The organism is Halomonas rhizosphaerae (assembly GCF_030012485.1).
GTDB classification, from domain to species: Bacteria; Pseudomonadota; Gammaproteobacteria; order Pseudomonadales; family Halomonadaceae; genus Halomonas; species Halomonas rhizosphaerae.
Genome location: NZ_JASCQQ010000035.1, coordinates 56367 through 106010, shown reverse-complemented (window position 1 = coordinate 106010; position 49644 = coordinate 56367). Strand labels below are relative to the sequence as shown.

Here is a 49644-nt window from a genome sequence, read left to right as displayed (position 1 = left end):
TCAGAAGAACGTCAACCCGACCTGGAAGAGCCGCTCCACGTCGCGCAGCCGGCGCTTGTCGATCACGAACAGGATGACGTGGTCACCGGACTCCACCACCACGTCGTCATGGGCGATCAGCACCTCCTTGCCGCGTACCACGGCGCCGATGGTGGTGCCCTGGGGCAGGTCGATCTCGCCGATGGCGCGCCCCACCACCTTGGACGACTGGGTGTCGCCGTGGGCGATGGCCTCGATGGCCTCGGCCGCGCCGCGGCGCAGCGAGTGGACGTTGACGATGTCGCCGCGCCGCACGTGGGTCAGCAGGCTGCCGATGGTGGCCTGCTGGGGCGAGATGGCGATGTCGATCTCGCCGCCCTGCACCAGGTCGACATAGGCGGCGTTGTTGATCAGCGTCAGCACCTTCTTGGCGCCCATGCGCTTGGCCAGCATCGACGACATGATGTTGACCTCGTCGTCGTTGGTCAGCGCACAGAAGATGTCGCACTCCTCGATGTTCTCCTCCTCCAGCAGCCGCTTGGCGGTGGCGCTGCCGTGCAGCACCACGGTGCGGTCGAGGCGTTCGGAGAGCTGGGTGCAGCGCTCGAGGTTGTGCTCGATGATCTTGACCTGGTGGCTGTGCTCCAGGTGCTCGGCCAGGCGCTCGCCGATGTTGCCGCCGCCGGCGATCATCACCCGGCGGAAGTCGCGGTCGAGGCGGCGCAGCTCGCTCATCACCGCGCGGATGTCGCGCCGGGCGGCGATGAAGAACACCTCGTCGTCGGCCTCGATCACGGTGTCGCCGCGGGGAATGATCGGCCGGTTCTGGCGGTAGATGGCCGCCACCCGGGTGTCGACGCTGGGCATGTGGCGGCGCAGGAAGCCCAGCTCCTGGCCGACCAGCGGGCCGCCGTAGAAGGCCTTCACCGCCACCAGCTGCACCAGGCCGCCGGCGAACTCCAGCACCTGCAGGGCGCCGGGATGCTCGATCAGCCGGCGGATATGGTCGGTGACCACCTGCTCGGGGCTGATCAGCACGTCGATGGGCACCGCCTCGTGGGCGAACAGGCCCTTGCGGGTCAGGTAGGCGGTGGCACGCACCCGGGCGATCTTGGTCGGCGTGCGGAACAGGGTGTGGGCCACCTGGCAGGCGATCATGTTGACCTCGTCAGAGTTGGTCACTGCGATCAGCATGTCGGCGTCCTCGCAGCCGGCCTGGCGAAGCACCATGGGGTAGGAGCCGGCCCCGGAGACCGTGCGGATGTCCAGGCGGGTATGCAGCTCGCGCAGGCGCTCGCCGTCGGTGTCCACCACCGTGATGTCGTTCTCCTCCCGGGCCAGGTGCTCGGCCAGGGTGCCGCCAACCTGGCCGGCGCCGAGGATGATGATCTTCATGGTCGTTGCCGTCCGCTCCGGTCAGGCCGAGGGGTATCGCGTGCGGCGCACCTTGTGCGCCGCAACATCACGAGGCAAGCCTAAACCAGCCGCCGTGAGAAGAACAGGTCGCGCCGTGGTTCAGTCCAGGGTGAACCCGACCTTGATGGTGACCTGCCAGTGGGCGACCCGCCCGTGCTCGATGTGGCCACGCGTGTCCACGACCTCGAGCCAGCGCATGCCATGCAGGCTCTCGGACGCCTTGGTCAGCGCACTCTGGATGGCGTCCTCGATGTCCTTCTCCGAGGAGCCCGTCAGTTCGATGTGCTTGTAGGTGTGATGGCTCATGGAACCTCCCGTGTCGTGAACGGAACGCCCGCCCTCAGGCGGGATGCTTCTCCAGTCTGGCATAGAAGAAGCCGTCGTGACTGTCGGGTTCTGGCAGCAATTGCCGCCCGGCGCCCGAGGCGCGGCCCCAGGCCATGTCGGCTGGGGTGGTCGCCAGCGCCTCCGGGGTGCGGGCGAGGAAGCGCGCGATCTGCTCGGCATTCTCCTCGGGGAGCACCGAGCAGGTGGCATAGAGCAGGGTGCCCCCGGGGCGCAGCAGTGGCCAGAGGTTGTCGAGCAGCCGCGCCTGCAGTGCGGCCAGCGCCTTGATGTCCGAGGCGCGGCGCAGCCGCTTGATGTCGGGGTGGCGGCGGATCACGCCGCTGCCGGAGCAGGGCGCATCGAGCAGGATGGCGTCGAAGGGCGTGCCGTCCCACCAGTCACGGGTGGTGGCGTCGCCCTCGGCCAGGGTCGCGGCGAGCCCCAGGCGCGCCAGGGTATCCTCGACCCGGGCCAGGCGTGCGGCATCGCTGTCGACGGCCTGCAGGTCGATGTCGAACAGTTCCAGCAGGTGGGCGGTCTTGCCGCCGGGGGCGCAGCAGGCGTCCAGCACTCGGGCACCGGGCCGCGGAGCCAGCGACGGGCCGAGCAGCACGGCGGCGAGCTGGGCCGACTCGTCCTGGACGCTGACATGGCCCTCGGCGAAGCCGGGAAGCGTCTCGACATCGCGGGGTGACTCGAGGGTCAGGCCGTCCGGGGCGTGCGCGCAGAGGCGTGCCGGGATGCCCGCCGCGGCGAGACGGTCCAGGTACATCTCGCGGTCGCCATGGCGGCGATTGATCCGCAGCGTCATGGGCCCCGGCGTGTTGTTGGCCTCGCAGATGGCGCGCCAGTCGTCGGGCCAGGCCTGGCGCAGGGCCTTGAGCCACCAGCGGGGATGCAGCAGTGCCACGGCCGGGTCGCGGTCGACATCGGCCTGGAGCTCGGCGCTCTCGCGCTGCAGGCGGCGCAGGCAGCCGTTGAGCACCCGGGTGGCCCACTCCTTGCCCAGCAGGCGGGCGGCGCCGGCGGTCTCGCCCACCGCGGCGTGAGCCGGGATGCGCAGGTAGAGCAGCTGGTGGATGCCGAGCAGCAGCAGGGCCTGGACGTCGGCGTCGCGGGCCTTGAACGGCTTGGCCAGCAGCTTGCCGGCCAGCGCCTCGAGACGTGGCAGGGTGCGGCAGGTGCCGAAGCAGAGCGCCTTGAACAGTGACCGGTCACGGGCCACCACCTGATGGTCGTCGAGGCCGGTGAGCGAGCCCTTGCCGGTGATCACCGGGGCCAGGGCGCGGGCCGCGGCGGCACGCACGGCCAGGCCGTTGTCGCGACTGCCTTCCCGGGTGCGGGGCGCGGTGGTTTCCTGACTCATGGGGTGGCCTCCTCATCGGTGTGTCCCAGTCGGATGCCGGGCGCGAGGCGCTCGGCGCGGGCCTTGAGCAGTTCGCTTACCGCCAGGGGCTTACCGCCGGGCAGCTGGGCGCGGGTCACCTCGAGCACCTGGTCGCCGGCCTCGCCGCAGGCGATGCGCAGGGCGTCGGCACCGTGGGCGAGCAGGGTGCCGGGTGGCATCGGGGCCTCGCCCGGCGCAGGGGAGGCGGTCCGCGCCATCAGCAGGCGCAGGCGGTCGTCCCCCAGGGCGCACCAGGCCACTGGCCAGGGGTTGAAGGCGCGGATCCGGGCCGCGAGCTCGACGGCGGGACGGCGGAAGTCGAGTTCCGCCTCGGCCTTGGAGAGCTTGGCGGCATAGGTGACCCCCCCCTCGGGCTGGGGAGTGGCGTCGAGCCCCTCGCCGGCCAGGGCATCCAGGGCCTCGACGATGGCCTGGCCGCCGAGGCTCGCCAGGCGGTCGTGGAGCTCGCCACCGGTGGTGGTGGCCGAGACCGGGGTGCGCCTGACCAGCAGCATGTCGCCGGTGTCGAGGCCCGCGTCCATCTGCATGATGGTCACGCCGCTCTCCTCGTCGCCGGCCTCGATGGCCCGCTGGATGGGGGCCGCCCCGCGCCAGCGCGGCAGCAGCGAGGCATGCACGTTGAGACAGCCGAGCCGGGGAATCTCGAGCACGGCACGGGGCAGGAGCAGGCCGTAGGCCACCACCACCATGATGTCGGCCTCATGGCCCGCCAGCTCGGCCTGAACCTCGGGCGCCTTCAGGGTCGCCGGCTGGAAGACCGGCAGGCCATGCTCCTGCGCGAGGGCCTTGACGGGGCTCGGGGTCAGCCTGCGGCCGCGGCCGGCCGGGCGGTCGGGCTGGGTATAGACGGCGACGACCTCGTGGTGGCTCGCCAGCAGCGCCGCCAGGCTCTCGGCGGCGAAGTCGGGGGTGCCGGCGAAGATGACGCGCAGGGGTCGGGACATGTTCAGGGCCTTGCCAGTGGGCGATGCCCCTCATGATAACGGAGCTGGCCGCAAACGACGAAGGCCGGCGCATCAGCGTCGGCCTTCATCTCCCGGGAGGGAGGGCAAGGGTCAGGCGGGCTGCATCTGACGGTGACGCTTCTGCATCTTCTTCATCACCCGGTCGCGCTTGAGCACGGAGAGGTAGTCGACGAACAGCACCCCCTCCAGGTGATCGTATTCGTGCTGGATGCAGTGGGCGAGCAGGCCCTCGGCCTCCATCTCGTAGGGCTGGCCGTCACGACCCAGCGCCTTGAGATGTACCTTCAGGGCGCGGGGAACCTCGGCGTAGTATTCCGGGATCGACAGGCAGCCCTCCTGCATCGGCTCGCGCTCGTCGCCGATGGGGGTGAATTCCGGGTTGATCATTACCAGCGGGCGCGACTGGTCGTCGCTGACGTCCATGACGATGACCCGGCGATGAACGTCCACCTGGGTAGCGGCCAGTCCGATGCCGCGCGCGTCGTACATGGTCTCGAGCATGTCGTCGACCAGCTGGCGCACCTCGTCGTCTACCGCCTCGACCGGCGTCGCGATGGTGCGCAGCCGCTCGTCGGGAAATTCGAGGATGGGTAATTTGGCCATGGCGTTGGAATCACCGTTATGCTGTCATTTACAAGATGACACTATTCTAGAAGTACGCGTTCGGTGGCGAAACCGTCGAACGTGCATCACATCAATAGTATCTGACTATACCACGTCGCCGTCGTTCCATGGCGTCAGGCGTGAGGCCAGCAACGCGGGGGAGAGCAGGGATGAAACAGACAGGATGCGCAGTGGGGTGGCGTCAGCGGCTGAAAGGGGGGCTCGGTACCCTGCTGGTGGGCGGGGCCCTCGGTCTCGCCACCACGCTGGTCCAGGCCCAGGGGCTCTCATGGGAGGAGGGCCTGAGAGGCGATGCCCCGGATCGCTATACGGTGGTCAGGGGGGACACCCTCTGGGACATCTCCGGTCGCTTCCTGCAGCATCCCTGGCAGTGGCCCGAGGTGTGGCAGGTCAATCCGCAGATCGAGAACCCCCACCTGATCTATCCCGGCGACATCGTCTACCTCTATGACTGCAACGGGCGTCCCTGTCTCGGCCTCGAGCGTGGCCAGGGCATGGTGCGTCTGTCGCCGGAGGTGCGTACCACCCCGCACCGCGAGGCCATCGAGCCGATTCCCCTGGATGCCGTGCGCCACTTCCTGCGTGAGCACCGCGTCATCGACGACCCCGAGGCGCTGGACGAGCTGGCCTATGTGGTCGCCGGGGATGATGGCCGCCTGGTCAGCGGTGGCGGCGACCGCCTCTATGCCCGGGGCCGGGTCGAGGGCGGCGGCCGCTTCGGCATCTACCGCGTGGGCGAGCGCTACGTCGACAGTGCCAGCGGCGAGCCGCTCGGCCTCGAACTGGAGAGCGTCGGCCAGGCGCGCCGCCTGCGTCAGGAGGACGACATCGCGGTGCTGGAGGTGACTTCTTCCAGCCAGGAGGTGCGCAACGACGACATCGTGCTGCCGCTCGAGGATCGCCGGCTGGTCACCGAGTTCCTGCCTCGGGCCCCCGACCGGGAGGTAGAGGGGCGCATCCTGGCGGTGCCCGGCGGCGTGCGCTTCATCGGCCGCCTGCAGGTGGTGGCGCTGGACCGCGGGCGGCGCGACGGCCTGGAGGCGGGCCATGTGCTGATGGTCGAGCAGCGCGGCGAGCTGGTCAGTGACCCGCGCACCGGGGAGGCGCTGCGCCTGCCCGGCGAGGATGCCGGCCTGGTGATGGTCTTCCGTCCCTACGAGAAGATGAGCTACGGCCTGGTGATGCAGGCCAGTCGCACCCTCTCCGTGGGCGATCGCATCCACAGCCCGCAGCGCCTGCTGGATACGGCGCTGCGCTAGGGCGGGACCCGACGGTGCAGGCGCGGGAATGGCTGGCCCTCGCCCGGCTGCCCGGCATGGGCGCCGCGCGTCTGGCCGAGCTGGTGGCGGCGCGGCCCGACTGGCCGGACGGCTGGCTGGCGGTGCTGCCGCGCGAGGCGGCCATCGCCCTGCGGCTGTGGCTTGACCACTCCGCCCGCAGCCCCCTCTCCGCCGCGCTGTCTGCCGACGAGGCGTGGCTCGGTGCCGAGCCAGGCCGGCACTTGATCCACCCCGACCATCCGGCCTGGCCGAGGCTGCTCGGCCAGATTGCCGATCCCCCGCCGGTGCTCTGGGCGCTGGGGGACCTCAAGGCCCTTGGCCCGCCGCGGCTGACCATGGTCGGCTCGCGGCGCCCGACCCGCGAGGGGCTCACCAATGCCGCCGGCTTCGCCCGGGAACTGGCCGGGCGGGGCTGGTGCGTGGTCAGCGGCATGGCACTGGGCATCGATGCCGCCGCCCAGCAGGCGGCACTCGAGGCCGGCGGGTCGAGCGTGGGGGTGCTCGGCTGCGGGGTGGACGTCATCTACCCGCCGCGCCACCATCGCCTCCACCGCCGCCTGCAGGAGAGCGGCGGCCTGCTGCTCTCCGAGCATCCGCCGGGCACCCCGGCACGGGCCGGCTTCTTCCCGCGACGCAACCGCATCGTCACCGGCCTCTCGCTGGGCGTGCTGGTGGTGGAGGCCGCCGAGCGCAGCGGCTCGCTGGTCAGTGCCCGGCTGGCCCTCGAGCAGAACCGCGAGGTCTTCGCCCTGCCCGGCTCGATCCACAATCCCACGGCCCGGGGCTGCCTGCAGCTGATTCGCGATGGCGCCGTGCTGGTCCGCGACCTGGACGACATCCTCGCCGAGCTCAGCCAGTGGGCCGTGGCCGCCGTGCCCGCATCGACCCCGGGTCCCGAGCCGGCCGAGGCGCGGGAGGACTCGCTGCTGCGCTGGCTGAGTGACACGCCCACGCCGGTGGATGCCCTGGTGGCCCTGACCGGCCGCGGCGTCGCCGACTGTCAGCGTGGCCTGCTCGAGCTGGAGCTGGAGGGCGCCGTGACCCAGGCCGCCGGTGGCTGGGTGCGCCTGCCGACCCGGCCGGAGGCGTGATAGCATACGCCTCCCGAGGCCGGTCATCCGGCATGTCGAGCTCAGGCGAGGAGACCCATGATCGAGGCCAATGAACTGGAGCAGGCCGTGGCGGCCCTGCGGGCCGGAGGCGTGATCGCCTACCCCACCGAGGCCGTCTGGGGACTGGGGTGCGACCCCGACGACGAGCAGGCCCTGGCCCGTCTGCTGCGTCTCAAGGCGCGCGACCCGGCCAAGGGCGTGATCCTGGTGGCGGCGAACATCGACCAGTTCGCGCCCTGGCTCGAGGGGCTGCCCGTCGCGCTGCATGCCCCCCTGGCGGCGAGCTGGCCGGGACCCGCGACCTGGCTGGTGCCCGACAACGGCCGCGCCCGTGCCCTGGTGCGCGGCGACCATGACCGGGTGGCACTGCGGGTCAGTGACCATCCGCTGGTCGTGGCGCTGTGCGAGACCTTCGGTGGCCCGGTGGTCTCGACCTCGGCGAACCGGGCCGGGGAGCCGCCGGCGATGAGCGCCGAGCAGATCCGGGCCACCTTCGGTGATGAGCTCGATGCCGTCCTCGACGGCCCGCTGGGCGGCCTCGCGCGCCCCAGTACCATCCGCGACCTGGTCACCGGCCGGGTACTGCGTTCCTGAAGCGTTCCCTTTCCAGCCCAGGAGGCTCCGTTGGCCCACGCCCATCTCGATGACGTCAAGACCTACCTGCTCGACCTCCAGGAGCGCCTCTGCGCGGGCCTGGCCGGCGAGGACGGTGGCCGCTTCCGCGAGGATGCCTGGGACCGGTCGGAAGGGGGCGGCGGTCGCTCACGGGTGATCGAGCACGGCCGGCTCTTCGAGAAGGGCGGCGTGAACTTCTCCCATGTGTTCGGCGAGCGCCTGCCGCCCTCGGCCACCGCGGCGCGGCCGGAGCTCGTCGGGCGCAGCTTCCATGCGGTGGGGGTCTCCTGGGTGCTGCACCCCGAGAACCCCCATGTGCCCACCAGCCATGGCAACGTGCGCTTCATCATCGCCGAGAAGGCGGGGGAAGCGCCCGTCTGGTGGTTCGGCGGTGGCTTCGACCTGACGCCCTACTACCCGGTGCATGAGGACGTGGTGCACTGGCACCGGGTGGCGCGCGATGCCTGCGCCCCCTTCGGCGAGGCGGTCTACCCCCGCTTCAAGGCCTGGTGCGACGACTACTTCTACCTGAAGCATCGCGACGAGACTCGCGGCGTCGGCGGGCTCTTCTTCGACGACCTCAACGAGGGTGGCTTCGCGCAGTGCTTCGCCTTCCAGCGCGCCGTGGGCGACGCCTTCCTCGATGCTTACCTGCCCATCGTGCGTCGCCGTCGCGACACGCCCTTCGGCGAGCGGGAGCGCGACTTCCAGCTCTATCGTCGCGGGCGCTACGTGGAATTCAACCTGGTGTGGGACCGCGGCACCCTGTTCGGGCTGCAGAGCGGCGGGCGCACCGAATCGATCCTGATGTCGCTGCCGCCCCTGGCGCGCTGGGAATATGACTGGCATCCCGAGCCGGGCAGCCCCGAAGCGCGGCTCTACGACGACTACCTGCGCCCCCGCGACTGGCTCGGCGAGCAGCAAGAGGAGAACGGAGCATGACCGATCGCTACTGCGTCTTCGGCCACCCGGTCGGCCACTCGAAATCGCCGGTCATTCACGCCGCCTTCGCCGACCAGGGCGGTGATGACATCGAGTACGTCGCGATCGAGGCGCCGCTGGATGACTTCGCCGGCGCCTGGCGGCGCTTCGTGGCCGAGGGCGGCCGCGGGGCCAACGTCACCGTGCCCTTCAAGGAGGCGGCCTTCCGCCTCTGCGACACCCTCAGCGAGCGCGCCCGTCGGGCCGGGGCGGTCAACACCCTGGTCCTGGGGGGCAACGGTCTGACATACGGCGATACCACCGACGGGATCGGCCTGGTGCACGACCTGAAGCGTCATGGCGTGGAACTGGCCAGGGCACGGATCCTGGTGCTGGGCGCCGGGGGGGCGGTGCGCGGCGTGCTGGAGCCGCTGCTGGCCGAGGAGCCGGCGAGCCTGCGGGTGGCCAACCGCACGGCGGCCAAGGCCGAGGCCCTCGCCGCCGACTTCCGCGACCTGGGCGAGATCGCCGGGGGTGGCTTCGACGCCGTGGCAGGCCCCTTCGACCTGGTGATCAACGGCACCAGCGCGAGCCTGGCGGGTGACCTGCCGCCGCTGCCCGACGACCTCTTCGCACCGGGGGCCACCGCCTACGACATGATGTACGGTGCCGAGCCCACGGTCTTCCTGCGCTGGGCTGCCGAACACGGCGCCCGCGGCGTGGATGGCCTCGGCATGCTGGTGGAGCAGGCGGCGGAGTCGTTCTTCCAGTGGCGTGGCAGGCGCCCCGATACTGCCCCGGTGCTGGAGAGGCTCAGGCAGGCGCTCAGCGTTTCTTGACGTAGAGCCCCACCATGCAGAGCGCCACGCCGGCCACCGAGGTCAGCATGCCGCCATTGACCAGCCAGGGGTGGCGGTCGACCCAGGGCACGAAAGGCTGGGCTGTGTCGCGGCAGACGCCCGACCGGTAGTCCCAGTGCCCCTCCTGGACGAGCAGGCAGTCGCGTACGTCACCCAATTCCATGAAGTAGGCGCCCATCAGCACCAGGATGGGCACTACCAGCAGCAGCAATCCGATCTTCAGCATGCGAGTCGAGCCTTTCTTCAGGGGCGCGGGCAGTTGGGCGTGCGGCCGGCGTTGCGGGCACGTTCGTAGCGGGCCATGGCGTCGCCCATGGCCGCTTCCAGGCCGCCGATGCGCTGGCCGTGGCTCGGGTGGGTGGACAGCCAGGCCGGTGGCCGGGCACCGCCCCCGGCGGCCGACATGTTGTCCCACAGGGCAATGCTGGCTCTCGGGTCGAAGCCGGCGTCGGCCATCAGGTTGAGGCCCAGGGTGTCGGCCTCGCTCTCGTGGCGCCGCGAGAAGGGCAGCAGGATGCCGTACTGGGCGCCCATGCCCAGCGCCGCCATCATCGTCTCGCCCCCGGCGCCCTGCATGCCGGAGGCGGAGGAGATCACCGACAGGCCGAGCTGGGTGGCACTCTGGGTGGACGCGCGCTCGTTGGCATGACGGGCCAGTACGTGGGCGATCTCGTGGCCGATCACCGCGGCGAGCTGGTCCTGGTTATCGGCCACCTGGAGCAGGCCGGTGTTGATGCCCACGTAGCCGCCGGGCAGGGCGAAGGCGTTGGCCTGCTCGGACTCGAAGACCTTGACCTGCCAGTTCTGGTTGCGGTCCTGCTCGGGAAGGGCGCGGACCACGGCCTCGGTCACGCATTCCACGTAGCGCAGCGGGGCGCCGCCGACCGTCGGCAGCTCCTGCTGGTACTGGGCGAAGGCCTGTGCCCCCATCTGGTCGAGCTGCTCGTCCGACATCAGGGTGAGCTGCGAGCGCCCGGTGGGCGAAGTGGTGCAGGCGGCGAGGCTGACGCTGAGGGCGCCAACGGCAAGCAAATGGGTCCAGCGCATGGAGAGCTCCTGTCGGTTCCAGATCACTGAGACTCTGGACGGGGCGTCGAGGTTCGCCACAAGATACCCCGAACGCCGATCAGGTCAACCGCGAAACATGCATACCGGGAGGAAGCCGTCATGGACGCCGAGCTGTCGCGTCGCTTGCTCAAGCTGCTGGATCACGTCGAACACTGGCTGCCGCCACCCCCGCTGGAGGTGGACTGGGAGCGGGACGTCGCCGCCCTCTGGCAGCGCCATACCCTGGGGGGGCGGTTGCTGCCGGTCCCGCCCCGGGACGCCCTGGCGCTCGACGACCTGCTGGGCATCGAGCGCCAGAAACTGGCGCTGGTCGACAACACCCGCGCCTTCCTGCAGGGACATCCGGCCAACCACGCCCTGCTGTGGGGCTCTCGAGGCAGCGGCAAGTCGTCGCTGATCCGCGCCCTGCTCAACAGCCTGTGCGATGAGGGGCTGCGCCTGGTGCAGGTGGACCGCCATGACCTTTCGGCGCTGCCGATGCTGGTGGAGCAGCTGCGCCACCAGCGGCAGCGTTTCGTCGTCTACTGCGACGACCTCTCCTTCGAGGGCCATGACGACGCCTACAAGGCGCTCAAGAGCGTGCTGGACGGGGCCCTGACCGGACCGCCGCCCAACGTGCTGCTCTACGCCACCTCCAACCGCCGCCACCTGCTGCCGGAATCGATGAGCGACAACGAGGGCTCGCGGCTGGTGGGCGACGAACTGCATCATGGCGATGCCGTGGAGGAGAAGATCTCGCTCTCCGACCGCTTCGGCCTGTGGCTGGGCTTCCACCACTTCAATCAGGATGTCTACCTGGAGGCCTGCTGCCACTGGGTCACCCAGCTGGGCCATCGCGAGGACTGGAACGCCGAGGCGCGGGCCGAGGCGATCCGCTTCGCCACCCTGCGCGGCGGTCGCAGCGGCCGCGGCGCCTGGCAGTTCGCCACCCAGTGGGTGGGCAAGCGCCGCCTGCAGGGAAAGTAGGAAACCTGCACCCCCGATATGGTGAAGCGTGCCTGGATTATCCCTGCGGAATCAGGCTGCCGTCCTCCCCCACGCCCAGGCGGATGGTGGGGGTGAGCAGTCCGGCGGGCAGGGTCATGCCCAGGCCGCGCAGGTCCCCCGGCGTGATGGCCAGCTCGCTGCCGGCGGGCAGCTCTCCCTGGCGGGCCAGCTGGCTGGCCAGCTCCACCATGGGGGCCAGCTGCTCGCGTCCGCCCCCCAGCAGGTCGAACGCCACCGGCAGGCGCAGGTTGGTGTCGTCACCCGAGGTGAGGGTCACGTCCTGCTCGTAGTCGCCGCTGACCGGCTCCACGCCAGGCATGTCCAGGGTCCAGCGGAACCCGGCCATCTCCACGGGCGGCATGCCACCCGGCAGGCCCAGGCCCATGGCCAGGGTCGCCTGCACCGGCAGGCTGCCGGCACCCAGGCTCGACATCGCCAGGGACATGAGGTCGCTGGTGTCGAGGCGGGCGTCCACGGCGTAGGGGCCGATGCGCACCTCCTCCACCCCCAGCGAGGTCACGGCCAGGCGGAAGGCGAAGAGGCCGGTCTGGGGAATCGCCAGGCAGCCGCCGAGCAGGGCAGCCAGGCAGAGCGGGACGAGCAGGCGCCAGCGGCGCCTCAGGCGACGGGAGAGCATCGTGGAATCCTCCGGGACAGCAGCGGTGCTGCATTGCAGCGAGGGGCGTATTTCAGGCCCAGCGGCGCTCCACGTCAAGCCGTCGGGCACCCTCTCTGCCTGCGGCAGAAGCGGAACTGTCGGTGCGCGACGACAGCGCCCGGCCCGTCGTCGATGCCCGGGCCGGGCGCGGCGAGGATGAAAGGGAGGGGAGGTCGGCTCAGCGGCGGCTCCTGCGGGCCTCCCGGGTGCGGCCCAGTTCACGCTTCTTGGCTTTCTCCCGGTCGCTGGCCCCGGCCAGCTGGTCGTAGGGGTTCTCCCCGGACCGGAACTCGAAGCGCATGGGGGTGCCGCGCACCTTGAGCACCTTGCGGAAGGTGTTGGTCAGGTAGCGCTTGTAGGCCTCCGGCAGCGAGCCGGTCTGGTTGCCGTGGACCACGATGATCGGCGGGTTGCTGCCGCCCTGGTGGGCCATGCGCAGCTTGATGCGTCGCCCGCGCACCAGGGGCGGCTGGTGGGCTTCCACGGCGTCCTGGAGGATGGTGGTCAGGCGGTTGGTGGACCAGTGGGCGTTGGCCGAGGCGAAGGCGCGCTCCAGCGACGGGTAGAGGTCCCCCACTCCGGTGCCGTGCAGCGCGGAGATGAAGTGCAGGTCGGCATAGTCGGCGAAGCCCAGGCGGCGCTTGATCTCGGCACGCATCGACTCCTTGGCCTCGTGCTCCAGGCCGTCCCACTTGTTGACCGCCAGCACCAGGGCGCGCCCGCTGGTCAGCACGTAGTCCAGCAGGTGGAGGTCCTGCTCCACCAGGCCGCTGCGGGCATCCAGCACCACGATGGCCACGTGGCACGCCTTGATCGCCTCCAGGGTCTTGATGATCGAGAACTTTTCGGCTATCTCGCGGACGTTCTTGCGGCGCCTGACCCCGGCGGTGTCCACCAGCACGTAGGGCTTGCCGCGTCGCTCGAAGGGGATCTCGATGGCATCGCGGGTGGTGCCCGCCTCGTCGAAGACCACCACCCGCTCCTCGCCGAGCAGGCGGTTGACCAGGGTCGACTTGCCCACATTGGGACGGCCGATCACGCCGATGCGGATCCCCTTGGTGCCGGTGTCCGCGGGGATGCTCTCGTCGCGCGCGGGAAAGGGCTCGAGCACCTCCTCGATCAGCGCGGTGACGTTGCGGCCATGGGCCGCGGCGATGGGGTGCGGGTCGCCGAGCCCCAGCTGCCAGAAGTCGGCCATGGCGCTGTGCTCCTCCAGGCCGTCGACCTTGTTGACCACCAGCCAGGTCTTCTTCTGGTTGACCCGCAGGTGGTTGGCGATGGCCTCGTCGGCGACGTTGAGGCCGGCGCGGGCGTCGACCAGGAAGAGCACGATGTCGGCCTCGTCGATGGCCACCAGCGACTGCTCGGCCATGACCGCGTCGATGCCCGCCTCGTCACCGCTGATGCCGCCGGTGTCGATCACCGTGTAGGCCTTGTCGCCGAGCATGCCGTTGCCGTACTTGCGGTCGCGGGTCAGCCCCGGGAAGTCCGCCACCAGGGCGTCCCGCGAGCGGGTCAGGCGGTTGAAGAGCGTCGACTTGCCGACATTGGGGCGGCCGACCAGGGCGATCACCGGCGTCATGGACGAAGCTCCAGGGCTTCCAGGGTGCCGTCGTTGGCCAGCGCATAGATGCGCCGCCGGTCGGTGAGCGGGCGCACGCCGATCCCCGAGCCGTCGACGCGGGCGCGGCCGACGATCTCGCCCTCGCGGGCATCGATCAGATGCAGGTAGCCCTCGGCGTCGCCCACCACCAGGTGGTCGGTGGCATAGGCTGGCGCGGTGAGCGAGCGTCCCTCGAGGGCCTCGTTGCGCCAGATCTCGTTGCCGGACCCGGCATCCACGGCGATGACGTGGCTGGCCTCGTCGACCACGAACAGGAAGTCCCCTACCAGGATCGGGGTGTGGTAGCTGGAGAGCTCCTGGGCCCACTGCACCTCGCCGGAGGGGGCGTCGAGGGCGGCCAGTCGGCCGTTGTAGCTGGTCACGAAGAGCCGGCCGTCCTGGGTGAGGACCGGCTGGCCCGCCAGGTCGACCAGGCGGTCGATCTCGCTGCGCCCCTCGGGGATGGCGATGCGGCGCTCCCAGAGCGGCTGGCCGCTGCGGTTGTCCAGCGTTACCAGGCGACCGTTGGCGAAGCCGGCGAAGGTGACCGGGTCGATCACCGTGGGGGTGCCGGTGCCGCGCAGGGTCAGCGAGGGACGCGGGCCACTGTAGACCCAGCGTTCGTCGCCGCTCTGGCGGTCCAGGGCAGTGACGCGGCCATCGACGGCCTGGACCACCAGCAGCTGCTGGTTGGCCTGGGGCGCGGCCAGCACCTCGCTGGTGACCCGTGCACGCCACTGAACCTCGCCGTCGTCCTGGTCCAGGGAGAGCACCTCGCCGTTGCGGGTGGCCAGGAAGAGGCTGCCGGCCACGGCGGTCAGGCCGCTGGAGACCGGCGTGTCGAGCTCGACCTCCCAGCGGGTCTCGCCGCTGTCGGCATCCAGTGCCTTTACCAGGCCACGGCCATCGGCGGCGAACAGGGTGTCACCCTCCTGAGCCGGCGCCACCGGGTACCCGGCGTCGCCCAGCCCCTTGCCGACGCGCTCGCGCCACAGGGTCTCCAGCTCGGTGGTGGCGTCAATGGACTGCAGCTCGCGCGGGGCGTACTCGGGCTCGGCCTTGCCGGCGCAGCCGGCCAGCAGGGCCAGGGCGGCGGTGGCGGCAATCAGCAGGGTCGGTCTCATAGGGTGGCCTCCTCGGCGCCGAGGTCGTCCAGCTTGAGCTGGACGCCGTAGAGCGGCTGGTCACGTTCGTCGGCGAGGGTCAGGGCCTCGCGCCAGGCCTCACGGGCCTGGTCGGCCCGCCCCAGGGCATGCTGGACATCGCCGCGTACCTCGGCGCGCTGGGCCGCCAGGGCCTCGGGCACGCCCTCCAGGGTGGTCAGTGCCGTCTCGGCGCTGCCCTCGGCGAGCTGCAGGCGGGCCAGGCGAAGGCGCGCCAGGCCCTCGAGGTAGTCGCGTTCGCTGCCCTCGACCACCGCTTCGAGGGCCGCACGGGCCCGCTCCCGGTCACCCGCTTCGACGGCCAGGCGGGCGTCGAGCAGTCGTGCCAGGTCGGCGTAGAGGGTCTTGCCGTGCTCGTCGGTGATCTCGCCGACCAGCTCGTCGGCACGCTGTCGGGCCTGCTCGTCCATCTCGTCCTGGCCGGTGAGGTCTAGCAGCTGCTGGTAGCGCATGGAGGCGGCCTCGGCCTTGCCCGCCTGATAGTCCTGCCAGGCGTTCCAGCCGAACACGCCGGCCGCGGCGATGACCACGCCGGCGGTCAACGAGGTACCGTTCTCCTTCCACCAGCGCTTGATCGCCTCAAGCTGTTCTTCCTCGGTTCTCAGCTCCGCCACGGGCGGTCTCCTCTGATGCAGGTGTCCGTCAGGCGAAGGATTCGCCTTCCAGCAGGGATGTCAGGGTGTCGGCGAGCCCTGCCTGGGGGAGGCGCTGCTGCTCGCGCTCCTCGCGCAGGAACTTCAGGGTCACGCTGCCCTCGGCCAGCTCGTCCTCGCCGAGCAGCAAGGCCAGGCGGGCGCCGCTGCGGTCGGCCTTCTTGATGCGGCTCTTGAAACTGCCGCCGCCGCAGTGCAGCTGCAGGCGCAGCTCGGGCAGCGCCTCGCGCAGGCGCTCGCCGAGCAGCAGGGCGGCAGCGGTGGCCGCCTCGCCCATGGGCAGCAGGTAGACGTCCAGCTCGTCGCGGGCGGTGTCGGGCACCAGCGCCAGGGTGTCGAGCAGCAGCACCAGCCGTTCGATGCCCATGGCGAAGCCCACCGCCGGGGTCGGCTTGCCGCCGAGCTGCTCCACCAGGCCGTCGTAGCGGCCGCCGGCACACACCGTGCCCTGGCTGCCCAGCGCCGTGGTGGTCCACTCGAAGACGGTGCGGCCGTAGTAGTCCAGGCCGCGCACCAGCCGCGGGTTGATCACGTAGTCGATGCCGGCGGCGTCGAGCAGCGCGCAGAGTTGCTCGAAGTGCGCGCGGGAGGCGTCGTCCAGGTGGTCCATCAGCCTCGGCGCGGCGTCGAGCATCTCGGCCATGTCGGGGTTCTTGGAGTCGAGGATGCGCATCGGGTTGCTGGTCAGGCGCCGGCGAGAGTCCTCGTCGAGCAGGGCATGGTGCTGCTCGAAGTAGGCCACCAGGGTGTCGCGATAGGCGGCACGGGCCTCGGAAGAGCCCAGGGAGTTGAGCTCCAGGCTGACGTGCTCGTAGAGCCCCAGGGCCTTCCACAGTCGGGCCGAGAGCAGGATCGTCTCGGCATCGATGTCCGGCCCCTCGAGGCCGAAGGCCTCCACGCCGACCTGGTGGAACTGGCGGTAGCGGCCCTTCTGGGGGCGCTCGTGGCGGAACATGGGACCCTGGTACCACAGGCGCTGGGTCTGGTTGTGCAGCAGGCCGTGCTCCATGGCGGCGCGCACGCAGCTCGCCGTGCCCTCGGGGCGCAGGGTCAGGCTGTCGCCGTTGCGGTCGTCGAAGGTATACATCTCCTTCTCGACGATGTCGGTGACCTCGCCGATGGAGCGCTTGAACAGTGCTGTCTGCTCGACGATGGGCGTGCGGATCTCGGCGTAGCCATAGCGCCGCATCAGCGCCTGGACCTGGCCCTCGACGTACTGCCAAAGCACCGATTGTTCAGGCAGCAGGTCGTTCATGCCACGGATGGCCTGGATCTTCTTCTTGCTTGCTTCTTTCTGACTCGCTTGGGACGTGCTCAATGCTTGCTCCTTGTCTGCTCGCCGGACGCCATTCGTAGGGTCAGGCGTCCCGGGCGATGACATCCTGTTCGGCCTGCTGCTTCTCGCGGACCTTGTCGCGGATCAGCCGCTCCAGGTCGTCCACCAGGTGGTCGTTACGCAGCTTGCTCGCCGGCTTGCCGTCGATGTAGACGAGGTTGGCGGGGCTGCCGCCGGTGAGGCCGATATCGCTCTCCTTCGCCTCGCCCGGGCCGTTGACCACGCAGCCGATCACCGAGACGTCCAGCGGCGTCATGACGTCCTCCAGGCGCTCCTCGAGGGCGTTCATGGTGGCGATGACGTCGAAGTTCTGGCGCGAGCAACTCGGGCAGGCGATGAAATTGATGCCCTTGCTGCGCAGGCGCAGGCTCTTGAGCATGTCGTAGCCGACCTTGATCTCCTCGACCGGGTCGGCGGCGAGCGACACCCGGATGGTGTCGCCGATGCCGTCCATCAGCAGCATGCCCAGCCCGATGGAGGACTTGACGGTGCCCGAGCGCAGCCCGCCGGCCTCGGTGATACCGAGGTGCAGCGGCTGCTCGATGCGCCCGGCCAGGTCGCGGTAGGCGGCCACGGCCATGAAGACGTCGGAGGCCTTGACGCTGACCTTGAACTCGGGGAAGTCGAGGCGGTCGAGGTGGTCGATATGGCGCATGGCTGACTCGACCAGGGCCGCGGGCGTGGGCTCGCCGTACTTCTTCTGCAGGTCCTTCTCCAGCGAGCCGGCGTTGACGCCGATGCGGATCGGGATGCCGTTGTCGCGGGCGGCCGAGACCACGGCGCGCACGCGCTCTTCCTTGCCGATGTTGCCGGGGTTGATGCGCAGGCAGTCGACGCCGAGTTCGGCGACGCGCAGGGCAATCTTGTAGTCGAAGTGGATGTCGGCGACCAGCGGGACCTCGACCTCGCGCTTGATGCGGCCGAAGGCCTCGGCGGCGTCCATGTCGGGGACCGAGACGCGCACGATGTCGGCGCCGGCGGCCTCGAGCTGGCGGATCTGGGCCACGGTGGCGGCCACGTCCAGGGTGTCGGTGTTGGTCATGCTCTGGACGGAGATGGGGGCATCGCCCCCGACCGGCACCTTGCCGACATGGATCTGGCGTGACTTGCGACGAACGATGGGGGATTGTGCGTGCATGGTGACGGAATCATTCTCCCAGGGTGAAGCGGGCGACGTTGTTGGCCCCGGCGCGCGCCGGGAGGTCCACGGGCTCGCCTTGCCAGACCAGCTCGACGCCGGTGGCGTTGCCCACGGTCAGGCGGAACGGCGGTTCGCCTTCGACGCGTGCCGTGGTGCCGGGTTCCTGGAGCCCGACGAAGACGCGCTCATTGCTGGCGTCGAAGATCTCGGTCCAGGACTGCTCGTTGAAGGTCAGCTCCAGCACCCGCGTATCGCCGGCCGGTGCCTCGGCGGGGCTCTCGGCCTCGGGGGCGGCCTCGGCCACCGCGTCGGGCTCGACCTCGACGGCCGCCTCGCCGTCGCTGGCGGCGGTATCGTCGGGGGCGGTCTCGTCCTCGACGGGCGCCGTCTCGTCGGCGGCGTCATCGTCCGCCGGCGACGGCGGCTCGGCATCGCTCGGCTCGTCCACGGCGGGGGCGTCCTCGACCAGGCCGAGGTCGCTCTCCTCCTCGGGCAGTGGCGGCAGGGACTCGTCGGTGCTCGTGTCGCCCTCGGTGCCGGTGTCGTCCTCGGTGATGGTGGTGCTGCCATCCAGGCTGTCCACCGACACCGGCCCGCTATCGCCGGGCGCGGGCGGCTGGCTGCCGCCGCGGCTCTGCCACCACATCAGCGTCAGGCCGATCAGGCCGGCGATCACCAGCACGGTGACCAGGCGGAACAGCCAGGCGCCGAGGCGCGAGGGCGGCCGGGTGACCTGTACCGGAGTGATGCGGTGCTCGGTCTCCTGGGTGCCGAAGCGTGCCTTGTAGGCCTCGAGCACGGGGCGGTCGTCGATGCCGAGCAGGTGGGCGTAGCTGCGCAGGTAGCCGCGGCGATAGGCAGCCACCGGCACTTCCTCGTAGCTGTCGCCCTCCAGCCCCTGGATCACCGCCGGGCGCAGGTTCAGGGCGGCGGCGACCTCCTCGCGGTCGAGGCCCTGGGCCTCGCGCTCGCGACGCAGCATCTCGCCCGGGGAGGCCTGGCGTGGCGCGGTCTCGGCGGCATCATCGGTGTGAATGTCGCTCATGGCTGAGCATCCTTCGTCAGTAAACGGTGGTCGTGGCCCGGCACGGGATCACTCCAGCTGGTCGGCGTAGAAGCTGGCGGTGGCCGGGTCGCCGCGATCCCGGGCAATGTCGCGGGCCAGGCGCAGGGCCTCGGCCCGCGGGCCGACCAGGCGCATGTAGGTCTCGAGCTGCTGCTCGGCGCGCTCGAGGTTGCCCTGGGCGTACTCGAGTTCGGCCGTCAGCAGGTAGCTGCGTGGACGGCGTGGGGCGATGGCCTGGGCGCGGGCCAGGCTCTCGCGGGCCGCCGTGACGTCGCCCATCTCCAGCCGGCACTGGCCGAGGTTGGCGAACAGTTGCGCCCGGTTGTCGTACTGGGTGTCGCGGGAGGCCTGGTCGAGCTGCTCGCAGGCCTCTTCGAGGCGGCCCCGATCATACAGGAACGCGGCGTAGTTGTTGCGTGCCCGGGTGAAGGAGGGGTCGGCCTCGAGGGCGCGGCGGAAGATCTCGTCGGCGAGCTCGGCCTCGCCCTGGCGCTGATGGACCATGGCCATGGCCTGCAGGGCCTCGGCATCACGGGGATCGATCTCCAGGGCGCGGTCCAGGGCATTCATGGCGCGCGACAGGTTGTCACGCTCGAGGTAGGCGACGCCGAGACGGGTGTAGGCATCGGCGGCCTCGTTGCCGCTGCCCCCGGGCAGGTTGGTCTGGGTGGCGCAACCGGCCAGCCACAGCGAGCCCAGCAGCATGGTGGCGGCGGGTATCTGCCTCAGGCCGGTCATGCGCGGGCGACGAGTCATGGCATCCTCTCCAGGTGGGCACGGAACCGCTGGCCTCGGGTGGCTTGCGACACGCGGGCGACGGTGAAAAAAGGCCCGTCCATCAAAGCGCCGAGCCCAGTTGAAGTCAAGGCGACCCCCCCCGCTCAGTCGGCGTCGATCTGGATGGACTGGATATAGCGCGCGTGGCGCTTGGTGCGATCCTTGACGCGGCCCACCAGCTGGCCGCAGGCGGCATCGATGTCGTCGCCGCGGGTGGTGCGGATCGGCGCGGTGTAGCCCAGCTCATAGAGCCACTGCTGGAAGCGCACCACCTGGTTGCGTGAGGGCTTCTCGTAGCCCGAGTGCGGGAAGGGGTTGAACGGGATCAGGTTGATCTTGCACGGCAGCTCCTCGAGCAGGGCGGCGAGCTGCTCGGCGTGCTCCTGCTGGTCGTTGACGTCCTTGATCACCGTGTACTCGATGGTCACCATCCGCGTGTCGTGGCACTTGGCCAGGTAACGGTGGCAGGCGTCGAGCAGGGTGCGGATGTTGTACTTGCGATTGAGCGGTACCAATTCGTTGCGCAGCTCGTCGTTGGCGGCATGCAGCGAGATGGCCAGGCTCACGTCGAGCTCGTCGCCGAGCCTGTCGAGCATCGGCACCACGCCGGAGGTGGAGAGCGTGACGCGGCGCTTGGAGAGGCCGTAGCCGTCGTCGTCGAGCATCAGCTTCATCGCCGGGACGACGTTGTCGTAGTTGAGCAGCGGCTCGCCCATCCCCATCATCACCACGTTGGTGACGGGGCGGTGGGCTGTGTCGCGGCGCGGCCCCACGCTGCGCTGGGCCACCCACACCTGGCCGATGATCTCGGCGGCGGTGAGGTTGCGCTGGAACCCCTGCTTGCCGGTGGAGCAGAAGCTGCAGTCCAGCGAGCAGCCGACCTGGGAGGAAACGCACAGGGTGCGGCGCTTGCCGTTGTCGGCGGGGATCAGCACCGTCTCCACATAGCTGCCGTCCTCCACCTCGAGCACCCACTTGCGGGTGCCGTCGCTGGAGGTGCCCTCGTAGACCACGCCCGGGCCGCGGATCTCGGCGACCTCGGCCAGGCGCGAGCGCAGCGCCTTGGAGAGGTTGGTCATGGCCGCGAAGTCATCGCAGCCCTCGATGTGGATCCACTTCATCACCTGGGCGGCACGGAACTTCTTCTCGCCGATGGAGAGGAAGAAGGCTTCCAGCTCCTCGCGGGTCATGCCGAGCAGGTTGGTGAGACGGGGAGCAGTGGTGGCGGTCATGGCAGTCAGCGAGTCGTTGGGGCAGGGCGGGGGTGTGGCCACCCCCGCGGGAGAGGCGTGATCAGCCGCGCGGGCAGATCTCGTCCACCTCGAAGAAGTAGGCAATCTCGCGCTCGGCGGATTCCGGGGAGTCGGAGCCATGCACGGCGTTGGCGTCGATGGTCTCGGCGAAGTCGGCACGGATGGTGCCCGGCGCCGCTTCCTTGGGGTTGGTGGCGCCCATCAGGTCACGGTTCCTGGCCACGGCGTCCTCGCCCTCGAGGACCTGCACGACCACCGGCCCGGAGGTCATGAAGCCGACCAGGTCCTTGAAGAAGGGGCGCTCCTTGTGCTCGGCATAGAAGCCACCGGCCTTCTCCTCGGAGAGCTGGAGCATCTTGGCGGCCACGATCTTCAGGCCGGCCTTCTCGAAGCGGCTCTCGATCTCGCCGATCACGTTCTGGGCGACGGCATCGGGCTTGATGATGGACAGGGTGCGCTGGTTGGCCATGGGGGCATGTCTCCGGTTGGCTGGATGATGTGGAGATGGATAGCGCCGCGCCGCCCCTGGCTCCGCGGGGGAGAGGGCGGCGCGGCGACTCGTGTGAATCGGACCGGCGTTTCGGCGGACCGGTAGTTCGGCAGCGTGCGCCGACTGGGCGGGGAGTATAACGCTCCGGGACGGCGTTGAACAATCGTTCAGACGCTGAAGCTCTCGCCGCAGCCGCACTGGTCCTTGACGTTGGGGTTGTTGAAGCGGAAGAAGCGGTTGAGCCCCTCGGAGACATAGTCGACCTCGCTGCCATCGAGCATCTCCAGGGCCTCGGGGGCGACGAAGACCATCACGCCGTGCTCCTCGAAGGTCACGTCGTCATTGGCCGCCTCGTCGGCGAAGTCGAGTACGTAGCTGTAGCCGGAGCAGCCGCTGGGCTTGACCGAGACCCGCAGGCCAAGGCCGTGGCCTCGCTCATCGAGCACCCGATGGATCTGCTCGGCGGCGGCAGTGGTGATCGAAAGGTGCGCCATGGTCTCTCTCCTGAACGTGGTAGGGTCAGACCGCCCGGCGACGTAGCCCGTCCAGGGCGTGTCGCAGGGCGTCCAGTGTGCGGTTGATGTCGGCCTCGGTGGTGAAGCGGCCGAAGCTGAAGCGCAGTGAGGCCAGTGCCAGGGGGCGTTGCAGGCCGATGCCCTTCAGTACATAGGAGGGCTCGACGCTCGCCGAGTTGCAGGCCGAGCCGGTAGAGAGCGCGATGTCGCGCAGCGCCATCAGCAGTGACTCGCCCTCCACCCCCGCGAAGGCCAGGTTGAGGATGTTGGGGACCGCCACCTCGACCGTGGTGTTGTGGTGGATGCCGTTGATATCGGCAAGGCCCTCGAGCAGGCGGTCACGCAGCGCGGAGATGCGGGCCTGGTCGGCCTCGCCCTCGGCGGCGGCGATGGCGAAGGCCTCGCCCATGCCGGCGATCTGGTGGGTGGCCAGGGTACCCGAGCGCATGCCGCGCTCGTGGCCGCCACCATGGATCAGCGCTTCCAGACGGAGGTCGGGGCTGCGCCGCACGTAGAGGGCGCCGATGCCCTTGGGGCCGTAGGCCTTGTGCCCGGAGAGCGACATCAGGTCGATGCCGAGCCGGCCGACGTCCAGCGGGATGCGGCCCACCGCCTGGGCGGCATCCACATGGAAGGTGGCGCCGAAGGCATGGGCCACCTCGGCCAGTGCCGCCAGGTCGTGGATGACGCCCAGTTCGTTGTTCACGGCCATCAGCGAGACCAGCACGGTGTCGTCCCGCATGGCCTCGCGCAGCTGTGCCGGGCTGATGCGCCCGTCGCGGGCCGGCGTCAGCCAGGTCACCTCGAAACCCTCTTCCTCCAACGCCAAGGCGGTATCGACCACCGCCTTGTGCTCGATGATGGAGGTCACCAGGTGGCGCCCACGGGCCCGGTTGGCGCGCATGAAGCCGGTCAGTGCCAGGTTGTCGGCCTCGGTGGCGCCGCTGGTCCAGACGATCTCGCGGGGGTCGGCCGCGATGAGGTCGGCGACCTGGCGGCGGGCGCTCTCCACGGCCTGCTCCGCCTGCCAGCCGAGCATGTGGCTGCGCGAGGCGGGGTTGGCGAAGATGCCGTCGAGGGTCAGGTAGTGGCTCATGACCTCCGCGACCCGCGGGTCGACCGGGGTGGTGGCGGCATAATCGAGGTAGACGGGTGCGCTCATGGGCTCGCTGTTCTGGTTGTCGAATCGGGGCGGTGGAGATGGGGGCTTCGGGAGCGGATGTCGGGGACGTCGAGTCAGCTGGTGGAGGCCAGGATGCCGTCGTCCCACCGGCCGCGCTGGCGGCTGGCGATGGCCTGGATCTCCCCGCGTCCGGCCAGTTGGGCCAGGGTGACCTCCTGGAGGAAGTCGTGGATATGCTCGGAGAGCTCGCACCAAAGGTGGTGGGTCAGGCAGGTGTCGCCCTGCTGGCAGTCCGAGAGGCCGCCACAGCGAGTGGTATCCACGGATTCGTTCACCGCTTGGATGACCTGGGCCACGGTGATGCCTTCCGCGGCCTGGGCCAGCAGGTAGCCGCCGCCCGGGCCACGTACGCTGTCCACCAGCCGGGCACGTCGCAACCGCGCGAACAGCTGCTCCAGGTAGGAGAGCGAGATCTCCTGGCGCTTCGAGATGTCGGCGAGGCTGATGGGGCCGGTGTCGGCATTCATGGCCAGGTCGAGCATGGCGGTGACGGCATAGCGTCCCTTGGTGGTCAGGCGCATGAGGAACTCACCTCGGCACCGACACGCGGGTCGGCAGTCAATGAACGTGATCGGCCATTATGGTAAAGACCGAGTATCGTGGTCAACCATTTCGCCGTCGAGGGGCCGCGTTGGCCTCCCGCTCGCCCGGTGGCGTGCCCTCCGCGCCCCGCTCTCCCTGCTCTTCCCGGGGCGGGCAGCAGCTGTCGACGTCGGCGAGGATGTCGGCGAAGTCCTCGTCGCGCAGCTCCGGCAGGCGGCCGTCGCGGTAGCTGGCGTCGACCTTGCGCAGGGTGGTGCACATGCGCTCGATGCGCTCGTCCACGGCGTGCATGTGGTCGAGCATCGCCTGGATGGAGCGGGCCACCGGATCGGGCATGTCCTGGCTGACGCCGTAGGCGTCGAATCCGAACTTGCGGCGCATCGCCTCGCGCCGTGCGGGATCCACTTCCAGCTCCTCGCCCTGGTCTGGGTCGACGCGGTGCACGACCTTGCCGGGGATGCCGACCACGGTGGCGCCGGCGGGCACCTCCTTGGTGACCACGGCGTTGGAGCCGATCTTGGCCCCGGTGCCCACGCTGAAGGGGCCCAGTATCTTGGCCCCGGCGCCGACGATCACGCCGTCCTCCAGGGTCGGGTGGCGCTTGCCCTTGTTCCAGCTGGTCCCGCCCAGGGTCACGCCCTGGTAGAGGGTGACGTCGTCGCCCACTTCGGCGGTCTCGCCGATCACCACGCCCATGCCGTGGTCGATGAAGAAGCGCCGGCCGATGGTCGCCCCCGGGTGGATCTCCACGCCGGTGAGCCAGCGCGAGAAGGTGGAGAGGGTGCGCGCCAGCCACTTGAGGTTCTTCCGCCACAGCCAGTGGCTGAGGCGGTGGATGAGCAGGGCATGCAGGCCCGGGTAGTTGGTCAGCACTTCCAGGAAGTTGCGTGCCGCCGGGTCGCGGGCGAATACGCTGTTGATGTCCTCGCGCAGACGTTCAAGCATGCAGCGGTCCTTGGGTGGCGGGGCGATGGGGGATGGCCTTCATAGTGGGGGCGCGGCGAGCCGGCTTCAAGCCGCGTCCGCCATCTAGTCTCGGCGCTCGGCCTGCTGCTCGGTGGCGGTGAGAATGCCGCGCAGGATGTTGAGCTCCATGCGCTCGGGGCGGGCTCGCAGGGTGAAGCGGCGCAGCCGGGCCATCAGCTGTCGCGGGGTGGCCGGGTCGTGGAAGCCGATGGTGACCAGGGTGCGCTCCAGGTGCTCGAAGTAGCGCTCGAGTTCCTCGTGGCTGGCCAGCGGCTGGGGCGGTGCCGCTTCGGCCGGGGTGCTGGCCTCCTGCTGACCCAGCCAGGCCTGTCGGCACTCGTAGGCCAGCACCTGGACCGCGGCGGCCAGGTTCAGGGAGCTGAAGTCGGGGTTGGTGGGGATATTCACATGGGCATGGCAGCGCTGCAGCTCCGCGTTGGTCAGGCCGCTGTCCTCGCGGCCGAAGACCAGGGCGACGCGCGCCTCGGGGCTGGCCAGCTCCGCCGGGAGCCGGGCGCCGAGCGCGCGGGGGGTGATCATCGGCCAGGGCAGGGTCCGCGAGCGGGCGCTGGCTCCGACGACCAGGGTGGCGTCGCCCACCGCCTGCTCCAGGGTCTCCACCGTTCGGGCGCCGTGGACGATATGGTCCGCTCCCGAGGCGCGGGAGACGGTGTCGGCGGTGAGCGGCTCGCAGCGCGGCGCCACCAGGGCAAGGTCGGCCAGGCCCATGTTGTGCATGGCGCGGGCAGTGCCGCCGATGTTGCCGGGATGGCTGGTGCCGATCAGGACGATGCGGATGCGCTCGAGCATGGTGGGGCCTGTAGATCCTGGGTGGAGGCGAAGGCGAGCGATTCTACCACGCCGGCCCGGTGCGTCGAATGGCGCGCCCGGTGCGCTTCTGCTAGGATGCGCGCCGACCCGTTCTTTAACACCACTGACTCCCCAAGGCCCGATCATGCATCCGATGGTCCAATTCGCGCTGCGTGCGGCACGCAGCGCCGGCGAACAGTTCCTGCGCATCCGCGAGCGAATCGAGAACTCCCACCAGGAGCACAACCTCGACCGCCTTCTCGAGGATGCCGCCCGCAATGCCGAGACGCTGATCATCCGTCAGCTCTCCCGCGGCTACCCCCAGCATGGCGTCGAAGGACGCTTCACGCCTCACCGCGCCGGTGAGGGCGAGGGTGCCGACACCCTGTGGAAGATCGAACCCTTCCACGGCTACTCCAATCTCAGTGTCGCTTCCCCCGGCTTCGCGCTGTCGGTGGTCTGTCTCGTCAAGGGTCGCCCGGAGCATGCGGTGGTGATCTGTCCCTTCAGCGACGACGAATACCTGGCCAGTCGCGGGCGCGGCGCCCAGCTCAACGGCAAGCGCCTGCGCGTGTCGAAGAACACCGCCGTGGCCGGCACCCGTATCGCCATGAGCCTGCCCGAGACCTGGCTGCGCTCACGCTTCCTGCCCACCTACCTGACCCTGGTGCAGCAGCTCGCCCCGCAGATCGAACTGCAGCGTGCCTCGGGCAGCGGCCTGCTCGACATCGCCGAGCTGGCGGCGGGCCGTGCGGATGCCGCCTTCGTGCTGGGCCTGGAGGAGCAGGACCTGCACGTCGGCTCGCTGCTGCTCAAGGAGAGCGGCGCCCTGATGGGCACGCCCGACGGCCAGCCCAGTGTCGAGATCGAGGGGCGCCTGATGGCCGCCGGACCGCGCCTCTACAAGGCCCTGGTGCAGCAGCTCAAGCCGCATTTCTGAGCGCCGAGCCACAAGCGCCAAGCTAAAAGGAAAACCCCCGTCGGTATCACCGGCGGGGGTTTTCTGTTTCGACCTCGGCGAAGAGGTGGGCGTGCCGCTTGGCGCTGTCAGGGCAGCTCCTCGGCCTCGGGGTCTTCCTTCCTCGCCGGGATCAGGTCCTCGCGATCCAGCTTCACCGCCAGCAGCAGGGCGGCCGCCACGTAGATGGAGGAGAAGGTCCCCACCAGCACGCCGGCGATGAGGGCAATGGAGAAGAAGTGGATCATGTCGCCCCCCAGCAGCAGCAGCGCCAATAGCACCAGCAGGGTGGTGCCGGAGGTCGCCAGGGTGCGCGACAGGGTCATGTTGATCGCCTCGTTGAAGATCGTCGGCATGTCATCGATGCGTGACTTGCGGATGGTCTCGCGGATGCGGTCGTAGACCACGATGGTGTCGTTGAGCGAGTAGCCGATCACCGCCAGCAGGGCAGCGAGCACGGTGAGGTCGAACTCGAACTGGAACAGCGAGAAGATGCCGACGACGATGATCACGTCGTGCAGCAGCGCCAGCAGGGCGCCAATGGCGAACTTGTACTGGAAGCGGAAGGCCACGTAGAGCATCACGATGCCCAGCGCCACCAGCAGGCCCATGCCGCTCTGGTCCCGCAGCTGGTCGCCCACCTGGGCGCCGACGAACTCGGCACGCACCAGCTCCACCTCGTCCCCGGCGTCGCGCAGCAGGTTCACCACCTGCTCGCCGACATCGGGGTCGAAGGCCTGCTGCAGGCGGATCAGCACCTCGGTGGAGGCACCGAAGGTCTGCACCGAGACGTCACGGAATTCGGCGGCTTCCAGGATCTGGCGAACGGCGTCCAGGGAGGGGGCCACCGCGTAGCGGACCTCGACCAGGGTGCCGCCGGTGAAGTCCAGCCCCAGGTTGAGCTGCTGGAACAGCAGCGAGGCGACCGACACCAGCAGCATCAGGCCCGAGATCGCGAAGGCGATCCCGCGCTTGCCCATGAAGTCGAGCTGTCGATTGACGAGGGATTTCATTGCTACCTCTTATATCCAGAGCTTCTTGACCGGCTTGCCGCCGTAGGTCAGGTTGACCATCGCCCGCGTCACCATCAGGGCGGTGAACAGCGAGGTGATGATCCCCAGCGAAAGGGTCACGGCGAAGCCCTTGACCGGCCCGGTGCCGATGGAGAACAGGATCACCGCCACCAGCAGGGTGGTGATGTTGGCATCGATGATCGAGGTGAAGGCACGCTCGTAGCCTGCCGTGATGGCCTGCTGCACCGACAGCCCCGTGCGCAGCTCCTCGCGTATGCGCTCGAAGATCAGCACGTTGGCGTCCACCGCCATACCCAGCGTCAGCACGATGCCGGCGATGCCGGGCAGGGTCAGGGTGGCGCCGAGCAGCGACATGGCCGCCACCAGCAGCGTCAGGTTGAGGGCCAGGGCGACGTTGGCGAAGACGCCGAACACCTTGTAGCGCACCAGCATGAACAGCACCACCAGCAGCAGGCCGATCTGCACCGACATGATGCCGCGCTCGATGTTCTCGGCGCCCAGGCTCGGCCCGATGGTGCGTTCCTGCACGAAGTAGATGGGCGCGGCCAGCGAGCCGGAGCGCAGCAGCAGGGCGAGCTCCGCCGCCTCGGTGGGCGAGTCGAGACCGGTGATGCGGAAGCTGTTGCCCAGCGCGCTCTGGATGGTGGCCAGGCTGATGATGCCGCGCTCGGTGTAGGGCTCGCGCTCCACGACCTCCTCGCCGTCCACCGTCTCGGTGGTCTCGCGGGTCTTGTGCTCGATGAACAGCACCGCCATGTTACGGCCGATGTTGGTGCGGGTGGCCCGGTTCATCAGGGTGCCGCCGGTGCCGTCCAGGTCGATGTTGACCTGGGGGCGGCCGTTCTCGTCGAAGCTGTGGTTGGCGTTCGAGACGCTGTCACCGCTGATGATCACGTCACGCATCAGGTCGGCGCTGCGCGACTCCTGGTTGCGGAACGGGAAGGACTCGGTCTCGTTGTCCGGCGTGTCGGGGCGCGCCTCGAGGCGGAACTCGAGGTTGGCGGTGGCCCCCACGATGCGCTTGGCGGCCACGGTATCCTGCACGCCGGGCAGCTCGACCACGATGCGATCCGGCCCCTGGCGCTGCACCATCGGCTCGGCCACGCCCAGCTCGTTGACCCGGTTGCGCAGGGTCGTGAGGTTCTGGTTGATGGCGTAGTCCTGGAGCTCCTGAACGGCCTGGTCGGTCATGGTCATGACCAGCCGGGCGCCGCGGTCATCGCCTTCGCTCTGATAGTCGAAGTCGGGGAACTCGCGGGCGATCAGGCGGCGCGCCTCGTCGCGGTCCTCGGCGTTGGCGAAGGCCATGGAGACGGTGCGCTCCTCGATCTCGGTGTCGCGGTAGCGGATCCGTTCGCCGCGCAACTGCTCGCGCATGGCACTGGCGTTGACCTCGAGGCGCTGCTCCAGGGCGGCGTCCATGTCGACTTCCAGCAGGAAGTGCACGCCGCCGCGCAGGTCGAGGCCCAGGGTCATGGGCGAGGCGGAGAGCGATTGCAGCCAGGCGGGCGTGGACTCGGCCAGGTTCAGCGCCACGACGTACTCGGCACCCAGCATGTCGCTGATGCGGTCGCGGGCCCTGATCTGGTCGTCGGCATCGGAGAGGCGGATCAGCACACTGTTGGACTCTTCCTCGACGGCCTGGATATCGATGCCGGCCTCGTCGAGGGAGGTGCGAATGCGATCCAGCTGGCGCGCGTCGATGGTGGCGTCGCCCTGTTCGCTGCTGATCTGGACCGCCGGGTCCTCGGGGAAGAGGTTGGGGAGGGAGTAGACCAGGCCGGCGAGGAGGACGACGAGTATCAGCAGATACTTCCACAGGGGATAACGGTTGAGCATGGGGGCCCTGCCCTCAGGTTGCGGACGTTGGAAGCTGACGAAGCGACCGGTGAGGGCGGGAGCCGGTCGCGCGGCTCCTGCCGCACCGGCCGCAGGGCGGCCCCCGCTGGAGCCCGGAAGGAGCCGTGGCGGGGGCGGGAAGGCGCCCGGGTCAGATGGACTTGAGCGTGCCCTTGGGCAGTACGGCGGCCACGGCGTTCTTCTGCACGCTGACTTCGGTGCCTTCGGCGATCTCCATGCTCAGGAACTCGCTGTCGTCGCTCACCTTGGTGATGCGGCCCAGCATGCCGCCGCCGATGACGATCTCGTCACCCTTGGCGAGATTGCCGATCAGCTGCTTGTGCTGCTTGGCACGCTTGGCCTGGGGGCGCCACAGCAGGAAGTAGAAGATGGCCACGAAGCCGACCAGCATGACGATCTGGGCGATGCCGCCACCGGCGGCGCCGGCGTCCTGGGCCATGGCCGGGGAAATGAAGAAGTCCAGCATGTATGACGATCTCCTGGGTGATGAAAGCGGGATGTTCTACGGCCGGCCTTGCGGGCCGGCCGTGGGTCAATTCGGTGCGGGAGGAACCGGCAGGCCGCGCTGCGCATAGAAGCCTTCCACGAAGTTCGCCAATGTACCCGCTTCGATGGCACCGCGCAAACCGGCCATCAGGCGCTGGTAGTGGCGCAGGTTGTGGATGGTATTGAGCATCGAGCCGAGCATCTCCCCGCAGCGATCGAGGTGGTGCAGGTAGGCGCGGGAGAAGTGCCGGCAGGTGTAACAGTCGCAGCCCGCCTCGAGCGGCCGGGTGTCGAAGCGGTGCTTGGCGTTGCGGATCTTGACCGTGCCCTCGGCGGTGAAGAGGTGGCCGTTGCGTCCGTTGCGGGTGGGCATCACGCAGTCGAACATGTCGACCCCGCGGCGTACGCCCTCCACCAGGTCCTCGGGCTTGCCCACGCCCATCAGGTAGCGGGGGGTATCCTCTGGCATCCAGGTCGGCAGGTAGTCGAGCACGCGGATCATCTCCTCCTTGGGCTCGCCCACCGAGAGGCCGCCGATGGCCAGGCCGTCGAAGCCGATCTCGAGCAGGCCCTCGAGCGAGCGCTCGCGCAGCCCGGGGTACATGCCGCCCTGGATGATGCCGAACAGCGCGGAGGGGGAGTCCCCGTGGGCGTCACGGGAGCGCTGCGCCCAGCGCAGCGAGCGTTCCATGGAGAAGGCGGCCTCCGCCTCGGTGGCGGGGTAGGGGGTGCACTCGTCGAAGATCATCACCACGTCGGAGCCCAGCGAGCGCTGCACTGCCATGGATTCCTCGGGGCCCATGAACACCTTGGCGCCATCCACCGGGGAGCGGAAGTGCACCCCCTGCTCGGTGATCCTGCGCATGGCGCCCAGCGAGAAGACCTGGAAGCCGCCGGAGTCGGTGAGGATCGGCCGCTCCCACTGGGCGAAGTCGTGCAGGTCGCCATGGGCCTCGATGACCTCGGTGCCGGGGCGCAGCCAGAGGTGGAAGGTGTTGCCGAGGATGATCTCGGCGCCGATCTCCTCCACAGACACCGGGGTCATGCCCTTGACGGTGCCGTAGGTGCCCACCGGCATGAAGGCGGGGGTTTCCACCGTCCCCCGCGGGAAGGTGAGGCGGCCGCGGCGCGCCCGGCCATCGCTGGCCAGGCGCTCGAATGTCATGAAGCTGTCTTTACGCATGGGGACTCTCGTGGCGCATCGGGGCTGGGCCGGGCGTCGGCGTGTCAGGGCTCGGGTGTCAGGGCTTGCGCGTCAGGAACATGGCATCGCCATAGCTGAAGAAGGCGTAGCGCTCCGCCACCGCCGCCCGGTAGGCCGCCAGGGTCGTGTCGAACCCGGCAAAGGAGGACACCAGCATTAGCAGGGTCGACTCCGGCAGGTGGAAGTTGGTCACCAGCGCATCAACGCAGCGCCACGCGTAGCCCGGGTAGATGAAGATGTCGGTCTCGCCACTGTAGGGAGCGATCTCGCCATTCGCGCTATGCAGGCAAGCCGACTCCAGGCAGCGCACGCTGGTGGTGCCGACCGCCACCACCCGGCTACCCCGGGCGCGGGCGGCGCGCACCTGCTCGCAGGCGGCCTCGGTGACCTCGATCCATTCGCTGTGCATCTGGTGCTCGCGAATGTCGTCGGCGCGCACCGGCTGGAAGGTGCCGGCGCCCACGTGCAGGGTGACGTAGGCACTCTCGACGCCCCTGGCGGCCAGCGCCTCGAGCAGCGGCTCGTCGAAGTGCAGCCCGGCGGTGGGGGCGGCCACGGCCCCGTCGCGGCGCGCGAAGACGGTCTGGTAGCGCTCGCGGTCGGCCAGCTCGTCCTCGCGGGTGATGTAGGGGGGCAGCGGCATGTGCCCGTGCCGCTCCAGCAGCGTGATCAGCGGCGTCTCGCCCAGGAAGCGCAGCTCGAACAGCGCCTCGCGGCGCCCCTCCACCACGGCGCGAATGCCCCCCTCGAAGACCAGCTCGGTGCCGGACTTCGGCGACTTGCTCGAGCGCAGGTGGGCGAGGCCGCGATGGGCGTCCAGGGGGCGCTCGAGCAGCATCTCGACCTTGCCGCCGCTGGCCTTGTGGCCGTGCAGGCGGGCGGGAATCACCCGGGTGTCGTTGAACACCAGCAGGTCACCGGGAGCGAGCAGCTCGACCAGGTCGGGGAAGCGGCGGTGGGCGAGCGCGCCGGTGGTGCCATCGACGCACAGCAGGCGGCAGTCGCTGCGCTGCTCGGAGGGGTAGCGGGCAATCAGCTCCTCGGGGAGCTCGTAGTGGAAGTCGGCGCGCTGCATGGGGCGTTCTGATCCGGCTCAGGGGCGTGTCGGGCGGCTTCACGAGCCGCGCAAAGCCCGACAGGATACCGTCTCGCGGCAGGGAAGTCAGCCGGCCGATTGACCTGCCCCGGTGCCCACGTATAATGCCTGCGGCGTTGCCGGCGTGGCGGAATTGGTAGACGCAGCGGATTCAAAATCCGCCGGGTGCAAGCCCTTGTCGGTTCGAGTCCGACCGCCGGTACCAATCAGGACAGTCAGTTACCTTCCCTTCCTCGTCGCTTTGCATGGCATGATCCAGCACCCAGTTACATGTCCAATGCTGGTAAGGATGCTGGTATGCGGCCATGCCCAAGTAAGCCCGTCCCCTATCTGCCCTTGAGGGGAAGCGCCTCACTACAGCCCGGCCTGCATGCCGTTGGCGACGTTGCCGGCTTTCTGCTGCGCGACGATACGAGCGGCGCCCGGTCGTAACACCACCGCCGCTTGCGTGCGTCCACTTCGATGATGGCCTGAGGGCAGGGCTATCCGATCCCCCTATCCCGTGGGGGGCGACGGTAGCTCAGCAGGCGGTCGTACTCCCTCTTGACGACTTCGTAACACTCACAGACGCGCTCTTCCAGACCGGGCCTGTCAAGAATAGTGATGCGTCCGCGATGGTAGGAGATCAGGCCGGCCTTCTGCAGCTTGCCGGCCGACTCGGTGACCCCCTCTCGACGGACGCCAAGCATGTTGGCGATCAGCTCCTGGGTCATGAGCAGCTCGTTGGTCGGCAAGCGATCCAGGCTCAGCAACAGCCAGCGACAGAGCTGCTGATCCAGGCTGTGATGCCGGTTGCATACCGCGGTCTGTGCCATCTGGGTGATCAGTGCCTGGGTGTAACGCAGCAGCAGGTCCTGCAGGGGGCCCGCACGATAGAACTCGGTCTTCAGCTCCGGCCCCTTGAGGCGATAGGCGTGGCCGGCACTCTGCACGATGGCACGGCTCGGTGTGGTTTCGCCGCCCATGAACAGCGAGATGCCGACGACACCCTCGGCCCCGACGACGGCGATTTCTGTCGAGTCTCCATCATCCATGACGCAGAGCAGCGACACGATGGCATCCGTCGGGAAATAGACATGGCGCATCTTCTCTCCCGACTCGGCCAGCGACTCCCCCAGCTTCAACTCGACCGGCTGGAGAAGAGGCTCCAGGCGCTGGTATTCATCCAATGGCAGGGCCGCCAGCATGTGATTCTGATGAGGATCTGGTTGTGGGACCATGACTGACAACGCTCCTTTGTAGCGGGCAAGCTCCTCGGGCGGGGCGTCAGCGTCCAACCCCCCCCCGCAAGAAACGAAGCACGTTATTCACTCTAGCGTGGGAGCACGCAATGTCTATGTGCGTTTGGGAAACGCTGCATCAATCCCCGCCCCTTGACCGGAAGCCGCTGGCGGTGGACTTGCCCCACGACACCGGAGAGGAGCCCAAGGCATGAGCAAGAATCCACGACGGTTGGCCCGGCCCCAGGCTGAAAGATCCCGGCCGCAGCCTCACCTGTTGCCGGTTTCGTGACGCTGCGTTCGCCAGCGCACAGTGAGTGCGTGCCGTAAGGTTCATCCTCAGGGCGAGCGATGCAAAGGAAATGCCTGAACAGGATGCCTTGCTCTACGCTACAGGCGTGATAATGCAACCCCATAAAGAGTGATGCTCATGAAAACTACGAAGCATAAATCCATTTCATTCAAAAAATTTAATTCAACTTCATTTGATGGCAAGGTCCTGGAGTTCTGGGGCGATCGGGCGCGGATTCAACTGTCTTGCATGAACGAAATTGCTGCCTATCTTGACTGAGTCTCTCGGCTGCATGACAGAGTCATTAATCTATTGATGCACGCGACTTCTGATGCGCTGGGAAAAATAGTCTCTGGCAAAGGGTTGCCGCCGTCTAGGCACACGACCCCCTCTGCCAGCGCTGCTTTAGGCTCTGTCTGAAAACTGGCTGCGCTCGACCATACGGCGTTAAAAATCGACTCAAAGTACTCATTTACACCCCGTAAACTCCGTCTTTTCGCCGATTTTTTCCTTGTCTGACCTTCGCTCGACGACTTTTCAGACAAAGTCTAGGAGGGCCGCCGGCACTGCGCATCCGTGCCATACCGTTCGAGAATCGCCGGCAACGAAAGCCCGGGCTGTAACGGGATGGGATTGCGAACCATGGACTAAACCCGTGAGCGCTCTTGTGATGCCAGTATCTCCCCGGGCCGACGTGATAGCCACCCCATATACGTAATCAGGAAGTGTCATGAAATCCATCTTTTCCCTAGCGCTTGGAACGATAGCCTGGCTCTTGGCTATTACCGCTCAGGATTCGCCTAGCGCGCAAATCCTCCTTGTTTCCGTGGGCCTGGCGTTATTCGCGGTGGCGCTGAGCCCGGGGGCTGCTCGGGGCCGGGCTGTTCGCGTTCCTGCCCCTTCCATCATGCCTCACCGGGCGTCTCGTCCCCCTGGCCATCCTTTTCGCGATGGCCACGAGATCTCGCTTGCTCAGTCGACGCTGGTGTCGCGGAAGCCGGCATTGATCAAGCAGTAGAGGCCGTAGCCGAACAGGCCGAGGGCCACTACGCCCAGCAGCCAGGGGCCGAAGGGCTGTCTGGCCAGCACGTTCAGCGCGCCGCCGAGTCCTTGGGCCTGGCTGGGGTCGGTCCGCCACGCCGCCAGGCAGAGGAAGAGCCCGATGATCACGAAGACCACCCCGCGGGCCGAGAGGCCCCAGCGGGTGATGCCCTCGAAGAAGCGACGCTGGCCCGTGGTCATCTCCTGGCGATGCCAGTTCTTGAGGTAGGAGCGGGTGATGGCCCGCCACAGCTGGCGCAGGCCGACGCCCAGGAACACCAGGCCGACCGCGAAGACCAGGATCACGCCGCCCCGGTGGCTCATCAGCAGGGCGGTGCGATCCTGGGCGGCGGCCTCCTCCGACGACATCGCCACGTTGCGCAGCACGTCGAAGCAGTAGACCCCCAGGCTGCCGTGGGTGAGGCTGCTGACGAGAAAGCCCAGCCGCGTCCCGATCCCCTTGAGGCCAAGCCCCACCTCCTCGGTATCCAGCAGGACCTGCAGCAGGCGCCACAGGGCGTAGGCGAACAGCCCGGCCCCGAGCAGGCCCAGCATGACGTCGCCGAAGGGGCGGGCGACCAGTTGGTTGATCGCCTCCTTGGAGCCGACATTCTCCCCGCCCAGCCCGGTCGCCGCCAGGGAGGCGAGGCCGCCGATCAGCAGGTAGACGATGCCCTTGGCGACATAGCCGGCGCGTGCCGCCAGGGCGAGGCCGTGCTTGAGGCGTGTCTCGGGGCTTGTCATGGCGGCTCCCGGGGGAGGGGGGACCTGTCGCCGTTCAGGCCAGGTTGAAGATCACCAGCGCCAGGGTGCCGCCGGTCAGGGCGTAGCCCAGCAGAGCCATCAGGCCGTCGTTGGCGAGCAGCGCCAGGGCGAAGAGCGTCAGCGCCAGGCCGGCGCCGTTGGCGGTGAAGGGCACCACCTCCATGGGGGGCATGGCCAGGGCGATCAGCAGGCAGGTCAGGGCCACGGCGAGGTGGGCCGGGGGTCGCGTGAGCCGCACGAGCCGCTGCTTGAGCAACCGGTCGACCCAGCGGGCCGGGCGCTCCATCCAGCGGGTGGCCTTCGCGAAGCGCGCCCGCGAGACCCGGCGTTCCAGCAGCCAGGCCGGCAGCCAGATGTGGTCCCGGCCGACCAGCAGCTGGACGGAGGAGATCACCACCAGGATGGCCATCAGGGTCGGCACCCCGGGAATGTCGCCGACCAGCGGCGCCAGGGTGACCAGTCCGGCGACCAGCAGGAAGGGGGCGAAGGAGCGCCGGCCCACGCTGTCGAGGATGGCGCCGAGGCTGACGCTCTCCTGGCGCCGGCCGGCCTGCTGGACCCTCTCCAGCACGCCGGCCAGGTCGGCCGGGGGCACCTGCTCGGGAGCGTCGCTGGCGTCACCGGCCATGATGCCGCCTCCCGGTCCAGAGCAGCAGGACGCCGAGCAGCAGCAGCGCCGGCCCCACGAAGGCGACGGGGCTGGAGGCCCACCAACCGACGATGGGCAGGATGGCGCCGAGGATCAGCAGGGCGATGGCGAGGGTCCGGACCGTCATGGGCAGCGTCTCTGTCGAGGTGTGTCGACAGTGTAGCGTCGCGAGCGAGGGCTCTGCAGCCCCGCGGGACTGTCGCCTTGCCCCGGGATGGCGTAAGGTAGTGGCAACACAGTCCTTCGCCCGTCCTCGGGTGGAGGGCTGTTTTCGTTGGTTACCCCGGAAAACGTGCAATCAGCGTTGACGGTGCCCAGGAGGTCTCATGGCGACGCGTCCCCCCATCATCATCAACCGGCTCGATGCCGAGCGGCTGCAGCGGCTCATCGACGAGGCCGACGACAAGGACCTGGCGGTGGCCCGCTCCCTGGAAGAGGAGCTGGCGCGCGGCGAGGTCGTCGACCCCGAGGAGATTCCCGAGGATGTGGTCAGCATGTGCAGCCAGGTGCAGTTCACCGACCTGGCCCGCGAGCGGCAGATCATCCGCACCCTGGTCTACCCCCATGCGCTGGCCACCACCGAGGACGGCATCTCGGTGATGGCGCCCGTGGGCGCGGCCCTGCTCGGCCTGCGCATCGGCGATACCATCGACTGGCCCCTGCCGGGCGGTCGCGAGGCACGGCTGCGCATCGATGCCATCCTCTGGCAGCCCGAGCGGGAAGGCCAGTTCCACCGCTGAGCCCCGATCCACCCCGACACTGGAGGTCCCTGCATGCCCCTCTCGCTCTGGCTCTCGCTGGCCGCGGTCTGCGCCATGGGCGCCATGTCGCCCGGGCCCAGCCTGGCCCTGGTGCTGCGCCATACCCTCGGTGGGGGGCGCCTGCCGGGGGTCGCGGCGGCCCTCGCCCATGCCCTGGGCGTGGGCTTCTATGCACTGCTCACGGTGTGGGGCCTGGGGGCGCTGATCGTGCGCTTCCCGCTGCTGTTCCAGGCGATCACCTGGGGCGGGGCGGCCTACCTGGCGTGGCTGGGGATCAAGGCCCTGCGGGCCGGCCGGGCCGGTGCCCTGGATGCCGCAGCCATGGTTACCAGCGGTCGCCAGGCCGCGCGTGAGGGCGTGCTGGTGGCGCTGGGCAACCCCAAGCTGATCCTCTTCTTCATCGCCCTGCTCAGCCAGTTCGTGACGCCCGAGATGAGCCTCGCGGCCAAGGCGATCGTGGTGCTCACGGCGATGGTCATCGATGGTGGCTGGTACGTGCTGGTGGCGGTGAGCCTCTCCCATTCGCGGGTGTTGCCCTGGCTGCAGGCCCGGGGCCACTGGCTCAACCGCATCACCGGCGTGCTGCTGCTGGCCCTGGCGCTGCGGGTGGTGGTCGGGCCCATCGCCTGAGCCATTGCGTTGATGTGTGTCATGCTCCTGTCCCGGTGACCCAGGCGTTTTGCTGATACGCTGAAGCTTAGTGCCCTGGTGGGAATCCCCCGGATGAATGATCTGACGATGCAGGCCCAGCGGCTGGCGGTGGTGCTCGAGGAGGATCCCGATGCCGCCGCCACCCTGTCGCTGCAGTTGCGCACCCTGGGCATGGAGTCCCGCTACTGCCGGCACGGCCAGCACCTGATTGGCGAGGTCATGGCGCGGCGCCCGCAGCTCGTCATCATGGCCCTGGAATTCGGCCAGCAGGATGGCATCTCCATGCTGCGCCGGCTGGCCGAGTGCGGCTACCGTGGCCGGGTGCTGCTGCTCAGCGGGGTCGAGCGCAAGATCGTGCGCATCGCCGAGCGGCTCGGTCAGGCCCTTGGACTGCAGATGCTGGCCTCGCTCGACAAGCCGATGCGGCTCATCGAGCTGCGCGAGTGCCTCGAGGCCCTGGCGCCGGTCCTTCCGCCGGGAGACGTTCCCGCCCCCATGCCCCCGTGTCGTATCGAGGAGCTGGACCGGGCCTTCGCTCGCCAGGAGATCACTCTCCACTACCAGCCTCAGTTCGAGCTCGCCAGCGGTCGCCTCAGCGGCGTCGAGGCGCTGGTGCGCTGGGCCCACCCCGAGGCGGGCCTGCTGGTGCCCGGTCGCTTCCTGCCGCTGCTGACGCCCGACCAGAACCGTCACCTGACCCGCCGCGTGCTGCAGCTGGCGCTGGAGGATGCCGCCGGCTGGCGCCGGGCCGGCCTCTCCCTGTCGCTGTCGGTCAACGTCACCGCCGATGACCTGATGTGCCCGGAGCTGCTCTCCCTGGTCAGCGAGGCGCGGTGTTCGGCGGGCGATGCCCCCGTGGTACTGGAGATCACCGAGACCGCCGCCATGGAGGACGAGCTGCTCGGCAGCGAGGTGGCGGCACGGCTGCACCTGGGGGGGCTGGAGGTCTCGGTGGATGACTTCGGGGTGGGCTTCTCGTCGCTGGCCCGTCTGCAGCTGCTGCCGATCAGCGAGCTCAAGGTCGATCGCAGCTTCGTCAGCCGCCTGCTCGAGGATGCCCAGGATGCCGCCATCGTCGAGGCGGTGGCCCTGCTGGGGCGCCGTCTGGGCATCCGGGTGGTGGCCGAGGGCGTCGAGGACCTCGCCTGCCTGGCCAGCCTGGAGCGCTACGGCTGTACCCATGTGCAGGGGTTCGGCCTGGCCCGGCCCATGCCCGCCGCGGACATCCTGGCGCTGGCCGGCACTCAGTCGCCGATGCGCGCCAGCAGGGCGGCCAGCGGCGCATCGCCGGGCAGCACCCCATAGGCCGGTCCGGCCTCGTCACCCAGCCGCGAGCGGCAGAAGGTCTCTGCCACCTCCGAGGGGGCATGGCGCAGCAGCAGGGCGGCCTGCAGGCACTGGGCAAGCCGCTGGGCGAGCCAGCGGGCACGCGGTTCCAGCGAGGCGGGCGGGGCGGCCAGCTCGGCATCCAGCCGGGCAAGGGCATGGTCGAGTTCGGCCTGCTGGCCGCGGACCGCGGCGAATTCGACCTGCAGCGCCGCCAGCGACTCCGGGTGGCGACCCAGCACGCGCAGCAGGTCGAGGCAGATCACGTTGCCCGACCCCTCCCAGATCGAGTTGACCGGCGCCTCGCGATATAGCCTGGCCAGCGGCGCCTCCTCCACATAGCCGATCCCGCCCAGGCACTCCATGGCCTCGGCCATGAAGGCCGGCGTGCGCTTGTTGTGCCAGTACTTGGCCAGGGTCGGCAGCAGCCGTGACAGGGCCTGCTCCCGGGCGTCCCCACGGGCGGCACCATCGAAGGCCCGGGCGGTCCGCATCACCAGCGCCAGGCCGGCTTCCACTTCCAGGGCCATGTCGGCCAGCAGCACCCGCATCAGCGGCTGCTCGGCCAGTGCCCGGCCGAAGGCGTGGCGCTCACGGACATGCTGCCAGGCCTCCACCAGGGCCTGGCGCATCATGCCCACCGGGGCGGTGGCGGCATCGAGCCGGGTCTGCTGGACCATCTCGAGGATGGTGGCGATACCGCGGCCGGGCTCGCCCACCGGCTCGGCCCGGGCGCCGCGATACTCGATCTCCGCCGAGGCATTGGCGCGGTTGCCGCACTTCTCCTTGAGTCGCTGCAATTCGATGGCATTGCGCTCGCCCTCCGCGGTGACGCGCGGCACCAGGAAGCAGGAGAGGCCCTCGTCGCTGCGGGCCAGGGTCAGGAAGGCATCGGACATGGGGGCGCTGCAGAACCACTTGTGGCCGGTCAGCCGCCAGCCATCCGCCGAGCATTCGGCACGGGTGGTATTGGCGCGCACGTCGCTGCCGCCCTGCTTCTCGGTCATCGCCATGCCGAAGGTCAACCCGGTCTTTTCGACCGCGGGCAGCACGCGCGGATCGTAGTCCCAGGCCAGCAGCCCCGGGGCCCAGTGCGCCTCGACGGCGGGTGTGTGGCGCAGCACTGGCAGCGCGGCATGGGTCATGGTGACGGGGCAGCAGAAGCCGGGCTCCGCCTGGGTCAGCAGGTAGAGGGCGGCGACATGGGCCTGGTGGCCCCCGCCTCCCTCCTCCTGCCAGGCCACCGCGTGCCAGCCATGGTCGATGGCCAGCTGCATCAGCTCGTGGTAGGCGGGGTGGTAGGCCACCTCGTCTAGGCGCCGGCCGTGACGGTCGAAGAGGCGCAGTTCGGGCGGGTGGCGGTTGGCCGCCTCCCCGAGGGCCTGGACCCGGGCGCTTCCGGCCTCGCGCCCCAGGGGGGCGAGGCGCCTGGCGACCCACTCCGGGGCTTCCCGGGCCAGGGCCTCCTGCAGCGGGACATCCCCGGCGAGCAGGTCGCGGTCGGTGGGTGGCGAGGGCTGGTTGGTCACCTCGTGGGTGGCCAGCCGGGTGCGGGGAGCGGGGTCGGGCATGGTCGGGCTCCGCGGTAGAGGCCTGTCATGAGCATGGCCGTCGCCTCGGAAGCGGTCAACGCGCGGCGTGACGCTGCTGCCGTGACTGGGTAGGCTGAAGGCATTTCCCCGGGAGTCCCCCATGACCGTCGATGCTTCCCTGCCCGAACCGCATATCGCCGACGAGCAGATCCAGCTGGTGGATGCGCGCAATCGCCCCTGCGGCAGCGCCCCCCGGGCCGCCATGCGCCGCTTTCGGTTCTGGCACCGGGCCACCTATGTGGTGGTGCGCAACCGCCGCGGCGAGCTCTGCGTGCAGCGTCGTACCCTGACCAAGGAGGTCTTCCCGGGCGGTCTGGACCTCGCCGCCGGGGGCGTGGTGGGGGCAGGCGAGGCGGTCCACGTGGCAGCCCGTCGCGAGCTCGCCGAGGAGCTCGGCATCCAGCGCTCGCCGCTGCGCCACCTGGGCGAGTTCGTCCATGATGCGGGCGGCAATCACATCTTCGGCAGCCTCTTCCTGGTCGACCACGACGGCCCGCTGACGCTGCAGGCCGAGGAAGTGGCCGAGGCCTTCTGGCTGCCGCCTGGCGAGGCCCTGGCCCTGGAGGAGGTCACCCCGGATACCCGCCAGGCGGTGGAGGCCCTGCTGGCCTGCGGCGAGCTGGAGGGGGGGCGATGAACCGACCGGAGCGACTCTTCGACCTGGAGGCGGTGCTTGCCGCCCTGGAGGGGGTGGTGCTCGGCAAGTCGCGGGAGGTGCGCCTGGCGCTCTGCTGCCTGCTGGCCCGCGGCCACCTGCTGATCGAGGACCTGCCGGGACTCGGCAAGACCACCCTGGCCCAGGCGCTGGCGCGGGTCGCCGGCCTGGACATGCAGCGCCTGCAGTTCACCAGCGACCTGCTGCCCGCCGACGTGCTGGGGGTCTCGGTTTTCGACCCGCGGGAGGCGCGCTTCCGCTTCCATCCCGGGCCGGTCTTCCATGGCCTGGTGCTGGCCGACGAGATCAACCGGGCCACCCCCAAGACCCAGAGCGCGCTGCTCGAGGCGATGGAGGAAGGGCGGGTCACCGTGGAGGGCGAGACCCGGGCGCTGCCCGAGCCCTTCTTCGTGATTGCCACCCAGAACCCCCAGGAGCAGGCGGGGACCTTCCCCTTGCCGGAGTCGCAGCTCGACCGCTTCCTGATGCGCCTCTCGCTGGGCTACCCGGACCCCCGGGCCGAGCGCGAGATCCTGCGTGGCCGGGCCGGGCGAGTGAAACTCGAGGCCCTGATGCCGCTGCTCGACGCCGAGCGCCTGCGCGGCTGGCAGGCGCGGCTGGACGAGGTCCATGTGGCCGACGCTCTCCTCGACTACGTCCAGGCCCTGGCCGCGGCCAGTCGCGAGCATCCAGAGCTGGCCTGGGGGCTCTCCACCCGGGGCGTGCTGGCCCTGCTGCAGGCGGCCCGGGGCTGGGCACTGCTCGAGGGCCGTGACCATGTGCTGCCGGAGGACGTCCAGGCGGTCTGGGTCCCGGTGACGGGCCATCGGCTGAGCAGCGGGTCCCGGGAGGAGGGCGAGGCGCTGGCCCGCCACCTGCTGACTCGCGTGGCGGTGATGGGGTGAGCGTGGCCACCGCGGCGGCGACTCGCCCCCGCCTTCCCGGGCGGTTGCGCCACTGGTGGCTGCGTCGCCTGGCCGCGTCGCTTGAACACCCTCTGCCCCAACGCCGGCTGTTCCTGATTCCCACCCGCTTCGGCCTGGGCTGGGCGGTGCTGGTGGTGGTGCTGCTGCTTTTTGGCATCAACTACCAGAACAGCCTGGCCTACGGGCTGGCCTTCTGGCTGTTCAGCGTCGGCGTGGTGGTGCTGCTGCGTGGCTGGCTCAACCTGCTCGGCGTCATCCCGGGGCTGCGCCTGCCCCGTGAGGCCTTCGCCGGCGGCGAGGCGCGCCTGGGGGTGGTGCTGAGGGCGCGCCGCGACCGCACGGCCCTCGAGCTTTACTGCGATGGTGCCCGGGGGCGGGTGGACATCGTCGATGGCCTCGGCGAGGCCGAGCTGGCCCTGCCGACGCTCCGGCGGGGTGTCAAGGCGCTACCCTGGTTGCGCCTCGAGACCCGCTGGCCGCTGGGGCTGGTCCGGGTGGTGGCCTGGGTCCGCCACGATGCCGAGCTGCTGGTCTGGCCGCGACCGGAGGAAGAGGACGCGCCGGTCGTGCGCCATGGCGGGGCGGGCCTGGAGGCCAGCGACTTCGCGGGGCTGCGCCGCTTCCAGCCCGGCGACAGCCCCGGGCGGGTGGCCTGGAAGCAGTGGAGCCGCACCGGCGTGCTCGCCACCAAGGCGTTCAGTGTGCCACCGCGCCAGCAGCTGTGGCTGGACTACGCCACCTGTCGCGGCGACCCGGAGCGGCGGCTCTCGGTGCTCTGCGCCAGGGTGCTGGCCCACCACCGTGCCGGCGACCGCTATGGCCTCAGGCTGCCGGGCCTCACCCTGGCCCAGGGCGAGGGGGAGGCCCAGCGGCGTCGGGCGCTGGATGCCCTGGCGCGCTTCCCGGCCCCCCGCTCCGGAGGGATGGCGTGAGCGCCCCGCGCCCCGCCAGGCTGGCGGCGCCGGCCGTGCTGGCGGATGGCCGGGGGCTGAGCGGGGGCATGCTGCGCCAGCTGTTCATCGGCCAGTGCATGGTGCTGGCCCTGCACCTGGCCTGGATGCCGGCCTGGCTGGTGGCACTGGCCCTGGCGGTGGCCGGCTATCGGCTCGTGCAGCTGCGCCGCCGCCTGCCTCGTGCCGGCATCCTGCTGCGGCTGGCCGCCGTGGGCGGGCTGGTACTGGCGCTGTGGCTGCAGTTCGGCACCCTGGGCACCATGGACGGGCTGGTCGGCCTGCTGCTCGGCGTCTACCTGCTCAAGCTGCTCGAGACCCATGACCGGCGCGATGCCCGGGTGGTGGTGGTGATCGGCCTGGTGACCACGGCCGTGGCCTTCCTGCATGACCAGGGGATTCCCATGGCCGCGGGGGCCCTGCTGGCGGTGGCCTGGCTGCTGCAGTCGCTGGTCTGGCTCTCCGGTGCCACCGGCCTTCGCCAGGCCTGGCGGGAGACGGCCTGGCTGCTGGCGCTCTCGGCGCCGCTGATGGCGGTGCTGTTCGTCGCCTTCCCGCGCCTGGGGCCGCTGTGGAGCATGCCCCAGATGGATCGGGCCTCCACCGGCCTGACCGACGAGATCTCCCCGGGCGACATCGCCGAGCTGTCGCGCAGCGATGCGCGGGCCTTCCGGGCCCGCTTCGAAGGGCGCGAACCGGCCCCCGACGAGCGCTACTGGCGGGTTTACACCCTGTCGCACTTCGATGGCATCCGCTGGTCGCGGGCCACGCCCGACCAGCTGGCCGTCGCCCTGGAGCGCCCGGGCGATGCCTTCGTTCGTGAGGGCTCCCGCTCCCCCTGGCAGGCCCAGGATGGCGCGCGCTTCAGTGCCGAGCTGCTGCTGGAGCCCGACAGCCGACCCTGGCGGCCCTCGCTGGGCACGCCGCTGGAAAGCGACAGCCGCCAGCGCTACCTGGCCGACGGTACCCTGGAGGGACTGACACCGCTGAGCTCGCGCAGCCTGCTGAGGCTGTCCAGCAGCGGGGCGCCGCCCGTCAATCCGGACCCCGCCGGGGAGCGGTGGCACCGCCTGCTGCCCGACGACACCAACCCCCGTACCCGTACCCTGGCGGAGCGCTTGTGGCGGGAGAGCGGCGGCGACCCGGACGCCTATCTCGAGGCGATGATGGCGCGCTTCGGCGAGGCCCCCTATCGCTATACGCTCTCGCCGCCCCGGCTGGTCGGTGAGCACCGCGTCGATGACTTCCTGTTCGACAGCCAGGCCGGCTACTGTACCTACTACGCCTCGGCGGCCGCCGTGATGGCGCGCATGGCCGGCATCCCGGCGCGGGTGGTGGCGGGGTTCCTGGGCGGCGAGCGGCATCCGGATGGCCACTTCACGATCCGTGACTACGATGCCCACGCCTGGGTGGAGGTGTGGCGCGAGGGTGCCTGGCGGCGCCTGGATCCCACCGCGGTCATCGCCCCGGAGCGCATCGAGCAGGGCCCCCAGGCGGTCGATGGCGGCGCCGAGACCTTCCTGGCGGATGCCCGCTTCTCCCCCCTGCGCATGCGCGAGGTGGGCTGGGTGAATCACCTGCGCCTGGAGTGGGAACGTCTCGAGTACCGCTGGCAGCGCGGCGTGATCGGCTATCAGCGCGAGTCGCGCCGCTCCCTGATGGCGCAGCTGGTCGGCTGGTGGCGCGAGGTCTGGGCCCGGCTCGATGCATTGCTGCCCGGCCGGGGAGCCATGACCACCGCGCTGGGCCTGATGGCAATGCTGGTCGTTGCGGCGGGCCTTGTCCTGCTGGCGCGTCGGGGCTGGCAGCATCACCGGCGCCAGCGTGACGAGCGATGGCTGGTGGGCAGCCTGCAGGCCTGGCTGGCCCGGCACGGCCTGGCGGCCCACGCCGGTGAATCTCCCGCCGCCCACCTGCGGCGCATCGCGCCCCAGGCCGGGCCGGCGGGGCGGGCGCTCGAGGAGTGTGCCCGGGACCTCGAGCGGCTGGCCTATGCGCCCCTCGAGGAGGCCGAGCGTCGCCAGCGTCGGCGGCGGCTGTCGCACCGGGTAGCCGAGGTGCGCCGCCGCCTGCCGAGGCAGCGGCGTGGCCCGAGCGGGGCTGGCGCGTGAGGGGCCGGCATGTCATCGTAGAGGGTCAGAGAGCGAGCCCGATCCATGTCCATCCATGACCACGAATGCCGCACCCAGAGCGGCGAGCCCTTCAACCTCCGCGCCCTGCGTGGCCAGGTGCTGCTGATCGTCAATGTCGCCAGCCAGTGCGGCTTCACCTCCCAGCTGCGTGACCTCGAGCACCTCTACTGCCGCTATCGCGACCGGGGCTTCACCGTACTGGGCTTTCCCTGCAACCAGTTCGCCCGTCAGTCGCCGGAATCGGCGCTGGACTTCTGTCGTTTCGCCGAGCACGAGTACGGGGTCTCCTTCCCGCTGCTGGAGAAGGTCAGGGTCAACGGCAGCGGCGCCCACCCGCTGTTCGTCGAGCTCAAGCGCCAGGCGCCGGGGGTGCTGGGGACCGGCATGATCAAGTGGAACTTCACCAAGTTCCTGGTCGGCCGGGATGGTCGGGTCATTCGTCGGTTCTCTCCCCGCGATGGCGAGGTGGAGCTGCGCGAGGCGCTGGAGAAGGCCCTGGACGAGCCCTGAGGGACCTCCAGGCCTGTGGCCGAGCCGGATCCTTACGGGGCGTGGTCAGGGCATCTCGCCGCGTTCGACCAGCACCCGTCCCATCAGCTCGTTCCAGCCCTATGGTCGAGTCAGGGCATCTCGCCGCGCTCGACCATCACCCGTCCCATCAGCTCGTTCCAGCGATGCCGGGTCATCATGGTGGTCAGCCCCGAGAACAGCGCCCAGCTCTTGCGCCGCCAGCCGTTGAGCCTCAGGTTGTGGGCCACCAGCTGCTTCATCAGCTTGTAGTCGTCGAACGAGCGCCACTCGCCGGCCACCGACATCTGGTGGCGCGCGAGCACCGGGGCAAGCTCCAGGCGGAAGACCCACTCCAGCTCGCGCACGGTCAGGTCGTGGCGCTGGATGACCGCGACCATGCGCGCGTAGTCGGTCTCGCGGGGTTCGCGCTCCAGCCAAAGCGGCGCCAGTGCCAGCCACAGCTCGCCGCGCTCGTCGACCAGCGTCTGTGCATCCATCGCTACCCTCCTGTCACACGCGTTGCCCCGGGACGAGCATCCTGCACCAGCCATGCGGTGGCCTCAAGGGCGGACAGCCGCCGTCGGGGCCGCTAGAATGTCGCCCATTGCCCCTTCGATCCAGCCATCCGGCGCAATCATTCCCCCATGCGGACGGGAGCGGTTGCCCCGTCCGCCGGACAACAACGAGGTCTGACGTGATCATCAAGCCCAAGGTACGCGGTTTCATCTGCACCACCACCCACCCCGTCGGCTGCGAGAAGAACGTGCTCGAGCAGATCGAGGCGACCCGTGCCCGCCGCCTCGACAAGGCCCTGGGTGACGAGGAGCAGCGGCCGAAGAAGGTGCTGGTGATCGGTGCCTCCAGCGGCTATGGCCTGGCGGCGCGCATCACCGCCGCCTTCGGCTATGGCGCCGACACCCTGGGCGTGTTCTTCGAGAAGCCCGGCACCGAGAAGAAGCCAGGCACCGCCGGCTGGTACAACAGCGCCGCCTTCGATCGCTTCGCCAAGGCCGAGGGGCTCTACAGCAAGTCGATCAACGGCGACGCCTTCTCCCACGAGGCTCGCGAGAAGGCCATCGAGCTGATCCAGCAGGACCTGGGCCAGGTCGACCTGGTGGTCTACTCGCTGGCCTCGCCGGTGCGCAAGCTGCCGGACTCCGGCGAGCTCAAGCGCTCCAGCCTCAAGCCGATCGGCGAGACCTACCGCGCCACCGCCATCGACACCAACAAGGATGCCATCATCGAGGCCGAGGTGGAGCCCGCCACCGAGCAGGAGATCGAGGACACCAGGGCGGTGATGGGTGGCGAGGACTGGGAGCTATGGATCGATGCCCTCGATCGCGCCGGCGTGCTGGCGCCGGGGGCGCGCAGCGTGGCCTTCAGCTACATCGGCACCGAGATCACCTGGCCGATCTACTGGCACGGCGCCCTGGGCAAGGCCAAGGAGGACCTGGACCGCGCCGCCGGCGAGATCGACAAGCGCCTCTCGGCCACCGGCGGCGGCGCCAACGTGGCGGTGCTCAAGTCGGTGGTAACCCAGGCCAGCGCGGCCATCCCCGTGATGCCGCTCTACATCGCCATGGTCTACCAGGTGATGAAGGAGAAGGGCCTGCACGAAGGCACCATCGACCAGCTCAACCGCCTGTTCGGCGAGCGCCTCTACGGTGGCAGCGCCGAGACCGACGAGGCCGGTCGTCTGCGCCTGGACGACTGGGAACTGCGCGATGACGTCCAGCAGGCCTGCAAGGCGCTGTGGCCAAAGGTGACCACCGAGAACCTCTTCGAGATCACCGACTACGCTGGGTACAAGCACGAGTTCCTGAAGCTGTTCGGCTTCGAGCGCGACGACGTGGACTACGACGCCGATGTGAACCCGGTGGCGGACTTCGATGTCGTGAACTTGTAGGCCCCCGCGTTTCCGGCAACGACCCAGGGGGTGCAGGATGCAGATCCCAGCCAGTGGAGGTGTGCCATGGATACCCGAGAGAGCAAGACACCGGAAGAAGAGCTGCAGCATCTCAAGGAAGTCAGCCAGCCCGAGGACTTCGAGCATCCCGAGCCGGATGAAGAGCAACCCGAGGCGAAGCAATCTTCCCACGGGCTGCATCGGGTGCTGCCCATCGTCATCGTCGTGCTCGGGATCCTGGCGGCGGCCATGCTGCTGCTGAGCGGCAATTCCCAATAGGCCGCGCGTCGCTACTGCCCTGTCCACGTGGCGGGGCTGTGGATCGTCCCGGCCTTGGGTAAGATAGGGGCTTTGCCCAGCGCCCGGCACCCACCCAAGGCCCGATCCGCATGCCCGAGCCCCTCCTGTCCCTTCGTCCGGCGTCGCTGACGCGGCATGTGGGTGTCGTGGTGCTGCCCGGTTTCTCCCTGCTGGCCCAGGCCTGTGCCACCGAGCCCCTGGCGGTGGCCAACCGCCTCGAGGGGCGTACCCTCTATCGGCTCACCACCTTCGCCTGCGTCGCCGGCCCGGTGGCCAGCGCCTCCCAGCAGTCGCTGATGCCCCAGGCCGGCCTTGGCGAGGTGCACGATCCCCTGGACCTGCTGCTGGTGTGCGCGCCGGGCCCGCTCTCCGGGAGCGTTCCGGGGGCCCTGATCGAGTTGCTGCGACGGCTGGCCGGGGCGGGCGTGCTGCTGGGCGGTATCGGCGGTGGCACCGAGGTGCTGGCCCGGGCCGGCGTGCTGGACGGCTACCGGGCGACGCTGCCCTGGCAGCGCTTCGATGCCTTCTCCGAGGCCTTCCCGCGCGTGCGCCTCTCCCGCCAGCTCTTCGAGATCGACCGCGACCGCCTGACCTGCGGCGGCGGCACCGCCGCCATGGACATGATGATGACCCTGGTGGGCAGCCAGCATGGCCCCCGGCTGGCCGAGCGCATCTCCGAGCACTTCGTGCTGGAACGCATCCGCATGGGCGACGAGCCCCAGCAGGTCCCGCTGCGCTCACGGCTCGGCCATGCCCCGGATAGCCTGGCCGAGGCGGTGGCCCTGATGGAGGCCAACATCGAGGAGCCACTGACCACCCACGAGCTGGCCGAGCACCTGGGCATCTCCCGTCGCCAGCTCGAGCGACTGTTCAAGAAGTACCTGCAGGCGGTGCCCAGCCGCTACTACCTGGACCTGCGCCTGCAGCAGGCGCGTCGCCTGCTGCGCGCCAGCGACCGCCCCGCCGGCGAGATCGCCCTGCAGACCGGCTTCTCCTCGGCGGCGCACTTCTCCACCGCCTACCGCAACCACTTCGGCATCACGCCCCGCGAGGAGCGGCTGGCCTGACCCCTGTCTCGCCCTGGAGGCTCGATGAGCGCGCTGAGGCCCCACCTCTTCCTGCTGCTGGTGGTGACGATCTTTTCCGGCAACATCCTGGTCGGCAAGGCCCTGGCGGACCTCCCGCCCTTCACTATCTCGCTGGGCCGGGTGGCCATCGCCCTGGTGGTCATGCTGCCGCTCGGCTGGCACCAGGCCCGGCACGGCTGGCCGGTCTTCCGGCGCCACTGGCGACCGCTGCTGGGGTTGGCGCTCTCCGGGGTGGCCTTCTTCAATGCGCTGATCTATGCGGCGCTGAAGTTCACCTCGGCGACCAACGTCGCCATCCTCGAGAGCCTGATCCCGGTCGCGACCCTGCTGCTCAGCGTGCTGCTGCTCGGCGAGCGCTTCCGGCCCCTGCAGTGGGTCGGCGTGGTGGTCTCGCTGGGCGGGGCGGTGGTGGTCATCACCGCCGGCGAGGGCGCCGAGCTCGTGCCCGGCGGGGTCAACCCGGGCGACCTGATCATGCTGCTGGCGGTGCTGGTCTGGGTGGGCTACTCGCTACTGGTCAAGG

The 49644-nt window shown here is 69.6% G+C and carries 52 protein-coding genes and 1 tRNA gene (1 of these 53 cut by a window edge); 20 read left to right on the top strand and 33 right to left on the bottom strand.

All coding sequences use genetic code 11. The annotated features are described in order from the left end of the window. The 5 genes from trkA to def form a co-directional block, all read right to left on the bottom strand. Positions 1 to 1374: a Trk system potassium transporter TrkA gene (trkA, locus tag QLQ86_RS16630; protein ID WP_282817404.1), complete on the bottom strand. Its 1374-nt coding sequence runs from the start codon at positions 1372 to 1374 to the stop codon at positions 1 to 3. A gap of 120 nt (positions 1375 to 1494) precedes the next feature. Beyond that, positions 1495 to 1701 carry a dodecin gene (locus tag QLQ86_RS16625; protein WP_282736390.1) on the bottom strand — a complete coding sequence of 69 codons (207 nt, stop codon included), beginning with the start codon at positions 1699 to 1701 and terminating at the stop codon, positions 1495 to 1497. 34 nt (positions 1702 to 1735) lie between these two features. Further along, a complete protein-coding gene (gene rsmB / locus QLQ86_RS16620; protein ID WP_282817705.1) occupies positions 1736 to 3088 on the bottom strand; it encodes a 16S rRNA (cytosine(967)-C(5))-methyltransferase RsmB in 1353 nt (450 codons plus the stop codon). Continuing rightward, a complete protein-coding gene (gene fmt, locus QLQ86_RS16615; protein WP_282817704.1) occupies positions 3085 to 4074 on the bottom strand; it encodes a methionyl-tRNA formyltransferase in 990 nt (329 codons plus the stop codon). Before fmt ends, rsmB begins: the two co-directional genes overlap by 4 nt. Before the next feature lie 111 nt (positions 4075 to 4185). After that, the gene (def, locus tag QLQ86_RS16610; protein WP_282736393.1) at positions 4186 to 4698 is read right to left on the bottom strand and encodes a peptide deformylase; all 513 of its coding nucleotides are present in this window, start codon (positions 4696 to 4698) and stop codon (positions 4186 to 4188) included. Positions 4699 to 4868: 170 nt separating this feature from the next. Between def and QLQ86_RS16605 the strand changes: the two genes are divergently transcribed. From QLQ86_RS16605 to aroE, 5 genes are read left to right on the top strand one after another with little or no spacing between them, the layout of a single operon-like run. Further along, a complete protein-coding gene (locus QLQ86_RS16605; RefSeq protein WP_282817703.1) occupies positions 4869 to 5978 on the top strand; it encodes a LysM peptidoglycan-binding domain-containing protein in 1110 nt (369 codons plus the stop codon). Positions 5979 to 5992: 14 nt separating this feature from the next. Next, positions 5993 to 7090, top strand: coding sequence for a DNA-processing protein DprA (gene dprA / locus QLQ86_RS16600; protein ID WP_282817702.1), 1098 nt, complete (start codon positions 5993 to 5995; stop codon positions 7088 to 7090). 57 nt (positions 7091 to 7147) lie between these two features. Continuing rightward, complete coding sequence (locus QLQ86_RS16595; protein WP_282817701.1) at positions 7148 to 7705, top strand: L-threonylcarbamoyladenylate synthase; 558 nt, start codon at positions 7148 to 7150, stop codon at positions 7703 to 7705. 30 nt (positions 7706 to 7735) lie between these two features. Next, on the top strand, positions 7736 to 8668 hold the full coding sequence (gene hemF, locus QLQ86_RS16590) for an oxygen-dependent coproporphyrinogen oxidase (RefSeq protein WP_282817700.1): 933 nt from the start codon (positions 7736 to 7738) through the stop codon (positions 8666 to 8668). Beyond that, complete coding sequence (gene aroE / locus QLQ86_RS16585; protein ID WP_282736398.1) at positions 8665 to 9486, top strand: shikimate dehydrogenase; 822 nt, start codon at positions 8665 to 8667, stop codon at positions 9484 to 9486. The genes hemF and aroE overlap by 4 nt, the downstream gene beginning before the upstream one ends. On the opposite strand, the gene QLQ86_RS16580 is transcribed toward aroE, so the two are convergent. Continuing rightward, positions 9473 to 9733, bottom strand: coding sequence for a hypothetical protein (locus QLQ86_RS16580; protein ID WP_282817699.1), 261 nt, complete (start codon positions 9731 to 9733; stop codon positions 9473 to 9475). The genes aroE and QLQ86_RS16580 overlap by 14 nt on opposite strands. A gap of 17 nt (positions 9734 to 9750) precedes the next feature. Next, entirely contained in the window at positions 9751 to 10554 is an 804-nt protein-coding gene (locus QLQ86_RS16575; RefSeq protein ID WP_282736400.1) for a M48 family metallopeptidase, read from the bottom strand. A 120-nt stretch (positions 10555 to 10674) separates the two neighbouring features. Here QLQ86_RS16575 and QLQ86_RS16570 point away from each other — a divergent pair, with 120 nt between their 5' ends. Beyond that, positions 10675 to 11541, top strand: a complete 867-nt coding sequence (locus QLQ86_RS16570; protein WP_282817698.1) for an ATP-binding protein — start codon at positions 10675 to 10677, stop codon at positions 11539 to 11541. Between the two features lie 37 nt (positions 11542 to 11578). On the opposite strand, the gene QLQ86_RS16565 is transcribed toward QLQ86_RS16570, so the two are convergent. The 15 genes from QLQ86_RS16565 to trmJ all read right to left on the bottom strand — a co-directional run bounded on the left by QLQ86_RS16565 (position 11579) and on the right by trmJ (position 25719). Next, positions 11579 to 12199, bottom strand: a complete 621-nt coding sequence (locus tag QLQ86_RS16565; protein WP_282817697.1) for a hypothetical protein — start codon at positions 12197 to 12199, stop codon at positions 11579 to 11581. 199 nt (positions 12200 to 12398) lie between these two features. Beyond that, the gene (gene der / locus QLQ86_RS16560; RefSeq protein ID WP_282817696.1) at positions 12399 to 13802 is read right to left on the bottom strand and encodes a ribosome biogenesis GTPase Der; all 1404 of its coding nucleotides are present in this window, start codon (positions 13800 to 13802) and stop codon (positions 12399 to 12401) included. Continuing rightward, complete coding sequence (gene bamB / locus QLQ86_RS16555) at positions 13799 to 14947, bottom strand: outer membrane protein assembly factor BamB (protein ID WP_282817695.1); 1149 nt, start codon at positions 14945 to 14947, stop codon at positions 13799 to 13801. The genes der and bamB overlap by 4 nt, the downstream gene beginning before the upstream one ends. Then, positions 14944 to 15600 carry a YfgM family protein gene (locus tag QLQ86_RS16550; RefSeq protein ID WP_282817694.1) on the bottom strand — a complete coding sequence of 219 codons (657 nt, stop codon included), beginning with the start codon at positions 15598 to 15600 and terminating at the stop codon, positions 14944 to 14946. Before QLQ86_RS16550 ends, bamB begins: the two co-directional genes overlap by 4 nt. A 28-nt stretch (positions 15601 to 15628) precedes the next feature. Beyond that, positions 15629 to 16957: a histidine--tRNA ligase gene (hisS, locus tag QLQ86_RS16545; RefSeq protein ID WP_282817693.1), complete on the bottom strand. Its 1329-nt coding sequence runs from the start codon at positions 16955 to 16957 to the stop codon at positions 15629 to 15631. 40 nt (positions 16958 to 16997) lie between these two features. Then, positions 16998 to 18113, bottom strand: coding sequence for a flavodoxin-dependent (E)-4-hydroxy-3-methylbut-2-enyl-diphosphate synthase (gene ispG, locus QLQ86_RS16540; RefSeq protein WP_282817692.1), 1116 nt, complete (start codon positions 18111 to 18113; stop codon positions 16998 to 17000). Between the two features lie 10 nt (positions 18114 to 18123). After that, on the bottom strand, positions 18124 to 19161 hold the full coding sequence (locus tag QLQ86_RS16535) for a RodZ domain-containing protein (RefSeq protein ID WP_282817691.1): 1038 nt from the start codon (positions 19159 to 19161) through the stop codon (positions 18124 to 18126). Between the two features lie 48 nt (positions 19162 to 19209). Continuing rightward, the gene (gene pilW / locus QLQ86_RS16530; protein ID WP_282817690.1) at positions 19210 to 19938 is read right to left on the bottom strand and encodes a type IV pilus biogenesis/stability protein PilW; all 729 of its coding nucleotides are present in this window, start codon (positions 19936 to 19938) and stop codon (positions 19210 to 19212) included. Between the two features lie 125 nt (positions 19939 to 20063). Then, positions 20064 to 21191 carry a 23S rRNA (adenine(2503)-C(2))-methyltransferase RlmN gene (rlmN, locus tag QLQ86_RS16525; protein WP_282736410.1) on the bottom strand — a complete coding sequence of 376 codons (1128 nt, stop codon included), beginning with the start codon at positions 21189 to 21191 and terminating at the stop codon, positions 20064 to 20066. A gap of 61 nt (positions 21192 to 21252) precedes the next feature. Beyond that, positions 21253 to 21681: a nucleoside-diphosphate kinase gene (gene ndk / locus QLQ86_RS16520; RefSeq protein ID WP_282736411.1), complete on the bottom strand. Its 429-nt coding sequence runs from the start codon at positions 21679 to 21681 to the stop codon at positions 21253 to 21255. Between the two features lie 188 nt (positions 21682 to 21869). Continuing rightward, entirely contained in the window at positions 21870 to 22196 is a 327-nt protein-coding gene (locus QLQ86_RS16515) for a HesB/IscA family protein (protein WP_282736412.1), read from the bottom strand. Between the two features lie 25 nt (positions 22197 to 22221). After that, on the bottom strand, positions 22222 to 23379 hold the full coding sequence (locus QLQ86_RS16510) for an IscS subfamily cysteine desulfurase (protein WP_282817689.1): 1158 nt from the start codon (positions 23377 to 23379) through the stop codon (positions 22222 to 22224). Between the two features lie 74 nt (positions 23380 to 23453). Next, positions 23454 to 23921 (bottom strand): Fe-S cluster assembly transcriptional regulator IscR, encoded by a 468-nt coding sequence (gene iscR, locus QLQ86_RS16505; protein ID WP_282817688.1) that lies wholly within the window; start codon positions 23919 to 23921, stop codon positions 23454 to 23456. 82 nt (positions 23922 to 24003) lie between these two features. Beyond that, positions 24004 to 24888, bottom strand: a complete 885-nt coding sequence (cysE, locus tag QLQ86_RS16500) for a serine O-acetyltransferase (RefSeq protein WP_282817687.1) — start codon at positions 24886 to 24888, stop codon at positions 24004 to 24006. A gap of 84 nt (positions 24889 to 24972) precedes the next feature. Beyond that, positions 24973 to 25719 (bottom strand): tRNA (cytosine(32)/uridine(32)-2'-O)-methyltransferase TrmJ, encoded by a 747-nt coding sequence (gene trmJ / locus QLQ86_RS16495; RefSeq protein WP_282736416.1) that lies wholly within the window; start codon positions 25717 to 25719, stop codon positions 24973 to 24975. Between the two features lie 145 nt (positions 25720 to 25864). Between trmJ and QLQ86_RS16490 the strand changes: the two genes are divergently transcribed. Further along, positions 25865 to 26659, top strand: coding sequence for an inositol monophosphatase family protein (locus tag QLQ86_RS16490; RefSeq protein ID WP_282817686.1), 795 nt, complete (start codon positions 25865 to 25867; stop codon positions 26657 to 26659). Positions 26660 to 26766: 107 nt separating this feature from the next. Here QLQ86_RS16490 and secF read toward each other — a convergent pair whose 3' ends face one another. The 5 genes from secF to queA form a co-directional block, all read right to left on the bottom strand. Then, entirely contained in the window at positions 26767 to 27690 is a 924-nt protein-coding gene (gene secF / locus QLQ86_RS16485; RefSeq protein ID WP_282817685.1) for a protein translocase subunit SecF, read from the bottom strand. A 9-nt stretch (positions 27691 to 27699) separates the two neighbouring features. Then, the gene (gene secD, locus QLQ86_RS16480) at positions 27700 to 29550 is read right to left on the bottom strand and encodes a protein translocase subunit SecD (RefSeq protein ID WP_282817684.1); all 1851 of its coding nucleotides are present in this window, start codon (positions 29548 to 29550) and stop codon (positions 27700 to 27702) included. A gap of 151 nt (positions 29551 to 29701) precedes the next feature. Continuing rightward, the gene (gene yajC / locus QLQ86_RS16475; RefSeq protein WP_282736420.1) at positions 29702 to 30037 is read right to left on the bottom strand and encodes a preprotein translocase subunit YajC; all 336 of its coding nucleotides are present in this window, start codon (positions 30035 to 30037) and stop codon (positions 29702 to 29704) included. Positions 30038 to 30103: 66 nt separating this feature from the next. After that, a complete protein-coding gene (gene tgt / locus QLQ86_RS16470; RefSeq protein ID WP_282817708.1) occupies positions 30104 to 31222 on the bottom strand; it encodes a tRNA guanosine(34) transglycosylase Tgt in 1119 nt (372 codons plus the stop codon). A 76-nt stretch (positions 31223 to 31298) separates the two neighbouring features. Further along, positions 31299 to 32336 carry a tRNA preQ1(34) S-adenosylmethionine ribosyltransferase-isomerase QueA gene (queA, locus tag QLQ86_RS16465; protein ID WP_282817683.1) on the bottom strand — a complete coding sequence of 346 codons (1038 nt, stop codon included), beginning with the start codon at positions 32334 to 32336 and terminating at the stop codon, positions 31299 to 31301. A 139-nt stretch (positions 32337 to 32475) separates the two neighbouring features. Between queA and QLQ86_RS16460 the strand changes: the two genes are divergently transcribed. After that, positions 32476 to 32562, top strand: a tRNA-Leu gene (locus QLQ86_RS16460). A 277-nt stretch (positions 32563 to 32839) separates the two neighbouring features. On the opposite strand, the gene QLQ86_RS16455 is transcribed toward QLQ86_RS16460, so the two are convergent. The 4 genes from QLQ86_RS16455 to QLQ86_RS16440 form a co-directional block, all read right to left on the bottom strand. Further along, positions 32840 to 33577 (bottom strand): Crp/Fnr family transcriptional regulator, encoded by a 738-nt coding sequence (locus QLQ86_RS16455; RefSeq protein WP_282817682.1) that lies wholly within the window; start codon positions 33575 to 33577, stop codon positions 32840 to 32842. A gap of 1264 nt (positions 33578 to 34841) precedes the next feature. Then, entirely contained in the window at positions 34842 to 35654 is an 813-nt protein-coding gene (locus QLQ86_RS16450) for a DUF1206 domain-containing protein (protein WP_282817681.1), read from the bottom strand. A gap of 34 nt (positions 35655 to 35688) precedes the next feature. Beyond that, positions 35689 to 36303, bottom strand: coding sequence for an exopolysaccharide biosynthesis protein (locus QLQ86_RS16445; protein WP_282817680.1), 615 nt, complete (start codon positions 36301 to 36303; stop codon positions 35689 to 35691). Beyond that, on the bottom strand, positions 36293 to 36451 hold the full coding sequence (locus tag QLQ86_RS16440) for a hypothetical protein (RefSeq protein WP_166644645.1): 159 nt from the start codon (positions 36449 to 36451) through the stop codon (positions 36293 to 36295). Before QLQ86_RS16440 ends, QLQ86_RS16445 begins: the two co-directional genes overlap by 11 nt. Before the next feature lie 199 nt (positions 36452 to 36650). Here QLQ86_RS16440 and rnk point away from each other — a divergent pair, with 199 nt between their 5' ends. The 3 genes from rnk to QLQ86_RS16425 all read left to right on the top strand — a co-directional run bounded on the left by rnk (position 36651) and on the right by QLQ86_RS16425 (position 39041). Next, positions 36651 to 37064, top strand: coding sequence for a nucleoside diphosphate kinase regulator (rnk, locus tag QLQ86_RS16435; protein WP_282736425.1), 414 nt, complete (start codon positions 36651 to 36653; stop codon positions 37062 to 37064). A gap of 33 nt (positions 37065 to 37097) precedes the next feature. Then, entirely contained in the window at positions 37098 to 37715 is a 618-nt protein-coding gene (locus QLQ86_RS16430) for a LysE family translocator (protein WP_282817679.1), read from the top strand. 93 nt (positions 37716 to 37808) lie between these two features. After that, on the top strand, positions 37809 to 39041 hold the full coding sequence (locus tag QLQ86_RS16425; RefSeq protein ID WP_282817678.1) for an EAL domain-containing response regulator: 1233 nt from the start codon (positions 37809 to 37811) through the stop codon (positions 39039 to 39041). Here QLQ86_RS16425 and QLQ86_RS16420 read toward each other — a convergent pair. Next, complete coding sequence (locus QLQ86_RS16420; RefSeq protein ID WP_282817677.1) at positions 38981 to 40633, bottom strand: acyl-CoA dehydrogenase family protein; 1653 nt, start codon at positions 40631 to 40633, stop codon at positions 38981 to 38983. The genes QLQ86_RS16425 and QLQ86_RS16420 overlap by 61 nt on opposite strands. A 121-nt stretch (positions 40634 to 40754) precedes the next feature. Between QLQ86_RS16420 and QLQ86_RS16415 the strand changes: the two genes are divergently transcribed. Genes QLQ86_RS16415 through QLQ86_RS16395 form a run of 5 tightly spaced genes read left to right on the top strand, consistent with a single transcriptional unit; the run spans position 40755 to position 45827 of the window. Further along, entirely contained in the window at positions 40755 to 41291 is a 537-nt protein-coding gene (locus QLQ86_RS16415) for an NUDIX hydrolase (protein WP_282736429.1), read from the top strand. Beyond that, positions 41288 to 42214 carry an AAA family ATPase gene (locus QLQ86_RS16410; protein ID WP_282736430.1) on the top strand — a complete coding sequence of 309 codons (927 nt, stop codon included), beginning with the start codon at positions 41288 to 41290 and terminating at the stop codon, positions 42212 to 42214. The genes QLQ86_RS16415 and QLQ86_RS16410 overlap by 4 nt, the downstream gene beginning before the upstream one ends. Next, the gene (locus QLQ86_RS16405; RefSeq protein ID WP_282817676.1) at positions 42211 to 43167 is read left to right on the top strand and encodes a DUF58 domain-containing protein; all 957 of its coding nucleotides are present in this window, start codon (positions 42211 to 42213) and stop codon (positions 43165 to 43167) included. The genes QLQ86_RS16410 and QLQ86_RS16405 overlap by 4 nt, the downstream gene beginning before the upstream one ends. Continuing rightward, positions 43164 to 45296, top strand: a complete 2133-nt coding sequence (locus QLQ86_RS16400; protein ID WP_282736432.1) for a transglutaminase family protein — start codon at positions 43164 to 43166, stop codon at positions 45294 to 45296. Before QLQ86_RS16405 ends, QLQ86_RS16400 begins: the two co-directional genes overlap by 4 nt. 45 nt (positions 45297 to 45341) lie before the next feature. After that, a complete protein-coding gene (locus QLQ86_RS16395; RefSeq protein ID WP_282736433.1) occupies positions 45342 to 45827 on the top strand; it encodes a glutathione peroxidase in 486 nt (161 codons plus the stop codon). A 110-nt stretch (positions 45828 to 45937) separates the two neighbouring features. On the opposite strand, the gene QLQ86_RS16390 is transcribed toward QLQ86_RS16395, so the two are convergent. Then, a complete protein-coding gene (locus QLQ86_RS16390) occupies positions 45938 to 46324 on the bottom strand; it encodes a DUF7079 family protein (RefSeq protein ID WP_282817675.1) in 387 nt (128 codons plus the stop codon). A 197-nt stretch (positions 46325 to 46521) separates the two neighbouring features. Between QLQ86_RS16390 and fabV the strand changes: the two genes are divergently transcribed. From fabV to QLQ86_RS16370, 4 genes are all read left to right on the top strand, one after another. Further along, on the top strand, positions 46522 to 47733 hold the full coding sequence (fabV, locus tag QLQ86_RS16385) for an enoyl-ACP reductase FabV (protein WP_282817674.1): 1212 nt from the start codon (positions 46522 to 46524) through the stop codon (positions 47731 to 47733). A gap of 66 nt (positions 47734 to 47799) precedes the next feature. Next, entirely contained in the window at positions 47800 to 48012 is a 213-nt protein-coding gene (locus QLQ86_RS16380; protein ID WP_282817673.1) for a hypothetical protein, read from the top strand. A gap of 110 nt (positions 48013 to 48122) precedes the next feature. After that, complete coding sequence (locus tag QLQ86_RS16375) at positions 48123 to 49100, top strand: GlxA family transcriptional regulator (RefSeq protein WP_282817672.1); 978 nt, start codon at positions 48123 to 48125, stop codon at positions 49098 to 49100. 24 nt (positions 49101 to 49124) lie between these two features. Further along, positions 49125 to 49644, top strand: the 5' portion of a protein-coding gene (locus QLQ86_RS16370; RefSeq protein WP_282736437.1) for a DMT family transporter. The gene runs 392 nt beyond the window's last position; the window shows 520 of its 912 coding nt (coding positions 1–520); the start codon lies at positions 49125 to 49127; its stop codon lies beyond the right edge, outside the window.

Coding starts and splice junctions, on each gene's coding strand:
- QLQ86_RS16575 (WP_282736400.1), bottom strand. CDS start 10,554: ATGCGCTGGACCCATTTGCTTGCCGTTGGCGCCCTCAGCGTCAGCCTC.
- ndk (WP_282736411.1), bottom strand. CDS start 21,681: ATGGCCAACCAGCGCACCCTGTCCATCATCAAGCCCGATGCCGTCGCC.
- QLQ86_RS16415 (WP_282736429.1), top strand. CDS start 40,755: ATGACCGTCGATGCTTCCCTGCCCGAACCGCATATCGCCGACGAGCAG.
- QLQ86_RS16535 (WP_282817691.1), bottom strand. CDS start 19,161: ATGAGCGACATTCACACCGATGATGCCGCCGAGACCGCGCCACGCCAG.
- rnk (WP_282736425.1), top strand. CDS start 36,651: ATGGCGACGCGTCCCCCCATCATCATCAACCGGCTCGATGCCGAGCGG.
- iscR (WP_282817688.1), bottom strand. CDS start 23,921: ATGCGCCTGACCACCAAGGGACGCTATGCCGTCACCGCCATGCTCGAC.
- QLQ86_RS16410 (WP_282736430.1), top strand. CDS start 41,288: ATGAACCGACCGGAGCGACTCTTCGACCTGGAGGCGGTGCTTGCCGCC.
- QLQ86_RS16455 (WP_282817682.1), bottom strand. CDS start 33,577: ATGGTCCCACAACCAGATCCTCATCAGAATCACATGCTGGCGGCCCTG.
- yajC (WP_282736420.1), bottom strand. CDS start 30,037: ATGCTGGACTTCTTCATTTCCCCGGCCATGGCCCAGGACGCCGGCGCC.
- ispG (WP_282817692.1), bottom strand. CDS start 18,113: ATGCACGCACAATCCCCCATCGTTCGTCGCAAGTCACGCCAGATCCAT.
- QLQ86_RS16445 (WP_282817680.1), bottom strand. CDS start 36,303: ATGGCCGGTGACGCCAGCGACGCTCCCGAGCAGGTGCCCCCGGCCGAC.
- aroE (WP_282736398.1), top strand. CDS start 8,665: ATGACCGATCGCTACTGCGTCTTCGGCCACCCGGTCGGCCACTCGAAA.
- queA (WP_282817683.1), bottom strand. CDS start 32,336: ATGCAGCGCGCCGACTTCCACTACGAGCTCCCCGAGGAGCTGATTGCC.
- QLQ86_RS16425 (WP_282817678.1), top strand. CDS start 37,809: ATGAATGATCTGACGATGCAGGCCCAGCGGCTGGCGGTGGTGCTCGAG.
- def (WP_282736393.1), bottom strand. CDS start 4,698: ATGGCCAAATTACCCATCCTCGAATTTCCCGACGAGCGGCTGCGCACC.
- QLQ86_RS16380 (WP_282817673.1), top strand. CDS start 47,800: ATGGATACCCGAGAGAGCAAGACACCGGAAGAAGAGCTGCAGCATCTC.
- QLQ86_RS16390 (WP_282817675.1), bottom strand. CDS start 46,324: ATGGATGCACAGACGCTGGTCGACGAGCGCGGCGAGCTGTGGCTGGCA.
- QLQ86_RS16395 (WP_282736433.1), top strand. CDS start 45,342: ATGTCCATCCATGACCACGAATGCCGCACCCAGAGCGGCGAGCCCTTC.
- QLQ86_RS16450 (WP_282817681.1), bottom strand. CDS start 35,654: ATGACAAGCCCCGAGACACGCCTCAAGCACGGCCTCGCCCTGGCGGCA.
- fmt (WP_282817704.1), bottom strand. CDS start 4,074: ATGTCCCGACCCCTGCGCGTCATCTTCGCCGGCACCCCCGACTTCGCC.
- rlmN (WP_282736410.1), bottom strand. CDS start 21,191: ATGACCGCCACCACTGCTCCCCGTCTCACCAACCTGCTCGGCATGACC.
- QLQ86_RS16570 (WP_282817698.1), top strand. CDS start 10,675: ATGGACGCCGAGCTGTCGCGTCGCTTGCTCAAGCTGCTGGATCACGTC.
- QLQ86_RS16490 (WP_282817686.1), top strand. CDS start 25,865: ATGCATCCGATGGTCCAATTCGCGCTGCGTGCGGCACGCAGCGCCGGC.
- trmJ (WP_282736416.1), bottom strand. CDS start 25,719: ATGCTCGAGCGCATCCGCATCGTCCTGATCGGCACCAGCCATCCCGGC.
- secF (WP_282817685.1), bottom strand. CDS start 27,690: ATGAAATCCCTCGTCAATCGACAGCTCGACTTCATGGGCAAGCGCGGG.
- QLQ86_RS16565 (WP_282817697.1), bottom strand. CDS start 12,199: ATGCTCTCCCGTCGCCTGAGGCGCCGCTGGCGCCTGCTCGTCCCGCTC.
- QLQ86_RS16420 (WP_282817677.1), bottom strand. CDS start 40,633: ATGCCCGACCCCGCTCCCCGCACCCGGCTGGCCACCCACGAGGTGACC.
- QLQ86_RS16375 (WP_282817672.1), top strand. CDS start 48,123: ATGCCCGAGCCCCTCCTGTCCCTTCGTCCGGCGTCGCTGACGCGGCAT.
- QLQ86_RS16625 (WP_282736390.1), bottom strand. CDS start 1,701: ATGAGCCATCACACCTACAAGCACATCGAACTGACGGGCTCCTCGGAG.
- cysE (WP_282817687.1), bottom strand. CDS start 24,888: ATGCTTGAACGTCTGCGCGAGGACATCAACAGCGTATTCGCCCGCGAC.
- rsmB (WP_282817705.1), bottom strand. CDS start 3,088: ATGAGTCAGGAAACCACCGCGCCCCGCACCCGGGAAGGCAGTCGCGAC.
- der (WP_282817696.1), bottom strand. CDS start 13,802: ATGACGCCGGTGATCGCCCTGGTCGGCCGCCCCAATGTCGGCAAGTCG.
- QLQ86_RS16515 (WP_282736412.1), bottom strand. CDS start 22,196: ATGGCGCACCTTTCGATCACCACTGCCGCCGCCGAGCAGATCCATCGG.
- QLQ86_RS16510 (WP_282817689.1), bottom strand. CDS start 23,379: ATGAGCGCACCCGTCTACCTCGATTATGCCGCCACCACCCCGGTCGAC.
- QLQ86_RS16430 (WP_282817679.1), top strand. CDS start 37,098: ATGCCCCTCTCGCTCTGGCTCTCGCTGGCCGCGGTCTGCGCCATGGGC.
- QLQ86_RS16595 (WP_282817701.1), top strand. CDS start 7,148: ATGATCGAGGCCAATGAACTGGAGCAGGCCGTGGCGGCCCTGCGGGCC.
- QLQ86_RS16605 (WP_282817703.1), top strand. CDS start 4,869: ATGAAACAGACAGGATGCGCAGTGGGGTGGCGTCAGCGGCTGAAAGGG.
- bamB (WP_282817695.1), bottom strand. CDS start 14,947: ATGAGACCGACCCTGCTGATTGCCGCCACCGCCGCCCTGGCCCTGCTG.
- QLQ86_RS16440 (WP_166644645.1), bottom strand. CDS start 36,451: ATGACGGTCCGGACCCTCGCCATCGCCCTGCTGATCCTCGGCGCCATC.
- pilW (WP_282817690.1), bottom strand. CDS start 19,938: ATGACTCGTCGCCCGCGCATGACCGGCCTGAGGCAGATACCCGCCGCC.
- trkA (WP_282817404.1), bottom strand. CDS start 1,374: ATGAAGATCATCATCCTCGGCGCCGGCCAGGTTGGCGGCACCCTGGCC.
- tgt (WP_282817708.1), bottom strand. CDS start 31,222: ATGACATTCGAGCGCCTGGCCAGCGATGGCCGGGCGCGCCGCGGCCGC.
- QLQ86_RS16580 (WP_282817699.1), bottom strand. CDS start 9,733: ATGCTGAAGATCGGATTGCTGCTGCTGGTAGTGCCCATCCTGGTGCTG.
- secD (WP_282817684.1), bottom strand. CDS start 29,550: ATGCTCAACCGTTATCCCCTGTGGAAGTATCTGCTGATACTCGTCGTC.